52 protein-coding genes (1 of these 52 running past the window's edge) are annotated in these 57,671 nt (G+C 69.1%); 21 read left to right on the forward strand and 31 right to left on the reverse strand.

Annotated features, from left to right (window positions below; all coding sequences use genetic code 11):
• Window positions 1–240: 240 nt before the first annotated feature.
• The 6 genes from EV649_RS00005 (at window position 241) to EV649_RS00030 (ending at window position 10,070) form a co-directional block, all read left to right on the forward strand.
• Window positions 241–1,836 (forward strand): M4 family metallopeptidase, encoded by a 1,596-nt coding sequence (locus tag EV649_RS00005; RefSeq protein WP_130379249.1) that lies wholly within the window; start codon window positions 241–243, stop codon window positions 1,834–1,836.
• Window positions 1,837–1,939: 103 nt separating this feature from the next.
• Window positions 1,940–3,667: an FAD-dependent oxidoreductase gene (locus tag EV649_RS00010; RefSeq protein ID WP_130379250.1), complete on the forward strand. Its 1,728-nt coding sequence runs from the start codon at window positions 1,940–1,942 to the stop codon at window positions 3,665–3,667.
• Window positions 3,660–5,021, forward strand: coding sequence for an adenylate/guanylate cyclase domain-containing protein (locus tag EV649_RS00015; RefSeq protein ID WP_130379251.1), 1,362 nt, complete (start codon window positions 3,660–3,662; stop codon window positions 5,019–5,021). The genes EV649_RS00010 and EV649_RS00015 overlap by 8 nt, the downstream gene beginning before the upstream one ends.
• A 72-nt stretch (window positions 5,022–5,093) precedes the next feature.
• Window positions 5,094–7,481 (forward strand): lamin tail domain-containing protein, encoded by a 2,388-nt coding sequence (locus tag EV649_RS00020; protein ID WP_130379252.1) that lies wholly within the window; start codon window positions 5,094–5,096, stop codon window positions 7,479–7,481.
• A 75-nt stretch (window positions 7,482–7,556) separates the two neighbouring features.
• Entirely contained in the window at window positions 7,557–7,973 is a 417-nt protein-coding gene (gene msrB / locus EV649_RS00025) for a peptide-methionine (R)-S-oxide reductase MsrB (RefSeq protein WP_130379253.1), read from the forward strand.
• Between the two features lie 63 nt (window positions 7,974–8,036).
• Window positions 8,037–10,070 (forward strand): AAA family ATPase, encoded by a 2,034-nt coding sequence (locus EV649_RS00030; RefSeq protein WP_130379254.1) that lies wholly within the window; start codon window positions 8,037–8,039, stop codon window positions 10,068–10,070.
• On the opposite strand, the gene EV649_RS00035 is transcribed toward EV649_RS00030, so the two are convergent.
• From EV649_RS00035 to hemE, 5 genes are read right to left on the reverse strand one after another with little or no spacing between them, the layout of a single operon-like run.
• The gene (locus EV649_RS00035) at window positions 10,067–10,444 is read right to left on the reverse strand and encodes a VOC family protein (protein WP_130379255.1); all 378 of its coding nucleotides are present in this window, start codon (window positions 10,442–10,444) and stop codon (window positions 10,067–10,069) included. The genes EV649_RS00030 and EV649_RS00035 overlap by 4 nt on opposite strands.
• Entirely contained in the window at window positions 10,444–11,139 is a 696-nt protein-coding gene (gene hemQ / locus EV649_RS00040) for a hydrogen peroxide-dependent heme synthase (protein ID WP_241997613.1), read from the reverse strand. The genes EV649_RS00035 and hemQ overlap by 1 nt, the downstream gene beginning before the upstream one ends.
• Window positions 11,136–12,545 carry a protoporphyrinogen oxidase gene (gene hemG / locus EV649_RS00045; RefSeq protein ID WP_130379257.1) on the reverse strand — a complete coding sequence of 470 codons (1,410 nt, stop codon included), beginning with the start codon at window positions 12,543–12,545 and terminating at the stop codon, window positions 11,136–11,138. The genes hemQ and hemG overlap by 4 nt, the downstream gene beginning before the upstream one ends.
• Window positions 12,542–13,048 (reverse strand): GNAT family N-acetyltransferase, encoded by a 507-nt coding sequence (locus tag EV649_RS00050; RefSeq protein ID WP_130379258.1) that lies wholly within the window; start codon window positions 13,046–13,048, stop codon window positions 12,542–12,544. Before EV649_RS00050 ends, hemG begins: the two co-directional genes overlap by 4 nt.
• A complete protein-coding gene (gene hemE, locus EV649_RS00055) occupies window positions 13,035–14,105 on the reverse strand; it encodes a uroporphyrinogen decarboxylase (RefSeq protein WP_130379259.1) in 1,071 nt (356 codons plus the stop codon). The genes EV649_RS00050 and hemE overlap by 14 nt, the downstream gene beginning before the upstream one ends.
• Window positions 14,106–14,210: 105 nt before the next feature.
• Here hemE and EV649_RS00060 point away from each other — a divergent pair, with 105 nt between their 5' ends.
• Window positions 14,211–14,813, forward strand: a complete 603-nt coding sequence (locus EV649_RS00060) for a DUF3000 domain-containing protein (RefSeq protein ID WP_130379260.1) — start codon at window positions 14,211–14,213, stop codon at window positions 14,811–14,813.
• The gene (locus EV649_RS00065; protein WP_130379261.1) at window positions 14,810–16,066 is read left to right on the forward strand and encodes a ribonuclease D; all 1,257 of its coding nucleotides are present in this window, start codon (window positions 14,810–14,812) and stop codon (window positions 16,064–16,066) included. Before EV649_RS00060 ends, EV649_RS00065 begins: the two co-directional genes overlap by 4 nt.
• Here the strand turns inward: EV649_RS00065 and EV649_RS00070 are convergent.
• Genes EV649_RS00070 through EV649_RS00080 form a run of 3 tightly spaced genes read right to left on the reverse strand, consistent with a single transcriptional unit; the run spans window position 16,063 to window position 17,893 of the window.
• Window positions 16,063–16,554: a glutathione peroxidase gene (locus EV649_RS00070; RefSeq protein ID WP_130379262.1), complete on the reverse strand. Its 492-nt coding sequence runs from the start codon at window positions 16,552–16,554 to the stop codon at window positions 16,063–16,065. The two genes, EV649_RS00065 and EV649_RS00070, sit on opposite strands and share 4 nt — an antisense overlap.
• A complete protein-coding gene (locus EV649_RS00075; protein ID WP_130379263.1) occupies window positions 16,551–17,228 on the reverse strand; it encodes a dienelactone hydrolase family protein in 678 nt (225 codons plus the stop codon). The genes EV649_RS00070 and EV649_RS00075 overlap by 4 nt, the downstream gene beginning before the upstream one ends.
• A complete protein-coding gene (locus tag EV649_RS00080) occupies window positions 17,225–17,893 on the reverse strand; it encodes a hypothetical protein (protein ID WP_130379264.1) in 669 nt (222 codons plus the stop codon). The genes EV649_RS00075 and EV649_RS00080 overlap by 4 nt, the downstream gene beginning before the upstream one ends.
• 166 nt (window positions 17,894–18,059) lie before the next feature.
• Between EV649_RS00080 and EV649_RS00085 the strand changes: the two genes are divergently transcribed.
• Both EV649_RS00085 and EV649_RS00090 read left to right on the forward strand, forming a co-directional pair.
• Window positions 18,060–19,256 carry an acetyl-CoA C-acyltransferase gene (locus tag EV649_RS00085; RefSeq protein ID WP_130379265.1) on the forward strand — a complete coding sequence of 399 codons (1,197 nt, stop codon included), beginning with the start codon at window positions 18,060–18,062 and terminating at the stop codon, window positions 19,254–19,256.
• Window positions 19,253–21,364 (forward strand): 3-hydroxyacyl-CoA dehydrogenase NAD-binding domain-containing protein, encoded by a 2,112-nt coding sequence (locus EV649_RS00090; RefSeq protein WP_130379266.1) that lies wholly within the window; start codon window positions 19,253–19,255, stop codon window positions 21,362–21,364. The genes EV649_RS00085 and EV649_RS00090 overlap by 4 nt, the downstream gene beginning before the upstream one ends.
• Before the next feature lie 54 nt (window positions 21,365–21,418).
• On the opposite strand, the gene EV649_RS00095 is transcribed toward EV649_RS00090, so the two are convergent.
• The 5 genes from EV649_RS00095 to dxs all read right to left on the reverse strand — a co-directional run bounded on the left by EV649_RS00095 (window position 21,419) and on the right by dxs (window position 29,001).
• Entirely contained in the window at window positions 21,419–22,720 is a 1,302-nt protein-coding gene (locus tag EV649_RS00095; RefSeq protein WP_130379267.1) for a hypothetical protein, read from the reverse strand.
• A gap of 60 nt (window positions 22,721–22,780) precedes the next feature.
• Window positions 22,781–24,262 (reverse strand): amino acid permease, encoded by a 1,482-nt coding sequence (locus EV649_RS00100; RefSeq protein WP_130379268.1) that lies wholly within the window; start codon window positions 24,260–24,262, stop codon window positions 22,781–22,783.
• An 87-nt stretch (window positions 24,263–24,349) separates the two neighbouring features.
• On the reverse strand, window positions 24,350–25,705 hold the full coding sequence (locus EV649_RS00105; protein ID WP_241997614.1) for a hypothetical protein: 1,356 nt from the start codon (window positions 25,703–25,705) through the stop codon (window positions 24,350–24,352).
• A 65-nt stretch (window positions 25,706–25,770) separates the two neighbouring features.
• Window positions 25,771–27,105, reverse strand: a complete 1,335-nt coding sequence (locus EV649_RS00110; RefSeq protein WP_241997615.1) for a hypothetical protein — start codon at window positions 27,103–27,105, stop codon at window positions 25,771–25,773.
• 9 nt (window positions 27,106–27,114) lie between these two features.
• Window positions 27,115–29,001, reverse strand: coding sequence for a 1-deoxy-D-xylulose-5-phosphate synthase (dxs, locus tag EV649_RS00115; protein WP_130379269.1), 1,887 nt, complete (start codon window positions 28,999–29,001; stop codon window positions 27,115–27,117).
• A gap of 120 nt (window positions 29,002–29,121) precedes the next feature.
• Between dxs and EV649_RS00120 the strand changes: the two genes are divergently transcribed.
• From EV649_RS00120 to EV649_RS00135, 4 genes are all read left to right on the forward strand, one after another.
• Window positions 29,122–29,622 carry a DUF402 domain-containing protein gene (locus EV649_RS00120; RefSeq protein ID WP_130383437.1) on the forward strand — a complete coding sequence of 167 codons (501 nt, stop codon included), beginning with the start codon at window positions 29,122–29,124 and terminating at the stop codon, window positions 29,620–29,622.
• A gap of 184 nt (window positions 29,623–29,806) precedes the next feature.
• The gene (locus EV649_RS00125) at window positions 29,807–30,136 is read left to right on the forward strand and encodes a hypothetical protein (RefSeq protein WP_198682248.1); all 330 of its coding nucleotides are present in this window, start codon (window positions 29,807–29,809) and stop codon (window positions 30,134–30,136) included.
• A gap of 2 nt (window positions 30,137–30,138) precedes the next feature.
• A complete protein-coding gene (locus tag EV649_RS00130) occupies window positions 30,139–32,532 on the forward strand; it encodes a DUF4132 domain-containing protein (protein WP_130379270.1) in 2,394 nt (797 codons plus the stop codon).
• A gap of 25 nt (window positions 32,533–32,557) precedes the next feature.
• The gene (locus EV649_RS00135) at window positions 32,558–33,052 is read left to right on the forward strand and encodes a DUF402 domain-containing protein (protein WP_130379271.1); all 495 of its coding nucleotides are present in this window, start codon (window positions 32,558–32,560) and stop codon (window positions 33,050–33,052) included.
• Window positions 33,053–33,101: 49 nt separating this feature from the next.
• Here EV649_RS00135 and EV649_RS00140 read toward each other — a convergent pair whose 3' ends face one another.
• The 3 genes from EV649_RS00140 to EV649_RS00145 all read right to left on the reverse strand — a co-directional run bounded on the left by EV649_RS00140 (window position 33,102) and on the right by EV649_RS00145 (window position 35,105).
• The gene (locus tag EV649_RS00140; RefSeq protein WP_130379272.1) at window positions 33,102–33,341 is read right to left on the reverse strand and encodes a hypothetical protein; all 240 of its coding nucleotides are present in this window, start codon (window positions 33,339–33,341) and stop codon (window positions 33,102–33,104) included.
• A 29-nt stretch (window positions 33,342–33,370) separates the two neighbouring features.
• Complete coding sequence (locus EV649_RS40670; RefSeq protein WP_157996137.1) at window positions 33,371–33,526, reverse strand: hypothetical protein; 156 nt, start codon at window positions 33,524–33,526, stop codon at window positions 33,371–33,373.
• A 73-nt stretch (window positions 33,527–33,599) separates the two neighbouring features.
• Window positions 33,600–35,105, reverse strand: coding sequence for a CocE/NonD family hydrolase (locus EV649_RS00145; RefSeq protein WP_130379273.1), 1,506 nt, complete (start codon window positions 35,103–35,105; stop codon window positions 33,600–33,602).
• A 92-nt stretch (window positions 35,106–35,197) separates the two neighbouring features.
• On the opposite strand from EV649_RS00145, the gene EV649_RS00150 reads away from it, so the two are divergent.
• Window positions 35,198–37,108, forward strand: a complete 1,911-nt coding sequence (locus EV649_RS00150) for a Na+/H+ antiporter (protein WP_130379274.1) — start codon at window positions 35,198–35,200, stop codon at window positions 37,106–37,108.
• Window positions 37,109–37,112: 4 nt separating this feature from the next.
• Window positions 37,113–37,529: an HIT family protein gene (locus EV649_RS00155; protein WP_130379275.1), complete on the forward strand. Its 417-nt coding sequence runs from the start codon at window positions 37,113–37,115 to the stop codon at window positions 37,527–37,529.
• On the opposite strand, the gene EV649_RS00160 is transcribed toward EV649_RS00155, so the two are convergent.
• From EV649_RS00160 to EV649_RS00190, 7 genes are all read right to left on the reverse strand, one after another.
• Entirely contained in the window at window positions 37,526–38,038 is a 513-nt protein-coding gene (locus EV649_RS00160; protein WP_241997616.1) for a GNAT family N-acetyltransferase, read from the reverse strand. The two genes, EV649_RS00155 and EV649_RS00160, sit on opposite strands and share 4 nt — an antisense overlap.
• Window positions 38,019–38,576: a HEAT repeat domain-containing protein gene (locus tag EV649_RS00165; RefSeq protein WP_130379276.1), complete on the reverse strand. Its 558-nt coding sequence runs from the start codon at window positions 38,574–38,576 to the stop codon at window positions 38,019–38,021. The genes EV649_RS00160 and EV649_RS00165 overlap by 20 nt, the downstream gene beginning before the upstream one ends.
• Window positions 38,577–38,632: 56 nt before the next feature.
• The gene (gene acnA / locus EV649_RS00170) at window positions 38,633–41,410 is read right to left on the reverse strand and encodes an aconitate hydratase AcnA (RefSeq protein ID WP_130379277.1); all 2,778 of its coding nucleotides are present in this window, start codon (window positions 41,408–41,410) and stop codon (window positions 38,633–38,635) included.
• A 145-nt stretch (window positions 41,411–41,555) separates the two neighbouring features.
• On the reverse strand, window positions 41,556–42,488 hold the full coding sequence (locus EV649_RS00175) for an LLM class F420-dependent oxidoreductase (RefSeq protein ID WP_130379278.1): 933 nt from the start codon (window positions 42,486–42,488) through the stop codon (window positions 41,556–41,558).
• 10 nt (window positions 42,489–42,498) lie between these two features.
• Window positions 42,499–44,952: a hypothetical protein gene (locus tag EV649_RS40675; RefSeq protein ID WP_157996138.1), complete on the reverse strand. Its 2,454-nt coding sequence runs from the start codon at window positions 44,950–44,952 to the stop codon at window positions 42,499–42,501.
• Window positions 44,953–44,988: 36 nt separating this feature from the next.
• Entirely contained in the window at window positions 44,989–46,188 is a 1,200-nt protein-coding gene (locus EV649_RS00185; protein WP_130379279.1) for a class I SAM-dependent RNA methyltransferase, read from the reverse strand.
• Window positions 46,185–48,215, reverse strand: coding sequence for an APC family permease (locus EV649_RS00190; protein ID WP_130379280.1), 2,031 nt, complete (start codon window positions 48,213–48,215; stop codon window positions 46,185–46,187). The genes EV649_RS00185 and EV649_RS00190 overlap by 4 nt, the downstream gene beginning before the upstream one ends.
• A gap of 94 nt (window positions 48,216–48,309) precedes the next feature.
• Here EV649_RS00190 and EV649_RS00195 point away from each other — a divergent pair, with 94 nt between their 5' ends.
• Genes EV649_RS00195 through EV649_RS00205 form a run of 3 tightly spaced genes read left to right on the forward strand, consistent with a single transcriptional unit; the run spans window position 48,310 to window position 50,073 of the window.
• The gene (locus tag EV649_RS00195; RefSeq protein ID WP_130379281.1) at window positions 48,310–48,972 is read left to right on the forward strand and encodes a TrkA family potassium uptake protein; all 663 of its coding nucleotides are present in this window, start codon (window positions 48,310–48,312) and stop codon (window positions 48,970–48,972) included.
• Window positions 48,973–48,981: 9 nt separating this feature from the next.
• The gene (locus EV649_RS00200; RefSeq protein ID WP_130379282.1) at window positions 48,982–49,668 is read left to right on the forward strand and encodes a TrkA family potassium uptake protein; all 687 of its coding nucleotides are present in this window, start codon (window positions 48,982–48,984) and stop codon (window positions 49,666–49,668) included.
• 9 nt (window positions 49,669–49,677) lie between these two features.
• On the forward strand, window positions 49,678–50,073 hold the full coding sequence (locus tag EV649_RS00205; protein WP_130379283.1) for a VOC family protein: 396 nt from the start codon (window positions 49,678–49,680) through the stop codon (window positions 50,071–50,073).
• Between the two features lie 24 nt (window positions 50,074–50,097).
• On the opposite strand, the gene EV649_RS00210 is transcribed toward EV649_RS00205, so the two are convergent.
• From EV649_RS00210 to dut, 6 genes are all read right to left on the reverse strand, one after another.
• A complete protein-coding gene (locus EV649_RS00210; RefSeq protein WP_130379284.1) occupies window positions 50,098–50,850 on the reverse strand; it encodes a class I SAM-dependent methyltransferase in 753 nt (250 codons plus the stop codon).
• Window positions 50,851–51,071: 221 nt separating this feature from the next.
• Window positions 51,072–52,766 carry a DUF222 domain-containing protein gene (locus EV649_RS00215; protein ID WP_130379285.1) on the reverse strand — a complete coding sequence of 565 codons (1,695 nt, stop codon included), beginning with the start codon at window positions 52,764–52,766 and terminating at the stop codon, window positions 51,072–51,074.
• Between the two features lie 285 nt (window positions 52,767–53,051).
• Window positions 53,052–53,729: a DUF3159 domain-containing protein gene (locus EV649_RS00220; protein WP_157996139.1), complete on the reverse strand. Its 678-nt coding sequence runs from the start codon at window positions 53,727–53,729 to the stop codon at window positions 53,052–53,054.
• Between the two features lie 19 nt (window positions 53,730–53,748).
• Complete coding sequence (locus EV649_RS00225) at window positions 53,749–54,138, reverse strand: OB-fold nucleic acid binding domain-containing protein (RefSeq protein WP_130379287.1); 390 nt, start codon at window positions 54,136–54,138, stop codon at window positions 53,749–53,751.
• Between the two features lie 19 nt (window positions 54,139–54,157).
• Window positions 54,158–54,805 (reverse strand): DUF3710 domain-containing protein, encoded by a 648-nt coding sequence (locus EV649_RS00230; protein ID WP_130379288.1) that lies wholly within the window; start codon window positions 54,803–54,805, stop codon window positions 54,158–54,160.
• An 87-nt stretch (window positions 54,806–54,892) separates the two neighbouring features.
• Entirely contained in the window at window positions 54,893–55,345 is a 453-nt protein-coding gene (gene dut, locus EV649_RS00235) for a dUTP diphosphatase (RefSeq protein ID WP_130379289.1), read from the reverse strand.
• A gap of 52 nt (window positions 55,346–55,397) precedes the next feature.
• Here dut and EV649_RS00240 point away from each other — a divergent pair, with 52 nt between their 5' ends.
• Window positions 55,398–55,853, forward strand: a complete 456-nt coding sequence (locus EV649_RS00240) for a DUF3093 domain-containing protein (protein WP_241997617.1) — start codon at window positions 55,398–55,400, stop codon at window positions 55,851–55,853.
• 28 nt (window positions 55,854–55,881) lie between these two features.
• A complete protein-coding gene (locus tag EV649_RS00245; protein WP_130379291.1) occupies window positions 55,882–56,205 on the forward strand; it encodes a DUF4235 domain-containing protein in 324 nt (107 codons plus the stop codon).
• A 75-nt stretch (window positions 56,206–56,280) separates the two neighbouring features.
• Here EV649_RS00245 and EV649_RS00250 read toward each other — a convergent pair whose 3' ends face one another.
• Window positions 56,281–56,580 carry a DUF4193 domain-containing protein gene (locus tag EV649_RS00250; RefSeq protein WP_130379292.1) on the reverse strand — a complete coding sequence of 100 codons (300 nt, stop codon included), beginning with the start codon at window positions 56,578–56,580 and terminating at the stop codon, window positions 56,281–56,283.
• Window positions 56,581–56,874: 294 nt separating this feature from the next.
• On the reverse strand, window positions 56,875–57,671 hold the 3' portion of the coding sequence (locus tag EV649_RS00255; RefSeq protein WP_130379293.1) for an inositol monophosphatase family protein. It continues 7 nt past the right edge of the window; the window shows 797 of its 804 coding nt (coding positions 8–804); its start codon lies beyond the right edge, outside the window; it ends in the stop codon at window positions 56,875–56,877.

Raw genomic sequence — 57,671 nt, forward strand, 5'->3', positions numbered from 1 at the left:
CCCGTCAGCCCGAAGGCGACACCGAACGTAAGAGCCAGACAGCGGGTGCTCAGGATCCAACCACCGCGTGAGCGGCAGCATCACCCTGACACTGAGGCGACCGTATCGGAAATTCCGTGCGGCACACGGGAAAGACAACTTTTCTCGACCTCTGGCCACGGTAGGTGACCGAGCGGTAACGTTCCTGCACCTCGTTCCTGGGGCGTGAGGCCCCCGGGACACCTGAGAAGGAGCGCGAGGATGAACAGATCCGCCCTGATCGCCGCTGCCACCGCAGTGGTGACCACTACCGCCCTCGGACTGACCAGCGCCACCACAGCGACCGGTGCGCCAACGGCATCCCCTGTCCCCACCCCCGCCGCGGCCGTCGCCAAGGCCAAGGAGGCGATCAGCAGCAACCTGACCGCGCTACGGGCCACGACGGCCGACGCGTTCGTGGTCAAGGACGTGATCGTCGACGAGGACGGCTCCAGCCACGTCCGGATGGACCGCACGATCGGGGGCCTGCCGGTCCTCGGCGGCGACGTGGTCGTGCACCAGTCGAAGGACGGCGCCTTCAAGGGCGCCAGCCTGTCGCTGGGCAGGAGCGCGAACGTCGCCCGTACGCCGAAGGTCAGCAGCGCGACCGCTGTCACGAAGGCGCTCGCCAAGGGCCTGAAGGCCGACGGCAAGCCGAGTCTGGTGATCGAGGCCCGCAAGGGCGCGCCGCGGCTGGCCTATCTGGTCACGGCAGTCGGCACCCAGGCCGACGGTACGCCGAGCCGCATCACGACGACGGTGGACGCTCTGACCGGCGCGAAACTGGTCAGCGAGCAGCACATCGAGACCGCGACCGGTGACGGCAAGAGCCTGTACAGCGGGACCGTGCCGCTCGAGACCTCCACGGCGACCGGCGGCTTCACGCTGACCGACGCGACCCGTGGCGGGGGCTACACCGCCGACGCGAACAACAAGACCGATTCGCTCCTGTGCCAGCTCTTCGGCTTCGGCTGCACGGCCCCGACCCGGTTCACCGACGCGGACAACCACTGGGGCACGGGCGTCAACTCCGACCGCGCCACGGCCGCCGTCGACGCACACTACGGCGCTGCGACGACGTACGACTACTACAAGACCGTGCACGGCCGGAACGGGATCTTCGGCGACGGCAAGGGTGTCCCGAGCCGCGTGCACTACGGCTCCAACTACGTGAACGCGTTCTGGGACGGCAAGCAGATGACGTACGGCGACGGCGACAACGTCGTCGCGGGTCCGCTGGTCTCGATCGACGTGGCCGGCCACGAGATGTCCCACGGCGTCACCGAACACACCGCGAACCTCACCTACTCGGGTGAGTCCGGCGGCCTGAACGAGGCGACCAGCGACATCTTCGGCACGCTCGTCGAGTTCTACTCCAACAACGCCTCCGACCCCGGTGACTACTACATCGGCGAGGAGATCATGAAGGACCGCCCGGCGCTGCGGTTCATGGACAAGCCGAGCAAGGACGGCAACTCCGCCGACTGCTGGTCCTCCGGTGTCGGCAACCTCGACGTGCACTACTCCTCCGGCGTGGCGAACCACTTCGCCTACCTACTGGCCGAGGGCACCGGCGCGAAGACGATCGGCGGCCTGCCGCACAACGGGCCGACCTGCAACGGCTCGACGCTGGCCGGTATCGGGCACGACAAGGTCGGCAAGATCTGGTTCCGCGCGCTGACGACGTACATGACGAGCGGTACGACGTACGCGCAGGCCAGGACCGCGACGCTGAACGCGGCCACCGATCTGTACGGCGCCAGCAGCCCGGAGCGGGCCGCCGTCGCCGCAACCTGGTCCGCTGTCAGCGTGAACTGACAACCTGAGAGTTCACCGGTCCTGTCCCACTGGGGCGGACAGGACCGGTGAACAAACGTTTTGACCATTGCCACCGTGTTGGTGCGGACCTACCGTCACAGACATGGGTGGGGTGCCCGGGGGTGGGTCGCGGCTTCGTGCGGCGCGACCGGTACTTCTCGTCGTCGACGCTGACCCGGAGCGTCTGGAACGATGCGAGACCGAGTTGGATCGCGGCTTCGGCGCGGACTTCCGGGTCCGCGGCGAGGTGACGGCGGCGGCCGCGCTCGACTGTCTACAGCGCGCGCACGAGTGGGAGCAGCGAGTCGCCGTGGTGCTGGTCGACCATGCGCTCCCCGACGACGAGCGGGCCGAGATTCTCGCGGCGTCGCGAACGCTGCACCCGGACGCGCGGCGGGCCCTGCTGATCGAGTGGGGCGCCTGGGCGGAGCGTACGACGGCGTCCGCGATCCTGACCGCGATGTCGGTCGGCGACATCAACTACTACGTGCTGAAGCCGTGGATCGCGCACGACGAGCTGTTCCACCGCACGGTGGCGGAGTTCGTCCAGGAGTGGTCGCGCTTCGAGGTCGCCAACCTGCGTGAGGTGGTCGTGATCGCGGCCAGTACGTCGGTGCGCGGTCAGGCCGTGCGCAGTCTGCTGGCCCGCAACGGGATCCCGAGCGCGTTCCGGGAGAGTGGCTCGGCGCTCGCGAACGACGTACTCGAATTCATCAGGGAGCCGGATCCCGGCGACGGGGTGCTGGTGTGGATGCCGGCCGTCGGCGGTGCGGTTCTGCACGATCCGACCGACGCGGAGATCGCCGAGGCGTGGGGCGTTCCGACCACCCTGGCCCCCGACGCGGACCGGTCGTTCGACCTGCTGGTCGTCGGGGCCGGACCGGGTGGGTTGGCCGCGGCTGTGTACGGGTCGTCCGAGGGGTTACGGACGCTGGTCGTGGAGCGTGAGTCGATCGGTGGGCAGGCCGGGACGAGTTCGCTGATCCGCAACTATCTCGGGTTCTCGCGCGGCATTCGCGGGTCGGAGTTGGCGCAGCGCGGATACCAGCAGGCGTGGGTGTTCGGGGCGCATTTCGTGCTGATGCGGACGGTGGAGCGGCTGGAGAAACGGGGCGATCAGTTCGTCGCCGAGATCGGTGCGGTGGGCGAGGTGACAGCCCGGGCGGTCGTGCTGGCGAGCGGCGTGTCCTACCGGCGGCTCGACGTACCTTCGCTGGAGAAGCTTGTGGGTGCCGGAGTGTACTACGGCGCGAGCGTGTCCGAGGCGCACGGTCTGCAGGATCGGGATGCGTGCGTGGTCGGCGGCGGGAACTCGGCCGGGCAGGCGGTTCTGCACCTCGCGCGGTACTGCCGTCGGGTGTTGCTGGTGATCCGTGGTGAGGATCTGGCCGCGAGCATGTCGCAGTACCTCATCGACGCGATCGTTGCCGCCGACAACGTGATCGTGCGGGCGTCGAGCGAGGTGACCGGCGGCGGTGGCGACGGGCGGCTGGAGTACGTCGTACTGCGGGATCGGCGAACCGGTGACGAGGAGACGGTCCCGTCCGACGGACTCTTCGTGATGATCGGGGCGGTGCCTGGGACTGATTGGCTGCCGGCCGAGGTGGGGCGGGACGCGCACGGTTTCGTACTGACCGGGTCGGATGCCGCGGCGGATCCGCAGTGGCACGAGGATCGGCCTCCGCAGCCGTACGAGACGACAGTGCCGGGGCTGTTCGCGGTCGGCGACGTACGGTGCGCGTCAGTGAAGCGGGTGGCGTCGGCAGTCGGTGAGGGATCGGTGGTGGTCTCGCAGATCCACACGCACCTCAAGGTGCGGTCGGATGCCTGAGCGGAAGTTCGTCTACACGCCGGCCATGGCCGGACTGACTGCGCTGGTGCTGGTCCTGCCGCTCGTGGGCCTCGCGCTGGTGCTGCAGGAGCCACGGCTCGACGTGCATTGGGAGCATCATCCCGCGCACTTCTGGCTGGTGCTGTTGACTGCCACGCTCAGCGCCATACTCGCCTACACGACCGGCGCGGCGGCACTGCGGCGAGGTGACGCGCGCGTCCTGTTTGTGTCGTTGGCATTCCTGTCCGCGGCAGGCTTTCTCGGACTACACGCGTTGGCGACGCCGAAGGTGCTGCTGGACACGCCGAACGTCGGCTTCACGCTCGCGACTCCGGTTGGTGTCGCGCTGGCGTCGGTGTTCGCGTTCCTGTCCAGCCTGACCGTCTCCGGCATCGTGTGGGGGCGACGACTGCGGGTCGGTTTGCTCGTGCTGCTGGCCTTGTGGGCAGTGGCCTCCGTACTGCGGTTGTGGCCGCTGCACGCGACGTCCGTCCCGGAAGTTGCCGACGGCATCCTCACAACACTCGCCGTACCCACGGTTCTCTTGTACGGCGTTTCCGCCGCGAGGTACCTGCGCACGTGGTGGGCTCGGCCGTCGCTGATGCTGCTGTCGATGATCGCGGCGTTCGTGCTGCTCGGCGAGGCGATGGTCGCGCTGGTGTTCGCCCGGAACTGGGCGTTGTCGTGGTGGGAATGGCACGTGCTGATGCTCAGCGCGTTCGTGCTGGTCGTCGCCGGGGTCCGGATCCAGTGGTACGAGGAGCGGTTCGCGGACCTCTACCAGGAGGACACGGTGTCGGGACGGCGCGAGCTGAGCGTGCTGTTCGCGGACCTCCAGGGGTTCACGTCGTTCTCGGAGCAGCACGACCCGTCCGAGGTCACGGCGATGCTCAACACGTACTTCCAGGTCGTCGTGCCGCAGGTCGTCCAACGGCACGGCGGCGACGTGGACCGGATCATCGGCGACGCCTTGATGGTGACGTTCAACAAGCGTGGCGATCAGCCGGACCATGCGCAACGAGCGGCCGAGGCCGGCCTGGCACTGCAGGAGGCGGCGGCCGTCGTACAGGAAGCGCATTCGAACTGGCCGCGGTTCCGGGTCGGGATCAACAGCGGGATCGCGTCCGTGACGCTGCTCGGGACGGAAGGCGGGAGAACGCATACCGTCATCGGGGACACCGTGAACGTCGCGTCGCGGATCGAGGGGAAGGCCCCGGGTGGGGCGGTCGCGATCGGCCCGGGGACGAAGGCCCTGCTGCCGGAGGCCCGCACCGAGTCGCTCGGGTTGGTCAGTTTGAAGGGAAAGGCCGAGCCCGTCGAGGTCTACCGGCTGCTGGCGTTGCGCGGCGAATGATCACCCGTGCCTTCGGCACGTGTTCACGTGTTGGACCTTGGAACGACCGCATACCGGTGTGAGAATCCGGGAATGTCTGCCCTGTACCGATCACGGCGCCGCATCGGCGCTCTCGTGGTCACTTCGAGTCTCGTCTTAGCCGGCGCCGCCGTACTGATCGCTCGGCCCGCCGACGCCGCGTCCACCGATGTGGTCATCACCGAGGTGTACGGCGGTGGCGGCAACAGCGGCGCGCCGTACCAGAACGACTTCGTGGAGCTGACCAACAACAGCTCGGCCCCGGTCGACGTGAGCGGCTGGTCGATCCAGTACGCCTCGTCGACGGGCTCGTCGTGGCAGGTGACGAAGCTGACCGGCAGCATCGCGCCCGGAACCGCCTACCTCGTCCAGGAAGGTGGGGGCGCCGGGAACGGCCAGCCGCTGCCGACGGCGAACGCGACCGGGACCATCCCGATGTCCGCGTCCACCGGCAAGGTCGCGCTGGTCACGAACCAGACCGCGCTCGCCTGCGGCGCCACCTGCCACGCGGATGCGGGCGTCAAGGACTACGTCGGCTTCGGTACGGCGACCGACTCCGAGACCGCGCCCGCGCCGGGCCTGTCGAACACGACCTCGGCCGCGCGGATCGACCCGGCGAAGGACACCGACAACAACGGTGCCGACTTCGCCGCGGGCAACCCGTCGCCGGGCACGCTGACCGGCGGTCCGGCCGAGCCGCCGGTGGACGCGAAGATCCACGACATCCAGGGCGCCGGGCACCGGTCGCCGCTGGAGGGCAAGCAGGTCGCGAATGTCCCCGGTGTGGTGACGGTGAAGGGCAGCAACGGGTTCTGGTTCCAGGACCCGCAGCCGGACGCCGACCCGGCCACCAGCGAGGGCCTGTTCGTGTTCACCAGCTCGGCGCCAACGGTCTCGGTGGGCGACGCCGTGACAGTCGAGGGCTCGGTCGCCGAGTTCCGCCCGGGCGGCTCCGGCGGTACGACGAACCTCACGACCACCGAGCTGACCAATCCGAAGGTCACTGTCACGGGGACTGCCGCCGTACCGGCGCCGACGCTCGTCGGACCGGGCGGGCGGGTGCCGCCGTCGACAGTGATCGAGGACGACGCGTCCGGAGATGTGGAGACGACCAGCACCGCGTTCGACCCGGCCAGTGACGGTCTCGACTTCTGGGAGTCGCTGGAGGGCATGTGGCTGGGCATCAACCAGCCGGAGGTCACCGGCCCGACGAGTTCGTTCCGCGAGCTGTCCGTCGTACCGGCTGGTGCCGGCGTACGTACGGTGCGCGGCGGGATCCTGCTGCAGAAGACCGACAGCAACCCGGAGCGGGTGCTGCTGGACGACGTACTGACGACGATCCCGGACGCGAAGACCGGCGACAAGCTGGCCGGTGTGGTGACGGGTGTCCTCGACTACTCGTTCGGCAACTTCAAGCTGCTGCCGACCACGCCGCCGACCGTGGTCGACGGCGGGGTCAAGCGCGAGACGACCAAGGCCTCGTCGCCGGTGCAGCTGTCGGTGGCGACGTTCAACGTGGAGAACCTGGACCCGTCCGACGGCGACACCAAGTTCGACGGGCTGGCGGAGGCGGTCGTGCACAACCTCGCGTCGCCGGACATCCTCGGTCTCGAGGAGGTCCAGGACGACGACGGAGCGGTCAACTCCGGTGATACGTCCGCGGAGAAGACGCTCGGCATGCTGACCGCTGCGATCGTGAAGGCGGGCGGCCCGCAGTACACCTGGAAGCAGATCGACCCGGTGAACAACAAGGAGGGCGGTGAGCCGGGCGGCAACATCCGGGTCGCGTTCCTGTACCGGACGGACAAGGCGGTGAAGTTCGTCGACACGCCCGGCGGCGACTCGACGACGGCGACCACGATCGTCACCGACCCCGCCGGCCGGCCGCACCTGAGCGCGTCGCCGGGCCGGATCGACCCGGCGAACGACGCCTGGGCCGCGACCCGGGTGCCGCTCGCGGGCGAGTTCAAGTGGCACGGGCAGACCGTGTTCGTGGTCGTGAACCACTTCAGCTCGAAGGGCGGCGACAACCCGCTGTGGGGCCGCTTCCAGCCGCCGGTGCAGGTGACCGCGGCGAAGCGGCACCAGCAGGCCGGAGTGGTCCGCGGATTCGTGGACCAGATCCTGGCCAAGGACAAGGGCGCGAACGTGGTCGTCCTCGGTGACCTGAACGACTTCGACTGGTCGGAGACTGCGGACATCCTGGTCGGCTCGGGCAAGACCGCGCTGATCGACCTGCCGCGGACGCTGCCGCTGCCGGAGCGGTACAGCTACGTGTTCGAGGGCAACAGCCAGATCCTCGACCAGATCCTGATCTCGCAGAACCTGCGGCCGGCGTCGGCGTACGACGTCGTCCACATGAACGCGGAGTTCCCGGATCAGATCTCCGACCACGACCCGCAGGTGGTCAAGCTGATCCCGCTGCCGTCCTGGGTGCGGTAACCCGAGAGGATTGCGGCAGTCTTACGTGCGGCGCCCGGGCGGGGTTTTCCTTGCCCGGGCGTCGATACTGGACACGTGACAGATGAGACCAAGCAGTACGCCGTACAGAAGTCCGATGCGGAGTGGAAGGCCGAGCTCTCCCCCGCCGAGTTCCACGTGCTGCGCCAGGCCGGCACCGAGCGGCCGTTCGTCGGTGAGTACACCGACACCAAGACGGTCGGCGTGTACAAGTGCCGGGCCTGCGACACGGAGCTGTTCCGGAGCGAGACCAAGTTCGACTCGCACTGCGGCTGGCCGTCGTTCTTCGCGCCGCTCGCCGAGGACCGGGTCGAGTACATCGAGGACCACGACCTCGGCATGAAGCGCGTCGAGGTCCGCTGCGCCAACTGCGGCTCCCACCTCGGCCACGTCTTCGAGGGCGAGGGCTACGGCACCCCCACCGACCTCCGCTACTGCATCAACAGCATCAGCCTCACCCTCACCCCTGCCTGACCCACGGATCGCCCGGTGGGGTCCTAGACTGGGGCGGCTGGTGGATCCTGGGGAAGGAAATTGGTGGCTGACGACGTCCGTAGTCCGCGGGTTCTCGATGTGTTGGCGGCGGAGGAGCCGTGGGAGGTGCCGGGCGCGTGGCTGACCCGCGTCCGGGCGCAGCTCAAGGCCTGGGCCGACGATCCCGAGGCGTTGCGGCCGTTGCGCCCCGAGGCGTTCCCGGACTTCATCAAGGGCACCCCCGCCGCGGTCTGGTACACCCACCAGGTGGCTCCGCTGCTGACCGGCTGGATCCCGGTCCTGCACGGTGAGTACGCCGATCTGTCGACCGAGCTCACCCACGAGTTCTACCGGCCGTCCTCCCGCCTCGGCGGCAGCGGCCACGTGATCTACGCGGCGCAGACCGACTGGCACCTGCAGGCGATCGCCGGCGCCCGCGGCTTCCGCGAGAACGGGCGCAAGCACGCTCTGCAGCTGTCCCGCAACGTCGCCGCGCTGTTCGTCGACGCTCCCCCGATGGCAGCCCGCGCCACGGCCCTGACCGCCGCGTTCGACCGCGTGCTGGCCAACCGCGAAATCACCGAGCTGCACATCACCGGCGAGTACGACGACATCGCCAAGTACTGGCGTACCGAGGCGCTCAAGGACTCCGAGCGCGCCGTACTCCCCGAGCTCGCCGGCCCCACCGCCGCCCTGCGGTACTCGCTGAACGCGGTCCGGGACACGCACGCCCGGATGCTGATGGTGAGCCCGGACGAGTACGCCGGCGACTTCGCCCAGATACTGGCCGAGCTGATCCTGGCCACCGGCCTCCGGGGAATCCCGCAGTCCGTCGCGAGCGTCCTCGGCAACTCCGCGGTCGACGTGCACAAGGCACTCCAGGAGATCGACCCGAAGTTCACGCTGCAGAGCTGGCACGGCCACATCAACCAGTGGATGTCCCGCGCGATCCGCAACGGCCAGGCGCCGCTCGCCCGGTCCTGGGGCGCCGCCGCCGCGCGGGTCGGCGTACACCTGTCCGGTGTACTCAACCGGGCGCCGTGGCCGGAGCCAGAGGTCCCGGACCTGACCACGCTGTTCCGGATGCTCGACCGGGAACGCTGGAACGCCCTCGAGAACCAGGCCGCGGCAAACCAGGAGGCCTCGCTCTCGGCCGCCTGGAAGGACGTCAAGAAGGAAGAAGAGAGCGCGGGCGACGCAGAAGGCGGCACGCTCGACGAGCCGCTGCCGAAGCCGCTCGACTTCAGCGACAACCCGCTGGCCGAGCTCGACTCGCTGATCGGCCTGGAGTCGGTGAAGGACGCGGTCCGCCGGATGGTCGCCGAGGTGAAGACGAACCTGCGCCGCTCCGAGCTCGGGCTGCCGAGTCACGAGCGCGCACGGCACATGGTGTTCGTCGGGAAGCCCGGTACGGCGAAGACCACGATCGCCCGTCTGCTCAGCCGGATCTACCACCAGCTCGGTGTCCTCGAGAAGGGTCACGTGGTCGAGGTCGACCGCTCCGACCTGGTCGGCGCCGGCGTCGGTTCGACCGCGCCGATGACCGCGGCCAAGTTCCGCGAGGCGCTCGGCGGCGTGCTGTTCATCGACGAGGCGTACAGCCTGACGCCGGAGAACACTCCGGGCGACTACGGCCTGGAAGCGGTCGCAACGGTCCTGAAACTGATGGAGGACCACCGCAACGACTGCATCGTGATCGTCGCCGGGTACCACCGCGAGATGCAGCGGTTCATGGAGTCCAACACCGGTCTGCAGTCCCGGTTCCCGAAGCTGCTGTCGTTCAGCGAGTACGACACCGACCAACTGGTCGCGATCTTCGAGCTGCAGGCCCGGCAGAAGGGCATGATCTACGGCGAGGAAGTGCTGGACAAGGTCCGCGCCGTCATCCCGCCCGCGCCGCGTGGCCACAGCTTCGGTAACGGCCGTTTCATCCGGAACGTGCTCGAGGAGGCCGTCTCCAACCAGGCCACCCGGCTGTCGGCCAGCGACCCGGACAAGCTCACCGAGCGGGACCTGCGCGAGCTGATCCCATCGGACGTCCGGCCCCCGACCTCGATGCGCGCCGAGGACTACCTGCTGCAGAAGCCCGGCACCTAAACCGGCGTTGCGAGCGCCACGGGGTTGCCTTCGGGGTCGGCGAGGTACGCCTGGCGCTCGCCCCACGGCATCGTGGCCGGCTCCTGCAGGACCGGGTAGCCGGCCGCGCGGAAGCGTTCCACCTCCGCCTCGACGTCGTCGACGTACACGAACAGCTCGAAGCGTGGCGCCGCACCGACCGTGATGCCGAGCTGGGCCTCGGGCCAGTTGGCATCGGACAGGCCGAGGGACGAGTCGCCGCGCTCCAGGCCGACGTAGTGCGGCTCGCCCTCCAGCGGGAACTGGTACGTCGGTTCGTAGCCGAGAAGCGTGTAGAACTCGACGGACCGGCGTACGTCGGCGACGTAGAGCACCGGGAACGCCTTGCGGTGCATCAGGCCAGGTTCGCGATCAGGTCACCGATCGCGGTCCGCTTGCCGGTGTAGAACGGGACCTCTTCGCGGACGTGCCGGCGGGCGGTCGAGGCGCGCAGGTCGCGCATCAGGTCGACCATCCGGTGCAGCTCGTCGGCCTCGAACGCCAGGATCCACTCGTAGTCGCCGAGCGCGAACGACGCCACGGTGTTCGCCCGCACGTCCGGGTAGGTGCGCGCCATCTTGCCGTGCTCGGCGAGCATGAACCGGCGCTCCTCGTCCGGCAGCAGGTACCACTCGTAGGACCGGACGAACGGGTACACGCAGATGTACGGCCGCGGTTCCTCGTCGGCCAGGAACGCCGGGATGTGGCTCTTGTTGAACTCGGCCGGCCGGTGCAGCGCGAACTGCGACCAGACCGGGACCAGGTGCCGCCCGAGCCGCGAGCGGCGCAACTGGTGGTACGCCTGCTGCAGCGCGTCCGACGTCGGCGCGTGCCACCAGATCATGAAGTCGGCGTCGGCCCGGAAGGCTTCGACGTCGTAGAACCCGCGGATCACCACGTCGTCGGCGGCGAGCTTCCCGACCAGATCGTTGAGCTCGGCGGTCAGCTCGTCCCGGTCGACGTCACCGAGCGGCGTCTCGACCTTGAACACCGACCAGAGGGTGTAGCGGATCACGTCGTTGAGCTCACGGGCTTTCGGCTTACCAGTCACGACTTCATTGTCTCCAATGCATTCAGGTGCTCCCGCACCCGGGTGGCCGCCTTGGCACCCGAGGCCACACATGCGGCGATGCCGACACCCCGGTACGCCGCTCCGCAGACCGCCAGCCCGGGTACGCCGGCCACCGCGGCCTCGACCCGGTCGACGCGATCCAGGTGCCCGACGGCGTACTGCGGAAGACCACCGCCCCACCGCGTCACCAGCGACCCGACCACCTCGGCCTGCAGGCCGATCGCCGTACGCAGGTCGGCCGCCGCGAGCCGAACCAGCTCATCGTCGGACCGCTGCAGCACGTACTCCTCACCGAGACGCCCGACCGAGGCACGCAGTACCGCGAGCTCTCCCCCGGCCTCCGCGGACCACGCCCACTTGGCGTGCGAGTACGTCGAGGCCTTGATCGTCCGGCCCTCCACGGACGGCACCAGGAACCCGGACCCGGTGGCCTCCGACGGCCAGTCGCGCTTCCGGACCGCGAGCGTGACGATCGCCATGCTCGCGTACTCCACCGCCGCCAGCTCGGTCGATGCCGCGGGCACCAACTCCCCCAGCATCCGTCCGGCGGGAGCAGCCGGCACGGCGACCACGACCGCGTCCGCCGAGAGGTACGTCGGCGCGGGCACCGGTCCCGCCTCCAGCTCGAACCCGTCAGCGGTCCGCGAGATCCGGCGTACGGCGAGCTTGGTGCGGATCTCGACGCCGCGGGCGGTCAGGTCCCGCTCGAGCGCGCCGATCAGGCGGTTGATGCCGCCGACGATGCCGGCGAAGACCGGTTGGCCGGCGCGCTTCTGGCCCAGTTCGCGCAGCTCGGCCGTGGCGGCGAGCAGGCTCGGCGCGGTCCGCAGCTTCGCGTACAGGTCGGGTACGGCGGCTGCGAACGAGATCTCGTCGGCCTTCCCGGCGTACACGCCGCCGAGCAGCGGGTCGATCAGCTTGTCGGTCACCGCGGACCCCATGCGGTCGGCGACGAACCGCCCGATCGCCACGTCCTCCGTCAGCGCTGGCGCAGGCAGGTCGGTCTCATGCGCGACCTGCTCGGCCGCCGCGTCCCCGAGTACGTCGGCGGTCGCGGCCGGATCGACCGGGACGCCCATCACGGTCGGCGGGATCGCGCGGATCCGGTCGCCGACCCACAGCCCGGCCGAGGTCGTTGCCGGATGCACCAGGTCGGAGCCGAGCCCGACGGCGCGGATCAGGTCCACCGCCTCCGGCCGCCGCGCCAGCACCGACTCGGCGCCCAGGTCGACCGGCACGCCCTCGATCGCGTCGCCGGCCAGCTTCCCGCCGAGCCGCGGCGACCCTTCGAGGACCGTGATCCGCGGCGGGTTCAGCCCGGTCGCGAGCGCGTGCGCCGCCGCCAGCCCGCTGATCCCGCCACCGACCACGATCACCCGGTTCACGCGGTCTCCAAGCTCAACTCGTACTTCATGCCCGGCCCGAGGTCGGTGCTGGAGCTTCCGACCGCGCGGAACCCGGTGCGCGTCAGCACCGCCTGCGAGGCGCCGTTGTGGTTCGACGCCCCGGCCGTCAGCGCCGTCAGTCCGTACTCCGTCCGTGCGACCTCGATGACCGCCCGCACGGCCGCCGTCGCGAGGCCCTTCCCGGCCCACTTCTCGGCGATCCGGTAGCCCAGCTCGGCCGACCCGTTCTCGAGGTCCATCAAATTCACGCGGCCGACCACCGCCCCGGTGTTGTCGACCAGCACGTGGAAGCGGCAGACGCCGGCCTCCTGCTCGGCGAGCAGCGCGGCGTAGCGGGTCGCGTAGTCCGTGAAGAACTCGTCGCCGCGGTCCCAGATCCACGAGGCGAAGTACTGCCGGTTGTCCCGCTCGAAGGCGAGTACGGCGTCGGCGTGGTCCGGGCGCAGCGGCTCCAGTGTCACGTCGTGGTCAGGCAGGTACATGGGCCGACTTCGTCTGGACGTACTGCGCGATCCGGTGCAGCACCTCGGGATCGGCGTTCGGCGGGACGCCGTGGCCGAGGTTGAAGATGTGACCGGGGGCCGCCTTGCCCTCGGCGAGGATCCGGTCGATCTCGGGCTCGATCGTCTCCCACCCGGTGAACAGCAGGGCCGGGTCGAGGTTGCCCTGGACCGGCTTCGGGGCGCCCCCGGCGGAAGTAACCCGGCGTACCGCCTCGTCCAGCGGGACGCGCCAGTCGACGCCGACGACATCGGCCCCGGCCTCGCTCATCAGACCGAGCAGCTCGCCGGTGTTCACGCCGAAGTGCACCCGCGGTACGCCGTACTCCTTGAGCGCCTCGAAAACCTTCGCGGAGTGCGGCTGCACGAACCGCTCGTAGTCCCGCGGCGACAACCCACCGGCCCACGAGTCGAACAGCTGGATCGCCGACGCGCCGGCCTCGACCTGCACGGCCAGATACGCGATCGCGACGTCCGCGAGCCGGTCGGCCAGCGCGTGCCACAGGTCCGGGTCGCCGTGCATCATCGCCTTGGTCTTGGCGAAGTCCTTGCTGGGCCCGCCCTCGACCAGGTACGACGCGACCGTGAACGGGGCGCCGGCGAACCCGATCAACGGCGTACTGCCGAGCGCGGCGACCAACTGCTGCACCGCCTCAGTGGTGAACGCAACGTCGCTCGGAGTGACCGGGCGGACCGTGGCAACGCCCGCGGCGTCCCGGATCGGGTCCGCGACGACCGGGCCGACCCCCGGCTTGATCTCGACGTCGAACCCGGCGGCTTTCAGCGGGAGCACGATGTCGGAGTAGTAGATCGCCGCGTCGACGCCGTAACGGCGGACCGGCTGCAGCGTTATCTCGACGACGAGGTCGGGCCGCATACAGGACTCGAGCATCGTGATGCCCTCGCGCACGGCACGGTACTCGGGCAGCGCCCGCCCGGCCTGCCGCATGAACCACACCGGAGTGTGCGGCACCGGCTCACCCCGGGCGGCGAGCAGATAGGCGGAACGGTCCGGAGTGGAGAGTGGCGTCACTGGCACACAGCGATGATCCCACGCTGCGATCGGCGCCTGCTTACCTGGTCGCGTGCTGTTACCGGCGCGTCTTAGCAGGCGGCGGTGAGTAATCGGTCGTAGGCTGCCGATATGGGTGCCCGCAAGCAGGTCGACGCGCCACCCGCGGAGTTCGCCGAGGCAGTCTCGCAGTTACGAGGTGCCCGGTTCCGGCCCGAGGTTTTCGTCGAGGAGATGCCCGCACCGCAGCGGATCGCACCGCATGCGGCGGCGGTCAGCGCCGACGTGACGGTCGACGGTGACGATGTCGCCACCGGCCGTCTGGTCGTCCTCTACGACCCGGCCGGGAACGACGCCTGGCAGTCGACCTTCCGCTGTGTCGCATACGTGCGCGCCGCCGTCGAACCGGAGATGGTGACCGACGCGCTGCTCGGCGGCGTGGGCTGGACCTGGCTGATGGAGGCCCTGGCGGACCGGGGTGCCGACTTCCTGGCCCCGAGCGGTACCGTCACCAGGGTGGTATCCGAGAGCTTCGGCGGCATGGCCGACGACGACGCGACGGCGGAGATCGAGATCCGCGCGTCCTGGAGTCCTGTGCCCGGCCCCGGCGGACTGGTCGACGTGACCACGCACGCCGAGGCGTGGGGCGAAGTGCTGTGTACGGCGGCCGGACTGCCGCCGGTGCCGCCGGGGGTGGTCGCGATGCCGACCCGGCGTGGACAGCGGGGCCGATGAGCCCAGCTGACACCCAGCCCTCCGAATCGGCCGACCCGGCTGCCCAACTGCCCCTGCTCGAGCTCAGGGACGGGCTGTCCGAGGTGATCGACACCGACAGCGTGCTGACCGAGACGGTCGAGGCGTTCCGCTCCGGCACCGGTCCGGTGGCTGTCGACGCCGAGCGCGCCTCCGGCTACCGCTACTCGCACCGCGCGTACCTGGTCCAGCTGCGCCGCGAGGGCTCCGGCTCCGCGCTCGTCGACCCGATCCCGTTCGGCGACCTGTCCGCGCTCGGCGACGCGATCGTCGACGCCGAGTGGATCATCCACGCCGCGAACCAGGACCTGGCCTGCCTGGCCGAGGTCGGGATGGTGCCGCGGCAGGTGTTCGACACCGAACTCGCCGGCCGCCTGCTCGGGTACCCGAAAGTCGGGCTCGCCTCGCTCGTGAGCGAAGTACTCGGCTACCGGATGCGCAAGGAGCACTCCGCGGCCGACTGGTCGACCCGGCCGCTCCCGGCGCCCTGGCTGGTGTACGCCGCCCTGGACGTCGAGATGCTGATCGAGCTGCGGAACGCGATCGAGCAGGAGCTGCGCCGCGAAGGCAAGTGGGATTGGGCGGAGCAGGAGTTCGCCGCGATCCTCGACGCTCCCCCGCGGGAGCCGAAGCCGGACCCGTGGCGCCGTACTTCAGGTATGCACCGCGTCCGGAACCGCCGCAGCCTGGCGACCGTCCGGGCGCTGTGGGAGGCCCGCGACCAGATCGCCGAGTCCGCCGACATCTCCCCCGGCCGGGTGCTGCCGGACGCCGCGATCGTCGAGGCCGCGTCCGCGATGCCGACCGACCGCGACACGCTGCAGAAGCTCACCGCCTTCAAAGGCCGCGGCGCCCACCGCCACATGCGGACCTGGTGGGAGGCGATCGACCACGCCCGCAAGCTCCCCGACTCCGAACTCCCCAAGCAGGGCCCGAGGTACGACGGCCCGCCGCCGGCCCGCGCCTGGGCCGACCGCGACCCGGACGCCGCAGCCCGCCTGTCGGCCGCCCGCACCGCTGTCGCCGAGATCGCCGAGGCCCACCGCCTCCCCACCGAGAACCTGCTGGCCCCGGACACGATCCGCCGCCTCGCCTGGTCCCCACCACCGGACGTGAACCTCGAAGTGGTCGAGACCTTCCTCCGAGACCACCACGCCCGAGCCTGGCAAATAGCCCTCACCTCGGAAGTCCTCACCGCAGCAATGACCTCCGAGGCAAAGAAACCCCTCGACTAGTTTTTCGGGAGTTGCGCCTCGATGGCTGCGACTACCTCGGCGGACTCCGGTTCGGTGCGGGGGCGGAAGCGGGCGGCGACCGTGCCTTCGGGGGTGAGGAGGAACTTCTCGAAGTTCCACTGGATGTCGCCGGACTCGCCTTCGGCGTCGGGGGTTTGGGTCAGCTCGGCGTAGAGCGGGTGGCGGCCCTCGCCGTTGACCTCGAGCTTGTCGAGCATCGGGAACGTGACGCCGTACGTCGTGGAGCAGAACGTGTCGATCTCCTCGGCGGTGCCGGGCTCCTGGCCGCCGAACTGGTTGCAAGGGGCGCCGAGCACCGTGAAGCCGCGGGACGCGTACTGCTTCTGCAGGTTCTCCAGGCCCTCGTACTGCGGCGTCAGACCACACTTCGACGCCACGTTCACGACCAGGACGACCTTGCCCTTGTACTCGCCGAGCGAGGTCGCGGCGCCGGACAGGGTGGTCAACGGGATGTCGTACAGGCTCATGCTTGTCCTTGGGAGGTTGGGAGGTGTTGGGCGAGAAAGTCTTCGGTACGGCGCCACGCCAGCGCGGACGCCTCTTCGTGGTGGAACATCGGGAGCGGGTTGTCGAAGGCGTGGCCGGCCCCGTCGTACCTGTGGATCTCGACGTCGCCCAATGCGGGGACGATCGCGTCGACATCCAGGAACGCGTCGGTGTTGCCGAAGTGGTGCAGGCTGGTTGCGGTCACCTGCGGCGCGAGCTCGAGCAGACCGGGCAGCGCGGAGCCGTAGTAGCTCACGAGAACATCCGGCGACGACACAGCGGCCACGTTGTAGCCCAGGCCGCCTCCGAAGCAGAAGCCGACGACCCCGGTGCCCTTTCCCCGCGCCTTCAGGTACTCCAGCGCGGCAACAGCGTCCGTCACGGCCTGATCCCAGTCGAGGCGTCCGACGATGCCCATCGCGCGCGGCAGGAGCTCCGGCGAGGACTCGTCCAGCTCGGTGTCGTCCAGCCGCCAGTAGATCTCCGGCGCGACCACGTAGTACCCGAGGGCGTGCAGGTCCGCCGCGCGTTGCTTGATGTAGTCGGAGACCCCGAAGATCTCCTGCAGCAGCAGGACTCCCGGCGCCTCGGCGTCAGCAGATCCCCACTCGTGGACCGGCAGCAGACCTGATCCGGTATCGATCTCCGATGTCACACCGTGAAGCGTACGACCTCGCGCGTAACCGGTTCGGGTGCGGGTGCGGGCACCCACGCCTTGGTCTCGGCGATGGCGTCGAGGAGGAGCTGGTACAGCCGGTCGTCCGGATCCGGTACGCACGCCTGCGAGATCCCCTCGACCGCGCAGGAGACAGCACGGGGCGCCGTACGGCGGGCGAAGTCCGGGGTCGCGCGACGCGAGCGGGCGGTGAAGGACCGCGCCCACTTGGTCGCCGACGGGACCGCCTCCAGCACCGCGAGCGACTCCGGCTCGATGTCGTCGGGCGGCCGGCCGTCGATCAGGGCGAGCTGCTTCTCCCCCACCAGCAGGGCGACGGCCAGGATGTACTGGCGCTCCTGCGAGACGACGGGCAGCGCGTGCCGGATGCAGCGCGCGGTCACCCGCGGCACGACATGCGGGTCGTCCGGGGTCAGGCCGATGACCGACGGGATCAACGGAGCCAGCCGGGACCGGCCGGAGTCCGTCGTGCAGTCGTTCACGTCGCGCGCGACGCCGGCCAGCAGCGCATGCGTGCACGACGGGTGGTCCGACCACGGCTCACCGGCCAGGTAGGACGCGAACTCCATGAAGCAGGCGCCTTTGCGCGGACTGCGGTGTTTCCCCCGGCTCAGAACCGGTACGGCGAGATCAAGATTGTCCATCGAACAACTCCAATAACGCGGACCAGGAATCCAGCATGCGCTCATTCGCCCCGCATTGCCACGGGTAACAGGTTTGTGAGCCGACCCACAGGCGTGGGGACTTTGGCGGTTCTGTTACCGACGGGTAGCATCGGGGTAGCTTTCCCGACCCCAGAGGAGGGCCCTCGTGCCCCGTGAGATCCGCGATGTCGTGTACGTCGACGGCGTTCGCACCCCGTTCGGCAAGGCCAAGGGCCAGTACGCCGAGACCCGCGCCGACGACCTGGTGATCAAGTGCATCCGGGAGCTGCTGCGGCGCAACCCGGGTCTCCCCCCGGAGCGGGTGGACGAGGTCGCGATCGCGGCCACCACCCAGATCGGCGACCAGGGCCTGACCATCGGCCGGACCGCCGCGCTGCTGGCCGGTCTGCCGAACACCACGCCCGGCTACTCGATCGACCGGATGTGCGCCGGCGCGATGACCGCAGTGACCACCACCGCCGCCGGGATCGCGTTCGGCGCGTACGACGTGGTCGTGGCCGGCGGTGTCGAGCACATGGGCCGGCACCCGATGGGCGAGGGCGTGGACCCGAACCCGCGGATCATCTCCGAGAAGCTGGTCGACACCTCGGCCCTGGTGATGGGGTCGACCGCGGAGAACCTGCACGACCGGTTCCCCTCGATCACCAAGGAGCGCGCCGACGCGTTCGCGGTCGCCTCCCAGGAGCGTGCCGCCAAGGCCTACGCGAACGACCTGATCCAGCCTGACCTGGTGCCGATCGCCACGCGTTCGGCCGAGCTGGGCTGGGGCTACGCGACCACCGACGAGCCCATGCGCCCGGGCACCACGATGGAGGACCTGGCCAAGCTGAAGACCCCGTTCCGTCCGCACGGGCGGGTCACGGCAGGCAACTCCGCGGGCATCAACGACGGCGCGACCGCCGCGCTGATCACGTCGGCCGAAACCGCCGAGGAGCTCGGCCTGAAGCCGAAGATGAAGCTGGTCTCGTACGGCTTCGTCGGCGTCGAGCCCGAGGTGATGGGCTTCGGCCCGGTCCCCGCGACGGAGAAGGCGCTGAAGCTGGCCGGCCTGACCATCGACGACATCCAGGCCTTCGAGGTCAACGAGGCGTTCGCGGTCCAGGTGCTGGCGTTCCTGGAGCACTACGGCATCGCCGACGACGACCCGCGGGTCAACCCGTACGGCGGCGCGATCGCCTTCGGCCACCCGCTGGCGTCGTCCGGGGTCCGGCTGATGAACCAGCTGGCCAAGCAGTTCGAGCAGCGCCCCGAGGTCCGCTACGGCCTCACCACCATGTGCGTCGGCCTCGGCATGGGCGGGACCGTCATCTGGGAGAACCCCAACTGGGAGGGTCAGAAGTGAGCCTGCAGGAACTGATCGACAACGCTTCTGCGCTCTCGACCGACGAGGTCGTCACGCTCGCCCACTCACGGGACGTCGTACTGCCGAACAAGGCCGGCACGATGGCGCTCATCACGCTCGACAACGGGCACGACCACACCAAGCCGAACACGTTCGGGCCCAAGGGTCTCTGCTCGCTGAACGAAGCCATCGACGCGGCGCTCGCCCGCGACGAGATCGTCGCGATCGGTGTCACCGGCAAGCCGTTCATCCTGGCTGCCGGCGCCGACCTGACCGGCGTACCGAAGCTGACCGACCGGGACCAGGCGCTGGCGCTCGGCAAGATCGGGCACGGCGTGATGCGGAAGCTGGTCGACGGCGGCAAGCCGTCGTTCGCGTTCGTGAACGGCGTCGCGCTCGGCGGCGGGCTCGAGGTCGCGCTGCACGCCACCTACCGGACCGTGTCGGTGGCCGCGGGCATGCTGTCGACGCCGGAGGTCTTCCTCGGCCTGATCCCGGGCTGGGGCGGGAACTTCCTGCTGCCGAACCTGATCGGCGCGGACAACGCGGTGAAGGTCGTCGTCGAGAACGCCCTCAACCAGAACAAGATGCTCAGCGGGCCGGAGGCGGTGAAGCTCGGCATCGGCGACGTACTGCTGGAGTCGGCGGACTTCCTCGAGCAGTCGCTGATCTGGGCGTCGAAGGTCCTCACCGGTCAGGTCACGGTCGAGCGGGCGGAGATCGACCGCGGCGACGCGTGGGACGCGGCCGTTGCCCGGGGCAAGGGCTTCTCCGACGTCAAGGTGAGCGGCGCGGCGCCGGCGCCGTACCGGGCACTGGACCTGATCGCGGCCGCCAAGGACAACGACCGCGACCGTGGGTTCGCGGCCGAGGACGAGGCGCTCGCCGACCTGATCATGAGCGAGGAGCTGCGCAGCGGCCTCTACGCGTTCGACCTGGTGAACAAGCGGGCCAAGCGGCCGGCCGGAGCGCCGGACAAGTCGCTGGCGCGGCCGGTGTCGAAGGTCGGTGTCGTCGGTGCGGGTCTGATGGCGGGTCAGCTGGCGCTGCTGTTCGCGCGACGGCTCGAGGTTCCCGTCGTACTGACGGACCTCGACCAGGAACGCGTGGACCGCGGCGTCGGGTACGTGCACGGCGAGATCGACAAGTTGCTCGCGAAGGGCCGTCTGCGCCAGGACAAGGCAAACCAACTGAAGGCACTGGTCACCGGGTCGGTCGACCGCTCAGTGTTCGCGGACGCGGATTTCGTGATCGAGGCCGTGTTCGAGGAACTGCAGCTGAAGAAGACGATCTTCGCCGACCTGGAGAAGATCATCCGCCCGGACGCGATCCTGGCCACCAACACGTCGTCGTTGTCGGTGACCGAGATGGCGGCGGACCTGGAGCACCCGGAGCGGGTCGTCGGGTTCCACTTCTTCAACCCGGTCGCGGTGCTGCCGCTGCTGGAGATCATCCGCGCGGACCGGACCGACGACGCGTCGCTGGCGACGGCGTTCGCGGTCGGCAAGAAGCTGAAGAAGTCCTGCGTGCTCGTGAAGGACGCGCCGGCGTTCGTGGTCAACCGGCTGCTGACCCGCTTCCTCGGCGAGGTCAGCGCGGCGGTGGACGAAGGTACGCCGATCCTCGAGGCGGACAAGGCGCTGTCGGCGCTCGGGTTGCCGATGCCGCCGTTCGTGCTGCTGCAGCTGGTCGGACTGCCGGTCGCGCTGCACGTCGCGGAGACGATGAACCGGGCGTACCCGGAGCGGTTCGCCGTGTCGGAGAACCTGGCGAAGGTCGTCGCCGCGGGCAAGAGCTCGTTCTACATCTGGCCGGAGGGCAAGCCGGTCGTGGACCCGGAGGTGGAAGCGCTGGTGACGGTCGGCGACAAGCCGTCTACCGCCGACGAACTGCGCACCCGGGTGCTGACCGCGCTCGCCGAGGAGATCAAGATCATGCTCGACGAGGGCGTGGTCGCGGAGGCGCAGGACATCGACCTGTGCCTGCTCCTGGGCGCCGGCTGGCCGTTCCACCTCGGCGGCATCACGCCGTACCTGGACCGCTCCGGCATCTCGGAGAAGGTCAACGGGAGCCGCTTCGTGCCGAAGGGCGTAGCGAGCCTCGCCTGACAGACCGCTGGGGGGCGGTGCGGTGCCGGAAGCCCGCTCCGTCCCCCAGCACCTTCAGCCTTTGAACCTCTTGGCTGCGGCGACGAGCTGGGCGGCGGTCAGGCCGGTGTCCTTCTTCAGGACGGTTTCGCCGTGCAGGGAGAGGTCGACGTACAAGGTGGCGAGCTTCTTCTCGCCGAGTTTGTCGGCCAGGTACTCGACGATCCACCAACTGGTTCCGTAGGCCTTGTCGGCGTCGTCGGCGAAGACGGTCCCGTTGGGCAGCGCGGTCAGCTTCGAGAGGTACTTCGTTCGGACGCGCTTGCGGTACGGGTCGACGGACCAGTGCGGATCGTCCTCGATCGAGCGGCAGCGGACGTATTCGGCGAGGCCTTCGACGGCCCAGATCGGCGCGTTGAGGCCCAGGGTCGAGGTTGCCACGTGCGTCATCTCGTGCACGAGCAGGTCCTTCTCGAGCCGCTTGCGCAGTGCCGGGTTCACGACGATGCGACTGCCGATCGGACGCCCGATCGGCTTCCCCATCTGCTCCCCCTCGAACAGCGTCACGGCCTTCGCCGCGATCGTCCAGCCGTCGCCGCTGCCGGCCGTCCAGAGCGTCGACATCACCCGCTGCTGCGGCATCGCCACGACCAGCACGGCCCCGTTCCACGGGCGCTCCCAGTGCTTGCGGACCGACGCCACGGCCTTGTCCGCGACCTTCGCGACCTTCGTGCCGAGGCTCGCCTCGCGCTTGTCGACGACCACGACGACCTTGCCCCGCCGTACCAGCTGGACCTCGTCGAAGTCCCAGGGCTGGCGATGCCCTGCCTCGGTCAGCAACTCGTCGATCCCGGTGTCGTCGACGAGCACCCAGGCCCCGGCCCGCGGCGCGAAGGTGTACCCGAGATCGGTCTGCACGGGCCGTGGATCCAGCCCGGAGATCTGGTACCGCATCATCACCCGCGTCGAGAACGCCGCCGCCCCGAACTTCTCGACCAGGGCCGGCACCGCATCGAACCCGTCGGCGGTGAAGTACTGCAGCGTGCTGAACCCGAACTTCCGCAGGTTCGTGAACAGCATCCGCTGCCGCGCGACGAGCTGGGTCTGCTTCGGGTCGACCGAGGCCAGGAACCCCTTCAGATCGCCGTCGAGCACGGCAGCCGACCGTCGGGCCAGGATCACGTCCAGCGCCTTCTTGCGGGCTGTCTTCTGCGAAGCAGTGAGCTGTCCAGGCGTCGTACTGGGCGTCGCCCGCACGGCGAGCACGCTGGTGCCGGAGGCAGCGTCACCGTGCCAGGCCCGGACAGCGACAACCGCGCCGGACGCAGTGAGCGCCAGCGCGGCAACGCCTGCGAACAGGCGTTTCGGGTGATTCATTGGTGTCCCCCTCGGACGGTCGGCTGATCCTAACCGCAGCCGACCGTCCCGGGGACCGGATCAGGCCTTCTGGACCTCGCCCGTGCGCTCCTCCAGACCGACGCGGCTCCGCCGGTAGCCGTACACGGCGTAGATGACGAAGCCGAGCACCATCCAGATCGCGAACCGCAGCCAGGTCTCCAGCGACAGGTTCAGCATCAGGTACAGGCAGATCACCGCCGCCAGGATCGGGATCACCGGGCTGCCCGGCACCCGGAACGAGCGCTGGATGTCGGGGCGGCTCTTGCGCAGCAGCGGCACCGCGATCGACACCAGGGTGAACGCGGCCAGCGTGCCGATGTTCACCATCTCCTCGAGCTTGCCGATCGGGGTCACGCCGGCCACGATCGCGACGACCACGCCGATCGCGATCGTCAGGCGGTACGGCGTACCCCACTTCGGGTGCGTCTTGCCCAGCTGCCGGGGCATCAGGTGGTCGCGGCTCATCGCGAACACGACGCGCGCGGCGCCGATCATCAGCGTCAGTACGACGGTGGTCAGACCGGCGACCGCACCGGCCGAGATCAACGTTGCGAAGCCACCGCGGCCGACGGAGCGGAACGCCTCCGCGAGCGCGGCCTCACCGCTGATGTCGGTGTACTTCACCATGCCGGTGATGACGATGCAGACCAGCACGTAGAGGACCGTGCAGATCGCGAGCGAGCCGATGATGCCGCGCGGCAGGTCGCGCTGCGGGTTCTTCGCTTCCTCGGCCGTGGTCGCGACCACGTCGAACCCGATGAACGCGAAGAACACCAGCGACGCACCCGACACCAGGCCCATCACGCCGAACGTCGACGGCGTGAAGCCGAACAGCGCCTGGAACAACGGCGTCGTGATGGTGACGTGCGCGTCCGGGGTCTCGACACTCGGCGGGATGAACGGCGTCAGGTTCGAGCCCTTGATGTAGAACAGGCCGGCGACGATCACGAACAGCACCACGAACAGCTTGATCGCGACCAGTACCAGGTTGACCCGCAGCGACTCCTTGATGCCGATCGTCGCGAGGGTCGCCAGCACCAGGACGAGCAGCATCGCGAGCACGTTGACGTTGCTGTCCGGTCCGATCGACGACGGCCAGCCCAACCCGATCTGGTCGAGGAACAAGGCGGCGTACGTCGACCAGCCCTGCGCCACGACGCTTGCCCCGAGCATCAACTCGAGCAGCAGGTCCCAGCCGATGATCCAGGCGAAGATCTCACCGAGCGAGAAGTACGAGAAGGTGTACGCCGAACCCGACACCGGCACAGTGGACGAGAACTCGGCGTAGCACAGTGCGGCCAGCGCGCAGCAGACGGCGGCCAGCACGAAGGACAGTGCGATACCCGGTCCGGCGTACAGCTTGGCCGCACGGCCGGTGAGGGTGAAGATACCGGCACCGATGATGACGCCGATGCCGAAGACGGTCAGATCGACCGCGGTGAGGCGTTTCTTCAGCTGATACTCCGGCTCGTCGGTGTCGGCGATCGACTGCTCGATCGTCTTCTTCCGCACAAGACTCATCTGCGCCTCCTCGACTGTGTCTTATCAAAAGACAGGACGGAACCCATTCGAGATTGCTCCTCTGACAGCGCGAGGTCAAACCGCCACTCAGCGTTGTGGTCGGTATGTTGTCAGTGACGTCCAGAGGGTCGCTTCGGTGAGCCCGGTGCGACTCAGCAGGATGCGGTCGCGGGCCGCCTGATCGGTGCCGTTGCGGGCCATGTCCTCGTAGAGTTCCTCGACGTTGCCGAGTCCGATGCGCTGCGCGAGATAGCGGACCGCCAGCCAGCTGACGCCGTACACGTCGGCGGAGTTCTGGTAGAAGCCGGCGTCGCTGGGCAACGCGGTCAGCTGGGGTACGGCGTCGTCGATGACCTCCTGCTCCCACTTGCCGACCTCGCCCGGTCCGCTGACGGCCTCGATACCGCGCCAGGACACGTACTCCGCGGCGCCTTCGGCCAGCCACAGCGGCTCGTACCCGCCGAGGTCCGCGGTCGCGACGTGGGTGATCTCGTGCGACAGCAGGATCTCGTCGACGCGGTCGCGCTCGTTCGGGTTGATCACGACGTACCCGCCGGCCACCGTACCGTCGGCGGTGTCCTGACCGGGCAGCGAGGAGAACGTCGTACCGGTGCTCGCCGCGGACTCGATGTCCTCGTCGGCGAACTTGGCGTCGCGGACCTCGGTCTCGTCGAGCGCGATCACGAACACCGAGCCGGTCCACTTCAACGGCCAGTACGTCGCGACCTCGTGGAGCCCCTCGGCCGCTTCGGTGGCGATCGCCCGGCCGCGGGTCGTGTCGCCCTTCTCCACGACGACGAGGACGCGCGGGCGGCGCTGCACCTCGATCCGGCCGAGGTCCCAGGCCTCGCGATGCGCGCCCGGCCCGAGGTCGTCGTCCAGTTCGTCGTCGGCGGTGAGCAGCCAGTGGCCGCCGCGGGCGATGAACGTGTAGCCGAGCTCGGTCGTCACCGGCGTGAAGTCGACCTTGGGGATCTGGTACCGCATCAGGATCCGGACCAGGTACGTCGTACCGCCGTGGGCCTTGAGGATGGCCGGGTTGAAGCGCTCCTCGGCCTGGCTGTAGCCGAGTTCGGTGAAGCCGATCTCGACCAGGTTCGCGAACAGGATCTTCTGCGCGGCGCGGAGCTTCTTGTTCGCCGGGTCGACGTCGGCCAGGAACAGCGCCTCGTTGCCGGTCTGCACGGCCTGCGCGCGGCGGAGCAGGATGGTGTCGATCGCGACCCGCCGGGCGGCGACCGCGGCGGCGATCCGGGACGGCTTCGTGGCCTTCGGCGGGGCGGGCGACGCGGTCTGCGTGGCGGTTGCCCGCTCGTGGGCGTCCTGCTCGCGCTGTTCAACGGTGTAGACGACGCCGCCCGACACCAGGGCAACCGCCAGCACCAGGCCGAGCCAGCGGCGGGGCCCAGCAGGCAGCCCTCCATTGGGCGTCGTCGCACTCACTTCGGGTCGTTCCCTCCGAGTACCCGATCGTTGCAGCCGGGCTACCCTACTCGACGCTTGCCGCTTTACGCTGCGGCTGCGGCCTTGAGGGCGCGGAAAAGTCCCGCCTCGTTCATCCCGAGGTGCTCGAGCATGATCCGGTCGCGTTCCTTCTGGGTCGATCCGAGCGCGGCCAGCTCACGGTAGAGCGTGCCGACCTCGACCCCGCCGTACCGGGTGAACAGGTAGTCGAGCGCCAGCCAGGACAACGGGTACGAGCTGTCGGCCTGGTCGAAGAACGTGTCGTCGGCGGGTAGGCTCTTCGCCTTCGCGAGGTACTTCGTCCGCACGTCCAGCCGGTATTCCTTGATGGCCAGGTCCTTCTGCCCGTCCATCGGCAGGAACTCGACGTACGTCGCGGCGCCCTCGACCAGCCAGCGTGGAGCGTACGGGCCGTACGGCGCGGTGGCGACGTGGGTGAACTCGTGGGCCAGCGTGCGGGCGTCGACCTTGTTCCGGTTGTGCGGGTTCACGACGACGTACGAGTCGGCCCGCTGCCCCTCGCCGGTGACCTCGCCGGGCAGCGTGCGGTACACCCAGGTCGCCATCGCGAGTGCATCCTCGGCGTTCTTCGGCTGTGTGTAGTCGGCGCCGCGGACGATCTTGTCGTCGAGCGCGATCACCACGCCGGAGCCGTTCCAGCCGCCGGGCCAGGCCTTCGAGACCGCCTGCACCGCGCTGACGGACACCGTGACCAGCTTGTCCGCGAGTGCGTCCTGCCCCTTCCCGACGACCACGAGAACGCGTGCGGCCCGCTTCACGAGGACAAGGTCCATGTCCCACGCTTCCTGGTGCGAACCACGTGGCAGGCGCTTGTCCAGGTCGGAGTCGGAGACCAGCATCCAGGTGCCGTTGGGCCGCTGGGTGAAGGTGTACCCGAGCATCGCGCGGACCGGGACCAGGTCGATGCTGCGGATCTGGTACGTCATCGCGACGGCCACGAGGTACGTCGACGGGCCGTACTTCTGGGCGATCGTGTCGTCGTACTGCTGGGCCAGTTGCTGGTAGGTCAGCTTCGCGAATCCGAACTGGCGGAGGTTCGTGAACAGGGTGCGCTGGCTCGCGACGAGCCGCTTGTTGCCGGGGTCGACGTCGGCGAGGAACGCCTGCTCGTTGCCGGCGAGGACGGCCTGCGAGCGGCGTTGCAGCACCTGGTCGACGGCTGCCGATCGCGCGGCCTGGTCGACCGTCGGCGTGTTGGTGGTGGCGTCGGCAGCGCGACCGTCGGTCTGGCTCGAGCGATGCAGAGCGAGACCGCCGGCCACCGCGACCACCACCAGGACGAGTGACAGCAGGACCGGCCAGACGCGCGATCGCCGGCGCGTGGCCGCGTGCCGGCTGTGTCGCCCTGCCTCAGCCACGGTCCCCTGCTAGGTACCCGGGCGGTCGCCGGCGGTGTCCGGCTCGCTGAGAGCTTCTGCGTGTCGAGTGAGCTGCTCGGTGATCTCCCGCGCCACCTCTTGGCCGGTGAGCCCGATCGCCTGGAGTACGGCGGCGCGCTTGGCGTGCTCGAGGAACTCCTGCGGTACGCCGAAGTCGCGGAACGGCGTCTCGACTCCAGCATCACGGAGCGCCTGCGCGATCATCGTGCCGCAGCCGCCGGCGCGGCCGTTGTCCTCGATCGTGGCGACCAGCTCGAAGTCCTTGGCCAGCTCGACCAGCTGCGGGTTCACCGGCTTCACCCAGCGCGGGTCGACCACGGTGACGCCGAAACCGTGCGCCTCCAGACGCTGCGCGACCTCCATCGCGGTCGCCGCCATCGAGCCGATGCCGACCAGCAGCACGTCCTTGCCGGATCGGTGGAGTACGTCGATCTGCCCGACGCGGTCGATCGCCTCGATGTCCGGGAACACCTCGCCCTTCGCGAACCGCAGGACCGTCGGGGCGTCGTCGACCTCGATGGCCTCGTTCAGGAGCTCCTGGACCCGCTTGCCGTCCCGCGGAGCAGCGAGCCGCAGTCCGGGGACGAGGTTGGACAGCGACATGTCGTAGATGCCGTTGTGGGTCGGACCGTCATCACCAGTGACACCCGCGCGGTCGAGGACGAAGGTCACGCCGCACTCGTGCAGTGCGACGTCCAGCAGCAGCTGGTCGAAGGCACGGTTGAGAAACGTCGAGTAGAGCCCGACGACCGGGTGCAGGCCGCCCAGCGCGAGGCCGGCGGCGCTGGTCACCGCGTGCTGCTCGGCGATGCCGACGTCGAAGATCCGGTCCGGGAACTCCTCCGCGAACGGCGCGAGCCCGGTCGGGTGCAGCATGGCCGCGGTGATCGCGACCACGTCCTGCCGCCGGTGACCGATCTTGATCAGCTCGTCGGAGAACACGTCCGTCCAGCCGCGCGGCTTGTTGACCGGGCGGATCTGGTGGAGGTTGTCCTCCTCGTCCTGCTCGGCGGCGGCGTACCCGAAGCCCTTCTTGGTCACCGCGTGCACGATCACCGGGCCGCCGAACGCCTTCGCGTTGCGGAGCGCGTCCTCGAGCGCCTGCCGGTCGTGGCCGTCGACAGGGCCGACGTACTTGAGGCCGAGGTCCTCGAACATGCCCTGCGGGGCGAGCATGTCCTTCAGGCCCTTCTTGACGCCGTGCAGCACCTCGTACATCGGCGGGCCGACGTATGGCGTCCGGCCGAGGTTCTTCTTGATGAGGTCGAGAACCTTCTCGTACCGCGGGTTGGTCCGCAGGCTGGTGAGGTGGGTCGCGAGGCCGCCGACGGTCGGGCTGTACGACCGGCCGTTGTCGTTGACGATGATGACGAGGTTGAGGTCCTTGGCGGCGGCGATGTTGTTCAGCGCCTCCCAGGCCATACCGCCGGTCAGGGCGCCGTCGCCGATCACCGCGACCACGTGCCGGTCCTCGCCGCGCACCCGGTACGCCTTGGCCAGGCCGTCGGCGTACGACAAGGCGGTCGACGCGTGGCAGTTCTCGATCACGTCGTGCTCGGACTCGGCCTGGCTCGGGTATCCGGACAGGCCGCCTTGCTGACGAAGCGTGCCGAACTCCCCCGCCCGGCCGGTGACGAGTTTGTGCACGTACGCCTGGTGGCCGATGTCGAAGAGGAGCCGGTCCCGCGGGGAGTCGAACACCCGGTGCATCGCCAGGGTGATCTCGACCATGCCGAGGTTCGGGCCGAGGTGACCCCCGGTGCGGGTCACGGTCTCGACCAGCACGTCCCGGATCTCGGTCGCCAGATCGGTCAGCTGTTGATCGGTCAGCTTCTTGAGGTCCGCCGGACCCTCCACCGTCTCCAGCACGCGCATCGAGCTCCTCCCGCGGGTCGTCCTCGAATGCTTGAGTCTATATCTCGGACTTCAAGACGCCCGCCGGGTGTGCCTTGTTCGGAGGTGTGGTGGGTCTCACTTAGGGTGATCGATGTGGAGATGGTGAGGACCCTGTTCCGGAAGTACGACGGGCAGCCGCATCGCCTGGTCGAGGCGGTCCGGCTCGGCGAGGACGAGCACGGCCTCTGGGTCGGCTCCGTTCCCGGTACCCGCGGGCAGCGCGCCGACGGCAGCTGGACCACGATCGACCACCACCGGGTCCGCCTGTTCCCGCACGGCCAGTGGTGGAGTGCTCTGTTCAACGACGAGCCGCACCAGACCGCGATCTACTGCGACATCACGATGCCGGCCGAGTTCGGCGTCGACTCGGTCACCGCTGTCGACCTCGACCTCGACATCCGCCTGCTCCGCGACGGCACCGTGCGCGTGATGGACGAGGACGAGTTCCACGAGCACCAGATCCGCTACAACTACCCGCCCCAGGTGATCGCCACCGCTCGAGCGACCTGCGACCACCTCGCCACCACCATCACCACGGCAGAACCGTTCGTCACGGCGTACAAGCCGTATCTCGAGCAGATCCGCGCGCTCGGGCGGTAACCGGCTCCCGTCGGCTAGGAGCCCCCCTGAACCAACGAGAGCCGGTCACGATGACGACCTCTGGGCCGGCACCCCACCATGCTCCGTCGCATTCCGCGATCGGTCCACTCCTCACAGCAAAGTTGCATCAAGTTGCAGGAGCGCTGGGCCCACAAGTGGGCGCAGCGCTGACTATGCTGCGGCGGTGGGGATCACGGTGAAGATCGTCGATGTGTCGGGGGCAGGGCGGGTCGGTACGACGACGCTGCTGGAGGGGATTCCGAGCAGGATCACGCTGCGCGACCTCGTCCTGACGCGTGTCCGGGACGAAGTGGCGCGCTTGAACGCCGACCCACAGAAGCAGCGGCAGCTCGACTGGGAGCAGCAGGCCGAGCGGGCGATCGAGGCGTTCGGGCGCAACGGGTTCTTCGTGCTGGTCGACGACCGGCAGGTGACCGAGCTCGACGAAGAACTCGAGTTGACCGCGGACTCCGACATCCGCTTCGTCCGCCTGGTCCAGCTGGTCGGTGGCTGAGCATGGCAGGCGATGCCGCCGCGCTGGTAGCCGCGGCGCTGCAGGCCCTGCGTGGCCGGTCGTGGACAGCTGACGCAGATGCTCGGGCAATGCCCGAGATTCAGGTGATACTGCAGGCCACGGAAGCGCTGCGGCTCGAGTGCATCCTGACCGTCTCGGAGCGAGTCGACAGCTATCACTGCGCCCAACTGTTGTCGGTGATCGCGCGGAAGCGCGTCCAACTGTCGGCAGAGCACATCGAGCGGTTGCTGACGCTGCGCCTCGGGCAGTTCGAGCAGGCCGAGGCATGGCGGAGCAGCCAGGCTCTCCGCGCGGTGAGCCGCCAGATCGAATACGCTTACGCCGGGCTGCCCGGCGCAGCGCAGGAACGTCTGAAACCGCTGCTCGGGCGTGCGGCCGAGCAGGTTCAGGATGCCGCGACGGCGACCAGGCTGCGGAAGCTCGTCGGCCCGGAGGAAGGGCTGCGCGTCGACCTGATCGACGAGAACGACGACATCGGCCCTCGCCTTCGCAGCGCGTTCGAGGCAGCCGACGAACCGGCCGAGGCGCTTGCGGCGGCACTCGATCTCCTCGCGGCGTTTCCCGCCCAGGGCAAGGCCGCGAAGAAATGGCTCACCGAGGCCGAGCGCGTCACCGGCCTGTTGTCCGAGCCCGCAGCTCTGGTCGGCGCCCTCCTCGACGCAGCTCTCGACGCCGCCGACATCGAGTCGAAGTACCCGCGCTACGTCACCCCGGCCAACGAGGCCTTCCTGTGTGGCGTTGTCGCGATCGCCGGCGTACTGCGGGACTCGACGCTCTTGCAGCAGCTTCGGCGGCTCGCGGTCAAGACGGTGACCGTGATCGGAGGTCAGTTCGGCAATCCCCGAAGCCTCCGGCTCGCCAACTCCTCGGCGCAGGCCATGGCCGATATCGGCGGGCCATCGTCGATCACCGAACTGCTCGCGCTCGAGCGTTCCGTGCGGCACGGCACCCTCCTGAGGCAGATCCGCAAGGCCATCGACGCGCTGGCGTCCGCGCAGGGACTGACCCGCGACCAGCTGCTGGAACGCGCCGTCGAAACCCACGACCTCGACGCCGACGGCAAGCGCCGGACACCGCTGTCGCGGGGATCGGCCGAGGTCGTGGTCGACGGGAGGACAGCAACACTCCTGTACGTCGACGAGAAGCAGACGTCCCGGAAGTCGGTGCCGCCGGACGTGAAGCAGGCCGATGCCGAAGCGCTCGCCGCAATCCGCAACGACCTCAAGGCCATCCGGAAAACCATCGCCGGCGAGCGGGTGCGCCTGGACGGCCTGATGGCCGCGGACCGCCGCTGGCGGCTCGACAACTGGCGCGCCTGGTACCTGGACCACCCGATCACCGGCCGGATGGCCCGCACGCTGGTCTGGGTCTTCAGCACCCCGCAGGGACCGGACGTCGTCGGGATTCCGCTCGACGCCGCGAAGGTCGTCACGAGTTCAGGTCAGCAGGCCGAGATCCCGGCGGACGCCGAGGTACGGCTCTGGCACCCGATCCACTCAACCGCAGACGACGTACGCGACTGGCGGCGGTACTTGCTCGAGCAGCAGGTCGTTCAGCCGTTCAAGCAGGCGTTCCGCGAGCTCTACGTGCTCACGCCCGCCGAGGAACAGACCCGCGTGTACTCGAACCGCTTCGCCGGTCACGTCTTCGGGCAGGTCCAGGCCCGCGCGTTGATGAAAGGGCGTGGCTGGGCGCCGGTCGCGGTCGCGTGGTGGGACGACGGCATCGACAACGGCGTTGCCCGGCGTACGTTCGAAGCGGCCGGGATCCGCGCCGAGTTCTACTTCGACCCGATCCACGACCACGAGCCCGCGGCGACCGACCTCTACCCGTACTGCACCAGTGATCAGGTGCGGTTCGTCGACGTACGGACCGATGACTCGATCGAGCTCGCCGAGGTGCCTCCACTCGTCCTGACCGAGGCGCTGCGAGACGTCGACCTGTTCGTCGGGGTCACCTCGATCGGCGCGGATCCGGAATGGCTCGACCGCGGGACCGAGCGCCGCTTCGAGACGTACTGGCACACGTTCGGCTTCGGCGAACTGTCCGCGGCCGGCGAGATCCGCCGCGAGGTGCTCGAGCAACTCGTTCCGCGGCTGGCCATCGCCGACCGGTGCGAGTTCGAGGACCGCTACCTCGCGGTGCGCGGCGACCTCCGGACGTACCGGATCCACCTGGGCAGCGGCAACATCCTGATGTCACCGAACGACCAGTACCTCTGCATCGTCGCCGCTCGCGACGGCCAGGCGCAGAAGCTGTTCCTCCCCTTCGACGACGACCCCGTCCTCAGCCTGGTGCTCAGCAAGGCGTTCCTGCTCGCGAACGACACGGCGATCAAGGACCCCACGATCGTCGCCCAGATCAACGGCCGCTGACCCGACGGCCGATAGGTTGGGGGTCATGCGTGATGTCCGGGTGGTGTACCGAAAGTTCGACGAGAAGCTGCACTGGCATCAGTGGATGCGGTATCTGGGCGAGGACGAGTACGGCCTCTGGCTGGGCGCCCCGGCAGGATCCGTGTCGCAGCGGGGCGACGAGCCCGCGGTGACCCAGGAGCAGGCACATGTGCAGCTGTTCCCGCGGGACAAGTGGTTCACCGCGATCTTCAACGACGAGCCGCGGTACACCGAGATCTACGCGGACATCACCACGCCGGTCGAGTTCTCCGAGGACGTGGTGACGATGATCGACCTCGACCTGGACGTGATCAAGCGCCGCGACGGGACCGTGTTCATCGACGACGAGGACGAGTTCGCCGAGCACCAGGTGAAGTACAGCTACCCGCCCGACGTGATCGCCACAGCGCGCCAGACGTGCGACTGGCTCGTCGGCGCGGTGTCCACCGACGAGCCCTTCCTCACGGTCTACAAGACCCACCTGGACAAGATCCGCTAGGACTACAGCGACGTCCGGCCCATCGCCACGGCGATGACGCCGACGACCGTCAGCAGCAGTGCCGAGCCGGGGTGCATGCCGACCCCCGGAAGTAGTACTCCTCGATGAGCGGCAGGAACCATCCGGTGAACGGGCCGCAGATGAGCAGCGTGGTCAGGAGCGTCTGCTGCGAATAGCCGTTCAGGTACGTCGTGGCGCTGGCGCCGGTCCCCTCGTACTTGATCCACGAGAAGACGGTGTCGTAGAGGAAGTTGTCGAGCGGCGTCAGCGAGAGGGACACGACGGTCATCCACACGAGGCAGAAGCTGATCAGCGCGATCAGCTTGCCGCGCGGGACCGGGCGGTCCAGGTACTGCAGGGCACCGCCGCGCAGACAGTAGCGGCCGGTGACCTGCTTGCCGGGATCGAGTGCTTGTCGGCGAGGAGGACCTCGACGAACTTCGGACGGGGCTTGGTGTGCGTGATTTGGTTCATGCCGAGAAGGTTCGCCGCCCGGCCTGACACGGACCCGCCACGACTCTGACGCGGTGCCGCCACCGCGTCAGAGCTACCTACTTACATGAACGCTGAGCGTGCCGTTCTTGAGCATCATGACGCCCGGGAGCGGGCCACGTTGGCCGGCGTACATGTCGGCGATGGGGGCGACCGTGAGGTAGAGGTTCTGGCCGGCCGGGACGTCGACGGCGATGGCAGGGAGCTCGATCGTGCGCCGTACGCCGCGGGCCGTGTACTTCTCGCGCAGCGGCATCGTGTTGTTCTGCACAACTCTCGCGGTGAGCGGGTTCTTGCCGACGCTCAGTGCGAAGTACGCCGCCGACCGCGGGATGACCGTGTAGACGTCGGCGGTCAGGGTGGGCGTGCCGGCGATCGTGATCGGGCCCTTTGCGATCGGCAGGTTCACAGGCAGTCCGACACCGGTCGGCGCGACGATCTTCCCGAGCGGGAACCGCTTGTTCGGCGTCAGGTTCCGTTGTGTGAGGCAACGGCCGTCGGCGGTCGACAGGTGGTACGTGCCGAAGCCGATCAGGTTGGTCGACTTATGCAGGAGTTGCAGCTGCATGAAGCGGATCGACAGGTTCGAGAAGTTCGGTGATCCGAGCGCGATCGAGCACGGGTCGCCCGCGGTCGCGTAGCCGGGCGGTACGACGCTGGGCAGCGTGTGACCGCCGTTGTACCCGACGAAGATCGACTTGGCCCGGGCCCGCGCAGTGAGCGCCCGGTCGAAGTTCGTGAGCCCCTGGTTGAGGTTGAACAGGTTGTCGGAGATGCCCTGCCCGAACAGCACGGGGAGGTCGAGCTTGCGGCCCTGCTGCACGTGCCAGGCCGGCCCGTTGTGCGCGAAGAACGCGTCGAGATCGCGCCCGGCCTTCCCGACCGGCCAGGTACCGGTCGTGATCAACGCTACGAAGGCGGCCGACACCGCCGGCGGCAGGTGCGTGCCGCCGCCCGCGAACAGGATCGACAGCCACATCGTCCGGGCGGCCTCCTGCGGCGCGAGGCTCTGCTTGAGGTCCCACCAGGTGATCTCCGGAGCGAGCGCGTCGAAGCGGGTCCGCCCGCTGTCGCGAAGCTCGGTGAAGGCGCCGGCGAACTGGTACCCACCGCCGTACGACCCGCCGATGGCGCCGATCAGCGGATCGCCGGGGCGTTGCTTCGTCACCCAGTCCAGGCCCGCGACCAGGTCGACGAGCTTCACCACGTCGCGGCCCTCGTAGTCCGGGTTCATCACGTGCGCGACGCCGGTGCTCTGGCCGAAGCTGCGCTGGTCGAAGCTGAGTACGCCGAAGCCCGCGTCGAGCCAGGCCTTGAACGCGGCCGGGTCCGTGGTCCGGCTGCCGCCCCACCCGTGACTGTGGAAGATCAGCGGCACGGTGTCCTGGGCCGAGGCGGTCGCCGGTTTGAACAGCGAGTAGCAGATCCGTACGGGCGTCGTCGTACCAGGCTCCGGGACCGAGGCGACACAGCCGTTCGTCACCGTGCTGGAGGCTTCGGCCGGAATCACCGGCGAGAGCAGTAGAGCGACCACACCGACCAGCGAAAGCACACGACGCATCAGTCACCCCAAGTGATCGACGGATCTCGCTTCGCACACGGTAGAGGACAGGTCGGACGCTGACCAGAGCCGAGGCCAAGAACTGCGACACTATGCGCGTGCATATCGCGATCGAGGTCGTGGCCCTCGTCGCCGTCGTCGCGGCGGTCGCCGCGCTGGCGCGGCGGATAGGGATCTCGGCTCCTCTGCTGCTGGTCGTCGTCGGGATCGCCGCGTCGTACCTGCCGTTCATCCCGCGGGTCGAACTCGAGCCCGAGGTCGTGCTGGTCGGGTTCCTGCCACCGTTGCTCTACTCGGCCGCGATCAAGACCAGCCTGGTCGACTTCACCAAGCACCGGCGGTCCATCGGGCAGCTGTCCGTCGGCCTGGTCGCGTTCACCGCGCTCGGCGTCGGCGTCGTCGCGTGGTGGCTGCTCGGCCGGGTGGCGGAGTCGATCGGCCAGGAACCGCTGCCGTTCTGGGCCGCGTTCGCGATCGGCGCCGTCGTCGCGCCGCCGGACGCGGTCGCCGCGACCGCGATCGCCAAACGGGTCGGCCTGCCCCGCCGCGTGGTCACGATCCTCGAGGGCGAGAGCCTGCTGAACGACGCGACGGCCCTGGTGTGCCTGCGTACGGCGATTGCTGCCGCCGTGGTGGCGCCGACCGTGTGGCACGTCGGCCTGGACTTCCTGCGGGCGGCCGGCGGCGGGGTGCTGGTCGGCATCGTCGTGACCTTCGTGCTGGCCAAGATCCGCCGCCGGTTCACCGATCCGGTGCTCGACACTACGCTCAGCCTGACCGCGCCGTTCATCGCGTATATCGCGGCCGAGAACCACTACATCCACGCGTCCGGCGTACTCGCGGTCGTCGTCACCGGCCTGTTCCTCGGCCACAAGGCCCCGATCATCCAGTCGGCGAAGTCGCGGATGTCGGAGCGGACCAACTGGCGGACGTTTCAGTTCCTGCTGGAGAACACGGTCTTCCTGCTGATCGGGTTGCAGACCCGGTGGATCCTCGACGACCTCACCGAGAGCCCGCTGCCGACGTGGCTGATCGCGACCACGACGGTCGCGGTGTTCCTCGCGGTGGTGCTGCTGCGGCCGATCTGGATCATCCCGACCACGATGCTGTCCCGACGCGTCCTCGGCCCCTCGCGTCCCGGACCCGTTTCGCGGAGTGCGCTCATCGTGGTGTCGTGGGCAGGGATGCGCGGCGTGGTCACGCTGGCCGCGGTCTTCACGCTGCCCGAAGACACGCCGCATCGCGAGGTCCTCGTGTTCATCGCCCTGGCCGTCACCGCGGGCACGCTGCTCGTCCAGGGCTCGACGCTGCCCTGGCTGGTACGTCGCCTGCGCCTGCCGGGGCCGGATCCCGCGGAGGACGCGTTGCAGGAGGCCGCCGTACTGCAGGGAGCTCATCGGGCCGGAATCGCGAAGCTCGACGAGCTCTCGGCGCCGACGGACCCGCCCGCGATTCTCGACGTACTGCGGCAGCGGGGTGAAGCGCGGGCGCAGGCTGCGTGGGAGCGGCTGGGGCGGCCGGAGACCGAGTACGAGACGCCGAGCGAGGCGTACCGGCGGCTGCGGATCGCGATGCTGGAGGCCGAACGCGCGCACATCCTGAAGGTCCGCGACGCCGGCCTGGTCGCCGACGAGGTGCTGCAGCGGGCGCAGAACGCGCTCGACATCGAGGAGTCGATCCTGGACCGCGACGAGGACGACGACGTCGGCGGGCGCTCCGAGGACCTGCGGCCGAAGACCACGAGTGCTGCCTGTGAGCACCTGGAGCAGGCGCCGGTGGTGGTCACGCCGAACACTCCGGACGGCTGCGAGGAGTGCCTGGCCGAAGGAGGTTCGTGGGTCCACCTGCGGCTGTGCCTGGGGTGTGGTCACGTCGGGTGCTGCGACTCGTCGGTGATGAAGCATGCGAGCAAGCACAACGACCAGACCAAGCACCCGGTGATGCGCAGCTTCGAGCCGGGCGAGACGTGGCGCTGGTGCTTCGTCGACGAGAAGCTAGGTTGACGGTATGGCGGACTGTCTCTTCTGCTCCATCATCGCCGGTACGACGCCGGCGCAGATCGTCCTGGACACGCCGGACGTCGTCGGCTTCCTGGACGTCCGGCCGGTGTTCAAAGGGCACACGTTGATCGTTCCGCGGACGCATGTTCCGACGATGGTCGAGATGTCCGACGAGGTGATGGTCCCGCTGTTCGGAGCGGCCCGCTCGGTCGCGAGCGCCGTACGGACCGCGTTCGACGCGCAGGGGTCGTTCGTTGCCGTGAACAACGTCGTGTCCCAGTCCGTGCCGCACCTGCACGTCCACGTCGTACCGCGCACGAAGGGCGACGGCCTTCGCGGCTTCTTCTGGCCGCGGACCAAGTACGCCGACACTGCCGAGGCCGAGGAGTACGCCGGCAAACTTCGCGCCGCCCTCGACGACTAGCTGGTGGCGCGCTCGTACTCGACCTGTGCGAGCGGGTTGCCGTCGCCGAAGTCGCGGGTCTGGGTGGCGCCGGTTTCGGTGAAGCCGCACTTGCTGTAGAAGCGGCGGGACTGTGGGGTGTCGCGGAGGGTCCAGAGGTGAACGCGGTCGTGGCCATCGGCTTCGAGGTGTTGCAGGGCGGCCGTCATGAGCGCCGCGGAGACTCCGCTCCCCCAGCCGTCGGGGTGGGTGTAGAAGCTGTGGATCTCGGCGAGCCCGGGCCGGGCGTCCGACGGCTCCGACCACGAGATCGCGAGCGGCCGCTCGTCACGGAGCGCGAGCATGATCAGGCCCTGGCCGGCGGCGATCCGCGAGTGCCAGCGGGTCAGTCGGCTCGCGATTCCCGCGTCAGCGACCTCGACCGGGAACAGCGGCGCATACGCAGCCGCCCAGGAGGCAGCATGCACCTGCCCGACCGCATCCCCGTCGGCAACGGTGGCCCGCCGTACATCAATCGAGGGGTCGGTCAAGGCGGTCCTCCAGGGTCGTGAGTGCGCGATCGACGGCGGCGCGGACGGTGTGATCGGGATCGTCGGCGAGAGCGCGGATCGCGTCGGCGTGCTCGTACTCCCCCGCGGCGCCGATCGCGCGAACAGCCGCCGTACGAACCCTCGGCAGCTCGTGATCGAGCATCGGGAGCAGAGCGTCGACGAGCTGGCCGAGCTCGCGCTGCGCGGTGATCCGCGCGACATGCTCCCGGACCCGCCAGGCAGGATCGCGCGCCGCGACCAGCAACGCATCGACCACGTCGTCGCGCCACACGTACAGGAACACCCGGGCGGCCCACACCCGGATCCAGTAGTAGTTGCCCGGATCAACAGGAGCCTTCCAGCCACCGGGATTCTCCGACCCGGTGATCGCCACCAGTTTCGGCAGCTCGGCGCCGTACGCCGCCTCGCCCGGGATCTCGCCGGTCAGAAAGGCGACGCACCAGTCGACCACGACGTCCTCGCCGTACGTCGCGCAGGCGGCCCGCACGACGTCGCGCGGTGACTCCCGGTCGGCCATGACAGCAGTAAACCGCGGGCCACCGACAATTCCGGTGACCCGCGGCTACTGGACCGTCAGCTGGCGATCAGGGACCGGAGGACGTACTGCAGGATGCCGCCGTTGCGGTAGTAGTCGGCCTCACCCGGGGTGTCGATGCGGACGACCGCGTCGAACTCCTTCACGCCACCGTCGGCCGCCGTGACCTTCACGTGCACCGTGCGCGGGATCTCGCCGTCGTTCAGCGCGGTCACGCCGGTGATGTCGAAGGTCTCCTCGCCGGTCAGGCCGAGGGACTCCGCGTTCTCACCCTCCGGGTACTGCAGCGGCAGCACGCCCATGCCGATCAGGTTCGACCGGTGGATCCGCTCGAAGGACTCGGTGATGACGGCCTTGGCGCCGAGCAGCGCCGTACCCTTCGCGGCCCAGTCCCGCGACGAGCCCGAGCCGTACTCCTTGCCGGCCAGGATCACCAGCGGCGTCCCGGCTTCGGCGTACGCCTCGGCCGCCTCGTAGATGCTCGTGACGGGCGCGTCGTCCTTGGTGAAGTCGCGGGTGAAGCCGCCCTCGGTGCCCGGCGCGATCTGGTTGCGCAGCCGGATGTTCGCGAACGTTCCGCGGATCATGACCTCGTGGTTGCCGCGGCGGGAACCGTACGAGTTGAAGTCCTTGCGGTCCACACCGTGCTCCGCCAGGTACGTGCCCGCGGGGCTGTCCGCCTTGATCGAACCGGCCGGGGAGATGTGGTCGGTGGTGACCGAGTCGCCCAGCTTGGCCAGCACGCGCGCGCCGGCGATGTCGGTGACCGGCGACGGGTCCTTCGCCATACCGTCGAAGTACGGAGGCTTCCGGACGTACGTCGACTCGCTGTCCCACGCGAACGTCTTGCCCTCCGGCGTCGGCAGCGACTGCCAGCGCTCGTCACCTGCGAACACGTCGGCGTAGTCCTTGGTGAACATCTCCTTGTTGATCGAGCTCGCGATGGTCCGCTCGACCTCGTCGGCGCTCGGCCAGATGTCCTTCAGGAACACGTCGTTGCCGTCGGTGTCCTTGCCCAGGGCCTCGGTCTCGAAGTCGAAGTCCATGGTGCCGGCCAGCGCGTACGCGATCACCAGCGGCGGCGACGCGAGGTAGTTCATCTTCACGTCCGGGTTGATCCGGCCCTCGAAGTTCCGGTTGCCGGACAGCACACTCACCACGGCGAGGTCGGCTTCCTGCACCCCGGCCGAGACGGCCTCCGGCAGCGGGCCGGAGTTGCCGATGCAGGTGGTGCAGCCATACCCGACGAGGTGGAAGCCGAGCTTCTCCAGGTACGGCGTGACGCCGGCCTTCTCGTAGTAGTCGGTGACGACCTTCGACCCGGGCGCGAGCGACGTCTTCACCCACGGCTTCGACGCCAGGCCCTTGTCGACCGCGTTCTTCGCCAGCAGCGCCGCGGCGAGCATGACGGACGGGTTCGAGGTGTTGGTGCAGGAGGTGATCGAGGCGATCACGACGTGGCCGTGGTCGAGCTCGACCTCCTGGCCGTCCAAGGAGATCTTGGTCTTCTTCGACGGGCGGCCGTTGCCGCTGCCGTGCGGCACGTGCGGCTCGTCGTTCACGTTGCCGTGGCCGTTCGGGGCGTCGCTGGCCGGGAAGCTACCGGTCTCCGACGGGTCGACGTCCAGCTCTTCGGTGGCGTAGTCGGTCAGCGCACCGCGGAAGCCTTCCTTGGCCTCGCTCAGCGCGACCCGGTCCTGCGGCCGCTTCGGGCCGGCGATCGACGGTACGACGGTCGACAGGTCGAGCTCGAGGTACTCCGAGAAGCGCGGCTCGACGTCCGGGTTGTGCCACAGGCCCTGCTCCTTGGCGTACGCCTCGACGAGCGCGACCTCGTCGTCGCCGCGGCCGGTCAGGCGCAGGTACTCCAGGGTGACGTCGTCGATCGGGAAGATCGCGCAGGTGGAGCCGAACTCCGGGCTCATGTTGCCGATCGTGGCGCGGTTCGCCAGCGGGACCGCCGCGACGCCGTCGCCGTAGAACTCGACGAACTTGCCGACCACACCGTGCTTGCGCAGCATCTGGGTGATCGTCAGCACGACGTCGGTCGCGGTCGCGCCGGCCGGGACGGACCCGGTCAGCTTGAAGCCGACGACCTTCGGGATCAGCATCGACACCGGCTGGCCGAGCATCGCGGCCTCGGCCTCGATACCGCCGACGCCCCAGCCGAGCACGCCGAGGCCGTTCACCATCGTGGTGTGGCTGTCGGTGCCGACGCAGGTGTCCGGGTACGCCTGGCCGTTGCGGACCATCACGGTGCGGGCCAGGTGCTCGATGTTCACCTGGTGCACGATGCCGGTGCCCGGCGGGACGACCTTGAACTCGTCGAACGCGGTCTGGCCCCAGCGGAGGAACTGGTACCGCTCGCGGTTCCGCCCGTACTCGAACTCGACGTTGCGCTCGAACGCGTCCGGCGTACCGAACACGTCGATGATGACCGAGTGGTCGATGACCAGCTCGGCCGGCGCCAGCGGGTTGATCTTGGTCGGGTCGCCGCCGAGCTCGCCGACCGCCTCGCGCATCGTGGCCAGGTCGACCACGCACGGGACGCCGGTGAAGTCCTGCATGATCACCCGGGCCGGGGTGAACTGGATCTCGGTGTCCGGGGCGGCGTTCTGGTCCCAGTTGCCGAGCTTGGTGATGTGCTCGGCGGTGATGTTCGCGCCGTCCTCGGTGCGCAGCAGGTTCTCCAGCAGGACCTTCAGCGAGTACGGCAGCGTGTCCGCACCCTCGATGCCCGCCAACCTGAAGATCTCGTACGACTGTCCGTTGACCTCGAGTGCCCCCTTGGCACCGAAGCTGTCGACGCTCGCCATCAACCTGCTCCTCTGTCCAGTCCGTATTCGCCTACGCCCATCCTGCCGAGCGTGGTAGCCGGCGGCGAGGTCAGGTTCCCCTAACCTCGCGCCGCAAACTCTCTCGACATCAAGATACACGACATCGAGCCAACTTTCCCGTCGATCAGGAGACCTGTGGAAGAACTTCCGCCGCGATCAGGTCGAGGTGGTCGAGGTCCTGCAGATCCATGATCTGGACGTACTGACGCTGCGATCCCACCGCGGCGAACTGCCCCAGCCGGTCCACGACCTCGGCCGGCGTCCCCGCGATGGCGTTCGCCTTCAGGTCCTCGACATCGCGGCCGATCGCCTCGGCCCGCTGCTTCACCTCGGCGTCGTCCTTCCCGACCACCACGGTGTGCGCGGTGGACAGCGCGAGCGTCTTCGGGTCGCGACCCTCGGCTTCGCAGGCTGCCTGGACGCGCTTGAAGAGTGTCTCGGTGAGCTCGACGCCACGGAAGCCGGCGTTGAACTCGGCGGCGTACTTCGCGGCGAGCTCCGGCGTACGCTTCTTGCCCGCGCCGCCGACGATGATCGGCGGGTGCGGCTGCTGGACCGGCTTCGGCAGCGCCGGGGAGTCGCTGATCTGGTAGTGCTCGCCCTGGAAGTCGTACTTCTCCCCCACCGGGGTGTCCCAGAGCCCGGTGATCAGTTCGAGCTGTTCGGTGAGGAGGTCGAAGCGGCCCGGGGTGTCGGGGAAGTCGAGGGCGTACGCCTTGTGCTCGGCTTCGTACCAGCCGGCGCCGAGTCCGAGTTCGGCGCGGCCGCCGCTCATCTGGTCGACCTGCGCGACCGAGATCGCGAGTACGCCGGGGTTGCGGAACGTCGCGGAGCTGACCAGCGTGCCGAGCTTGATCCGCTTCGTCTCACGCGCCAGACCGGCCAGCGTGATCCACGAGTCGGTCGGGCCCGGGAGGCCGTCGTTGTCGCCCATGACGAGGTAGTGGTCGGAGCGGAAGAACGCGTCGAACCCGTTCTCCTCCGTCTTGCGGGCGACCGCGAGAAGGTCGTCGTACGACGCGCCCTGCTGAGGTTCGGTGAAGATCCTGAGAAGCATGGCGCCAACGCTATCTCGCGCTGGTGTACAGCTTCTCCAGGTACGACGGCTGCCACTCGGAACCGCGGTTGTACAGCCTGCGGACCAGCTCGTTCGCGTCGAAGCGCTCCTCGACCGGGTTGTCCCACCAGTCGGGCACCTGGTCGTACCAGCGGTCGATCCGCAGCGTTCGCCCGGCCGCGTCGATGCGCGCGAACAGCCAGCCGCCCTGCTCGCCTTGTGCTTCGGTCAGCCAGAGATCACCGAGCAGGCCGCTGAGCTTGTCGGCGGCGAACTCGGGGTCGTCCACGTCCGGCGGCTCCAGGTCGAACCGGTACGACGGCGCACCCGGGTCGAGCACCTGCACCTGGATCGTGAACCCCGACGGAACGATCGCCGTCCGCGCGCGGCACCAGTCGTGCAACGCCCGCACCGCCTCCGACTCCTCCGGCTTCGGTCGAGGCCGCTCCACCTCGGCCCGCATGGCCTCCTCGAGAGAGCCGGACTCAGGGACGATCCGGGGCCCGCCGCCACCAACCAGCCCCAAGCCGGCCACCAACATCCCACCGACAGCACCCCCGGCCGCCACGTCCAGCGCGCCGGCTGATGGGGCCGCGCCGTTCGGCTGGTCCGACTCGTCGACAGATCCGACCGGCTTCTTCAGCCACACCGGCTCGTCATCGTCCACCACGGGCACGAACCCGGTCGGCATGTCGTCGTCCGGGTCACCCCCGAGCGCGGGAGCCTGCTGGGGCTCGGGCTCGGGCATGGGTTCCGGCTCGGGCTCCGGGAAGGGCTGCGGCTCGGGCTCAGGCATCGGTTCCGGCTCAGGCTGCGGGAACGGCTCGGGCTCGGGCTGTGGGAACGGCTGCGGGTCAGGGTTAGGCAGCGGCTCTGGAGCGGGCTCGGGGTCCGGAACAGGCCCCGGGATCGGCTCGGGCTCCGGGAAGGGCGCCGGGTGTGGGGTCGGCTCGGGGTCGGGTGGGATGGGCTCAGGCCACGGTTCCGGGTGAGGCTCTGGCTGCGGCCACGGTTCTGGCTGGGGTTGGGGTTGCGGCCAGGGCTGAGGTTGAGGGTGAGGCTCTACCTGAGCTTGAACCTCGGCTACCGCGGGGATTTCGGCGGTTTGGTCGTCGTCTGCATCCGCGAACTCGGCGACCTGGGGCGCCGGCTCTTGAGCGGGGGCGAACGGGGACGGGCCGGTGAAGGACGACGGTTCGTCCTCCTCGGTGGCCGGGGCCGGGTCCAGTACTGCCTCGATCTCGGCAGTGGGTGCGTCGTCGTCCTCGAAGTCCGCGACCGGCGCGAACGGCGAATCCACCGGTGCCGGGTCCGCCGATGCCGAGCTCGGGTCTTCCACCCATTCGCCGTTGATCCAGGCGGGCCCGGTCCAGGCCGGGTCCGGTGTGGGCTCGGGGAAGGGGTTGTACGCGCTGGTGGCTTCCTGGTCGGACCAGGACGACTGTTCCGCCGTTTCCCAGTCCTGGTCAGCCGCGGGCGCGGCGCTGGCGGGAGCGTCCGCGAAGAGACTGTTGTAAAAGTCGTCGCCTTCGTAAACCCCGCCGCCAACCCGCGGCGGTTCGGACGACGGGAGCGTCGGATCGTACGCATGAGACGTCGGCAGCCCGGGACTCGAGACGTTCTCCGGGATGTAGGTTCCGGGCGCAGGCCCTGCCTGCGCAGGCGGTGGGTCGGCGATCGGCTGGCCGGTGAAGGGGCTGATGCCGGGTGGGACGACGTACGACTCCTCGTCGTCGCCTGGCGGGTTGTCTCCGATCACGGGATCTTCAACGACCGAGACCTCGGCCGTGTCAGGCTCTGCGGCGAAACTTGCCGATTCTGCAACGTTTCGGGTGAAGTCCTCCCCCGCGGCGACGCCGGCCGGCAGGTCCGGTTGCACCGGCGAGCGCGGGTCGATCCCGAAGGGCCCGAAGAACGCCCCGAGCGCCGCCGCCGAGATCCCGGGTCCGGCCGCGGCCCGGATCAGCTCCACGCCGTACGGGCGGAGCTCGTCGAGGCCGCCGAGGTAGTCGGACCATTCCGCGACCCACGCGACCATCTCGTCGGCGGCCGCCTCGTCCGAGGTGATCCACTCCCCGATCGGCGTGAACCCGTCGTCGACCGGCTGCCAGGGGTCGCCCGGGTACGACGCGCGCGCCCAACTCCCGTTGAACGCGCCGTACACGAACCCGAGCTCGCCCGCCGTCTGGCGCTGCCGCACCTCCGGCTGCCCGATCCACTCCGGTGACCCGGCCAGGAGGTCCTCGCCGGCGGTCTGACTGTGCTGCGTGTGGAATCCCCACAGCACCGCCCGCCCGTCCTCCAGGCGCGCCATCCGCAGCACGGACGCGGTCTCGTCCTGGTGGTGATACCCGTCCGCGTCGGCGTACCAGCGCCGGTCGAAGCCCGTGGCATGCGCGACCGCGGCGAGTGCGCTCCAGCGGGCGCGCAACTCCTCCGGGTCGTCCAGGTCAACGAGCGGCATCAGGTCTCCAAGCGCATTTGGATCCAGGCCCAGACGCTACCCGAGCCCTCCCCCACTGGCCACTTCACTGTCCACAGGCTCGAGGATGGCGACGCATTCGATGTGGTGGGTCATTCCGAACAGGTCGAAGGCGCGCAAGGACGCGATTCCGTACCCGAGGCGTCCGAACGTCTTCAGGTCCCGGGCCAGTGCCGCCGGGTCGCACGCGACGTACGCCACGCGCCGCGGTCCGAGTGCCGCGATCCGCCGTACGACGTCCTTCCCGGCGCCGGTCCGTGGCGGGTCCAGGACGACAAGGTCCACGTGCTCCAGGCCCTGACCGGCGGCCACGTTCAGGACCCGGTCGACGTCGCCGTTCTCCAGCGTCACGCCGTCCAGGTCGTGCAGGTTCCGCCGGGCGTTCCGGACCGCGTCCTTGTCGCCCTCGATCGCCAGCACGGGGCAACCGGCCTCGGCCAGGAACGCCGCGAACAGCCCGACACCCGAGTACAGGTCGAGCGCGGTCTCACCGGCAGCAGGCTCCAGCCCGCTCAGTACGGCGTCCACCAGCGTCTCCGGCGCCGCCGGGTGGACCTGCCAGAACCCACCGGCGTCCACCAGGAACCGCCGGTCGCGCACCACCTCGACCAGCCGCTCCCCTGCGTCCTTGTCGGTCAGTACGACGGTCTTCCCCTCTGAGGACACCACGGCCTGCACCGACGACACGCCCGGCCACCGTGAGCTCAGCACATCCGGCGTCCCCGGGTGCGCGAGCAGGCACCGGTCGATCGGGATCAGGTCGTGGGAGCGGTGTGCGTACATACCGGGCCGCTCGTCCACGACGGCGTACCGCATCCGCGTCCGCCATCCCAACCCGTCGTCACCGGGCGACTCCATCACGATGGTCCGTTCGATCCCACCGATCCGCCGGAGCGTGTCCGACACGACGGTCGCCTTCAGCCGCCGCTGCTCGACGATGTTGGCGTGCTGGAAGTCACACCCACCGCACTGCCCCGGTCCGGCGTACGGGCACGGCGGCTCGATCCGTTGCGGGGACGGCGTGAGCACCTGGACCGCGTCGGCCCGCAGGTACTTCGCCGTCTGTTCCGTGATCCGGGCGTGCACCAGCTCCCCCGGCAGCGCGTGCCGGACGAAGACCACCTGCCCCTCGTGCCGGGCGACGCAGTGTCCCCCGTGCGCGACTGGCCCTACCTCCAGCTCGACTACCGCCCCAACCAGACTGTTCTCGTCTGTCACCGATCTCCTGACGCCTTGCGGGCACCACGCCGTACCTGGCCGGCCACCCGCTCCACCCGGTCCTGCCGTTCCTCGGCCCCCTGCGACGAAAGCAGCTGGTAAGGAACGGACGTAACCATCACACCAGGTGTAAACAAGAGGCGCCCCTTGAGCCGCAGCGCACTCTGGTTGTGCAGGATGTGCTCCCACCAGTGGCCGACGACGTACTCCGGGATATAGACCATCACCACATCCCGCGGCGACTGCCTCCGGATGTCGCGCACGTACTGCAGGATCGGCCGGGTGATTTCCCGGTACGGCGAGGCGAGCCGCTTCAGCGGGATCGGGATACCACGAGTGTCCCACTCGGCCTGCAGCTGGTCCGACTCGTCCCGGTCGACGTCGACGGTGACGGCCTCGAGCTGGTACGGGCGGGCCGCCTTGGCGAAGGCCAGCGCCCGCAGCGTCGGCTTGTGCAGCTTCGACACCAGCACGATCGCGTGCACCCGGGACGGCAGCATCAGCGGCTCGTCGCCCTCGGCCGCCATCTGCCGGCGGACCGTCTCGTAGTGCCGGTGGATGCCCTTCATCAGCAGGAACAGGCAGGCCATCGCGATGATCGCGATGTACGCGCCGAGCAGGAACTTGGTGATCAGCACGATCACCAGCACGACGCCGGTCAGCGTCAGGCCGATCGCGTTGATCACCCGGGACCGGATCATCCGGGCCCGTTTGCCCGGGTCCTGCTCGTCGCGCAGCAGCCGGGTCCAGTGCCGGACCATGCCGATCTGGCTGATCGTGAACGAGACGAACACGCCGACGATGTAGAGCTGGATCAGCCGGGTCACCTCGGCGTTGAACGACACGATCAGCACGATCGCGAAGCCCGCCAGGATGACGATGCCGTTGCTGAACGCCAGCCGGTCGCCGCGGGTGTGCAGCTGCCGCGGCAGGTACCCGTCGCGGGCCAGGATCGAGCCGAGCACCGGGAACCCGTTGAACGCGGTGTTCGCGGCCAGCACCAGGATCACGCCGGTCGCGGCGGCGACCAGGTAGAAGCCCGGCGAGAAGTGGTCGAAGATGCCCTTGGCGAGCTGGCCGATCACCGGGTCCTGGTGGTACCCCTCGCCGACCGGTACGCCGTCGCGGAGCAGCTGGGTCCCGGGGTCCTCGGCGAACCGGACCTTCATCACGTTCGCCAGCGTCACGACGCTGACCACCATCGCGATCGAGATGGTGCCGAGCAGCGCCAGCGTGGTCGCCGCGTTCCGGCTCTTCGGCTTCTTGAACGCCGGTACGCCGTTACTGATCGCCTCCACCCCGGTCAGCGCGGCACATCCGGACGAGAACGCCCGCAGGATCAGGAACGCCATCGCGATCCCACTCGCGCCGTGCGCGAACTGGTCCTCGGCCGCGATGTCGAGACCGGAGCTCGACGCGTCCGGCAGGTGCCCGAACAGCAACCGGCCGAAGCCCCAGGCCGCCATCCCGAGGATGGTGAACATGAAGATGTACGTCGGGATCGCGAACGCGGCCCCCGACTCGCGCACGCCCCGCAGGTTCATGGTGCTCAGGAACAGCACCGCGATCACGGCCGCGGTCACCTGGTGCCCCTCCAGCGCCGGGATCGCCGAGGCGGCGTACTGCGCGGCCGAGGAGATCGACACCGCGACCGTGAGGACGTAGTCGACCATCAGAGCGCTGGCGACCGTCAGACCGGCGGTCGGGCCGAGGTTCACGTTGGCGACTTCGTAGTCGCCGCCGCCGGACGGGTAGGCGTGGACGTTCTGCCGGTACGACAGCACGACGACGACCAGAACCACCGCGACCGCGAGCGAGATCTTCCAGGAGATCGTCAGCGCCGCGAGTCCGGCGATCGACAGGGTCAGGAAGATCTCGTCGGGGGCGTAAGCGACCGACGACAATGCGTCGCTCGCGAACACCGGAAGGGCGATGCGCTTGGGCAGCAGGGTCTCACCCAGCTGAGTGCTGCGCAGTTTGCGTCCGAGCAGCAGCCGTTTGCCGATATCGCCTAGAGCGGGAGTCACACCGGTGATGTTAGAGGCACCCTCAGGTCGGTGTAGCGTCTATCCCTGCCGAACCGAGCCAGCCGCCCGCCACGGGGCAGGGAGTGATCAGCGAGTGCACGTCGTCATCATGGGCTGCGGCCGCGTCGGGTCGATGCTCGCCCGCGGTCTGGAGAAACGCGGCCACACGGTCGCGATCATCGACCAGTCGGCCGACGCGTTCCGCCGGTTGAGCCCCGCGTACACCGGGCGGACGATCGTCGGGATGGGCTTCGACCGTGAGGTGCTGACCGAGGCCGGGATCGAGGATGCCGAGGCGTTCGCCGCGGTGTCGAACGGCGACAACTCGAACATCCTGGCCGCCCGGGTGGCCCGCGAGACGTTCGGGATCAACAACGTGGTGGCCCGGATCTACGACCCGGGACGCGCCGAGGTGTACCAGCGGCTCGGTATCCCCACGGTCGGCACGGTCCGCTGGACCGTCGACCAGATGATGCGCCGGCTGCTGCCCGAGGGCTCCGAGCCGGAGTGGCGCGACCCGTCCGCCACCGTCCGGCTGGCCGAGGTCCATGTGCACGCGGACTGGATCGGCCGGCCCGCGTTCGACATCGAGAAGGCGACCGGCGCCCGGGTCGCGTTCCTGACCCGGCTCGGCGAGGGCGTGCTGCCCCGGGCCGACACAGTCGTCCAAGAGGGCGACCTGGTCCATGTCATCATGCTGGAGCGGGACGCCGCCGCGATCGAGGCCCAGCTCGGCACCAAACCTGAAGAGGCCTGAGGAGCTGTGATGCGGGTAGCCATCGCGGGAGCCGGCAACGTGGGTCGTTCGATCGCCGGCGAACTGCTGGAGAACGGTCACGAGGTCCTGCTGATCGACAAGGACCCCCGGGCGATCAAGGCCGAGTCGGTGCCGCGCGCCGAGTGGCTGCTGGCCGACGCCTGCGAGCTGTCCTCGCTCGAGGAGGCCGCGCTGCAGCGTTGCCAGGTGGCGATCGCCAGCACCGGCGACGACAAGGTCAACCTGGTCGTCTCACTGCTCGCCAAGACCGAGTTCGGCGTACCCCGGACCGTTGCCCGGGTCAACCACCCGCGTAACGAGTGGATGTTCAACGAGGCCTGGGGTGTGGACGTGTCGGTGTCCACGCCGCGGATCATGTCCGCGCTGGTCGAGGAGGCGGTGTCGGTCGGCGACCTGGTCCGGCTGTTCACCTTCCGCCAGGGCGACGCGAACCTGGTCGAGCTGACGCTGCCCGAGGACTCCCCGATGATCGGTCTGCGCGTCGGCGACGTCGACTGGCCGCTGGACACCGCCCTCGTCGTCATCCTCCGCGAGGGCCGCGTCCTGCGACCGGACCCGGAAGGCACGCTCGAACTCAACGACGAGCTCCTCTTCGTAGCCGCCGACGAAACCGAAGAACAACTCGAGGACATGCTGTCGCCCCACCACCGCAAGTCGGAAGGGACCACCTCCTAGGGTTGCTGGATGCCGCAGATCCAGCAGTTCCAGGTCAACCTGTTCTGCGACGACGTGGACGGGTGCCTCGCGTTCTACAGCGGCCTCGGGCTGACGGAGGCGTTTCGAGCGCCCGCCTCTGGCCCCGTCGCGCATGTGGAGGTCGAGGCGGCCGGCATTCGCATCGGGTTGACCTCGGCGCGCGTCGCCAACGAACTCGTCGACCTCGGCGTCGAGCCGGCCGATCGTCCCGCAACGGAGATCGTGTTCTGGTGTGACGACGTGGACGCCATGTACACCCTCGCCCTGGCCGCCGGCGCCACCGCCGTCGTCGCACCGACCGATTCCCCGGACGGCCGCCTGCACTACGCCTGGGTACGCGACCCCGACGCCCACCAACTCAAGTTCGTCCAGAACCGCGCCTGATCTCGCCATCCGCGGTCCTTTCAATCACGCGGACTCGCAGATGCAGAGTTGAAGCGGGGCATCCACGGCAAACGGTCGACCGGACCAGTCGCCGAAGCGCTCGACGAGCCGAAGGCCGCCCAGGGAGACGAGCAGCGGCAGCTCCTGCGGGAAGATGCTCCTGATTTCGAGCGGTGCGACGACGAAGTCGGGCTCGGAGTCGGTCGAGAAGTACCACGTCCCGCGGGTAACTTGCGCAGGCGCATCGTAGATCTCAGCGACATCGACGCTGACGTCGCCGCGGTCAGGATCCAGGAACGACAACGACTCCCGGGTACGCCGTACGCCATCGGCTTCGGCAAGTACGCGCACGCTCGGGTTGAACACATCGAAGACGAACCGTGCTCCAGGTGCCAGGTGTCTTCGAACCGACCGGAAGCAGCTCACCAGATCCTCGGCCTCGTGCAGATGCAGCAGGGAATTGGCTGTGATGAACACGAAGTCGAATGTGCGGCCCAGATCGAAGGCCCGCATGTCGCCCTGCATCCATTCCACCGCTACACCGCGCTCGTCCGCCTTACGCTGAGCCTCCGCCAGCATGTCCTCCGAGAAGTCCATGCCGACACACGGATGCCCGTCGGACGCGATGGGGATCAACTTGTGGCCGGTGCCGCACCCGAGCTCCAATACACGCCCGCCTTGCCGATTGGCCTCGGCCCGGTAGAAGTCGACCGCGGGCCCGCCGCCCGGAAACATCAGGTCGTACAGCCGCGCGTGCGAGTAGAACCCTTCACTCATCAAGCACCTCCTTTTCCGACGCATCCGCGTGGCCGTGGCCGCCTGCTGATTCAAACGTGCGCGCCGCCGCCATGTCAGCGGTGGCTGCGTAGCAGGATACGGACCGGGCAATGCCGATGGTTGCGAGCACCCCGCAGTCCGGGCACGCCTCGTCACGATCGACGACCACGCGACATCGGCGAGCTTCACGGCCTGGCCAGTTTCGGCACGATCGTCGGCTACTACGCGACTGCCTCGCCCGCGTCGGGCACCGGATGAGTACCGGTGTGGTCGACAACGAACCGGAACCCATGAGGGCTGATCCAGTCGACTGCTCCGGTGGGCAGACGTCTGCTACGCCAGCCGCCGAAGGTCTTCGCGCGGTGGTGGAGTCGGCCCAGCGGTATGAGGTTATCGGGGCCGGTCTGTCCCGGTGGACCAGCGCGATCGTACGGCGAGATGTGGTCCTGATCCATCCGGGTGGTGGCCTCTGCGCCGCTGTACGGGAACATGTCCACCGGGTGTCGCAGCCGAACCTGTTCGCGGATCCGGTCCGGGATCTCGTAGGCGTGCACACTGACCTCGTCCTGCAGATCGATCACAGGCTTCACAACCACCTGGTCATGACCAAGCAACTCGCTCAACTGCCTGGCCAGCAGCGGCCCGAGCTCCTCGACCCGCAGCACACCGTCGCCGGTAGCAAGCGTCCGATCGGTCAGATGCACGTACAGGGTGTGCCGATTCCGCCGCCCACTCCCGGCGCCGAGGCCGTTGCTGTGGGCCTCCTGCTTGATCGCGGCCAGCCGTGCAGGTAGTTCACCCGCCAACATCCGCCGCGTGAACGCATCCCCACCATCCCCGTCATCCCCACAGTCACGGGCAACGTCGTCCCCACGGTCATCTGCAGCGTCATACGCGCCGTCGTGCGCACCGTTCTCCCCGCCGTGTGCCCGGCCCGCTGCCTCGTCGTCGGCCGTGAACGGCGCGGTGTGGTCGGCTGCCGGCGCGTCCTGCTCGGCCTGGACGGCCTCGTCCTCGGGGTCGGCCCACTGCGGTGCTGGGGCAGCATCCTCTGGGGTGACGTGCGTCCGCCGGGTGTGGGGCGGCTGGGCGTCTTCTGGCGCGGGGTCTTCTGGCGCGGGGTCTGCCGGCTGGGGGTGGGCCGGTTGGGTGCGGGCGAGGTAGCGGGCGACCTCCAAGAGTTGGTGGGCCGCTGCGGGGTCGGAGATCCAGCCGATCGCCTTCGCGCGCCGCTGGTCCAGGTCGTCGGTGTCACCCAGGATCTTCAACGCGCGGGCCAGGTCGTCGATCGTGGCATCGAACCGGATCACATCACCGGCCGCGGCCCGGACCCAGATCCGTTTCGTGCCCTGGTCATCCGACGGAGCCACGAACACACCCCGGACCCGGGCGGCCGCCTCTGCCTGGGCTTTGGCTGCCTCGGGGTCGGCCTCCCGCAGGGCCGCGGTGACGATCTTCTTCAACGCACCGGGCGTGACGGTGTCGACGATCCCGACCACGCGCCGGTCCACGAGCGCGGCTGCCTCCTGCGACAGCGACAGGCAGGCGTGGGCGATCTTGCGGGCCCGCCACGCGACGGCGTTTCCGGCCAGTACGGCGGCCCAGATTCTGGGCAGTCGGTGCCGCAGCGCGAGCGCTTCGCCGATGAGCGCCGCGGCCGCGCCCGAGGACATCCGCATGACCGCGCCGAACTCGATCGGTGCGAACTCCGCGACGCCGGGGCAGCCGTCGCCGCCGTACACATGGATCTGTTCGTAGCCCGGACGTGGCTCGCGGTACACCTCCCCGTTGCGATCCGCGAAGACCAGCGCCGCCTCCAGCACCCGTACGGCGGCCCGGTCCTGGATCCGGCCGAACTGCGACGCCGCGGCCAACAGGTCCGCGGTCTCGAGCTCCTCCAGATCTTCATCGAACATGTGTTCTATTCTAGGTCACGATTGCGTCTCGCTCAAATCGAGATGAGCCCAGAAGCCTTATCCACAAGGGGAAATCGCACAGCTACACGACGATTGTCTGCGCGATAGGCGGAGGCAACTGGGGTCCAGCGGGCGATCCGGGTGATGCGCCAGATCGATCCGAAGGCGGCTGACAAGACAGCCGCCGCGAAGCGGCGTCCTTCCCCGGTGCGGGCAGTTGCTTGCCCTGCGGCGCTGCCGGAGGCGACTGGGAGACGGCCACCGCGGAGAAGGCCCGTGGGCTGGTTACTTTTTGTTGCCGCGGAGGAGGTGGGTGATGCTGTCTCGGGCCTCGTCCCATTTCTCGGGGGGCATCGAGCCGCGGAGTACGGCGTACGCGAGCCAGATCGCCAGTGCGTAGAACGGCAGGCCGAGGCCGATCTTGGCGATGCCGAGGGCGTTCAGGCTGCCGGTGAAGTACAGCGGGACCTGGACGATCAGGCGGATCGCGAACAATCCCACGAACACCAGCGTCGCGCGGGAGAAGCCCCTCAGCAGCACGGGATCGCGGCGCCAGGCGGTGCCGGTCTGCGTGATCACGCCGTACAGGAAGCCGAACAGGGGCCAGCGGATCAGGACTGTGATCAGGTACAGCAGGCCGTAGCCGAGGTTGGTGAGCAGGCCGGGGACGTAGAAGTCCTTGGCGTTGCCGGTGCGGTTCGCGACCCAGGCAGAGATCAGTACGCCGATGAAGCCGCCGAACACGTTGCGCAGCGGCTGCCGGCGGACGAGACGCACCACGGCGAGCACCGCGGCGATACCGACCGCGATGATCAGCGACAGCTGCAGCTTGTGGTCGGTGACGGCGTACGCCACCAGGAACGCGATCCAGGGCAGCCCGATGTCGAGCAGCGCACCCCACCCGCCGAGCGCGTGGAAGAAGTCCCTGTCGGTCGACTTCGGAGCCTTCTGCGGCTCCTCCACCGTCGGCTCCGTGTGCGGGTCAGCCATGGGCTGCCTGGGGGCGCAGCTCGTAGCGCGGGTTGAACATCACGCGGTCGCCGTCGACGACGCCGATCCGCCCGGAGGCGATCATTTCCGACCCGGCGTGGATGCCGCCGATCTTGCGGCGGCCGAGCCAGATCAGCTTGACCGTGCCGGTGCCGTCGTACAACTCACCCTCCAGTGCCGGTACGCCGCCTCGCGGGCTGAACGTGATGGTGCGCAACGTGCCGTACAACGTGACGAGCTCCCGGTCGTGGCAGCCGGTGATGGACCGCGCGCCACAGTCCTGCGCGAAGTCCTTGAGGACCTCCGCGTCTTCCTCGTCACGGTCCCCGGCCAGACCGCGGAAGGCACGCTTCCACAGCCCTGCGGGTTTGTTGCTGCCCATGGCGTCGAGTGTAGTCCGCTCAGGCCTCTTCGGGCTCATTCGGCTGAGCGCCCGGCGGCATCTGCAGCGGCAGCGACTCACGGACCGCCATCGGCTCGTTACCGCGGACCACGACGGTGTTGCGCAGAGTCGCTTCCATCGGCTCGGCGGCGTCCGGCTCGACGGCGGCGCGGCCGAGGACCGTACCGCGGAGCAGCCAACGCGGGCCGTCCACACCGATGACGCGGGAGGTCTGGCTGAAGACCTGTCCCTCCGGGTCCTCGACCGGGACGACCAGCACCAGTTCGGTGCCGAACGGGCCCTCGGACTCGGTCGCCGTACCACCCATCCGGGCGGCCTCGCCCGCGATCTCCTGGCGGACCTCGTCCCAGATGCCGCTGGTCTTCGGGGCCGCGAACGCACGCAGCTCCAGCGCGGAGTCGTCGAGCATCAGCAGCACTGCCTGCACCACGCCGCTCTGCTCGTCGACCTGCAGGCCCAGCTCCATGCCGGGCATGCCGGTGACCACCAGCGCACCCAGGTCGATGCGGTCCTCCGCCTCCAGGTCGGCGGCGTCGACCTCGGTCGAGTCGAACGGGCCCTCGGCGCGGACGTCCGCCGTACCGGTCTCGTCGAGGTTCTCGCCTGTCTCGGGCTCGTCGTTCTTGCCCTTACGGCGGAAGATCACAGCTGTTGCCTACTTCCTTGGTCTTGGTGCCGGCGCTGATACAGCGCCGTAGTCTCGCGCATCCGGCAGGTCAACGGGTGCACCTGGTCAGCGTGTCACATGGCCGAAGCCGCCGGTCGACCCGTGTCCCTGGTCACCGCGTGCGGAACCGGGCAGCGAGGTTACTTCGACGAACCGGGCCTTCTCGACCTGCTGGATGACCAGCTGCGCGATCCGGTCGCCGCGCCGTACGGTCACCTCGGCGTGCGGGTCGAGGTTGATCAGGCAGACCTTGATCTCGCCGCGGTACCCGGCGTCGACGGTTCCGGGGGCGTTCACGATCGAGACGCCGTGCTTCGCGGCCAGTCCGGAGCGCGGGTGCACGAACGCGGCGTACCCGTTCTGCAGGGCGATCGCGATCCCGGTCCCGACCAGGCCGCGCTCGCCCGGTTTCAGAGTCAGGTCGGCGGCCGCCACGAGGTCCGCGCCGGCATCGCCGGGGTGTGCGTACGACGGGAGCGGGAGGTCGGGGTCGAGTCGCTGGATGAGTACCTCGGTCACGAGTAGCGACCCTATCGAGCGCCTCGGACGCACCACATGCCAGGCTGGTCCCGTGGGAACCTATCGCGAGAGTCTGCGGGTGCCGGTGTCGTGGTGGATCATCGCCGCCGCCGCTGTGGTCACCCTGTTCGGCATCGTCGCCGTACCGGTCGGGACGATGGCCGGCGCCGTGGTCGGCGGGCTCGCCGCGGTCCTGCTCCTGGCGCTGTTCCTCCGGTACGGCGGCGCTCGCGTGGAGGTCGACGACACGCGGCTGCACGCCGGGCGGGCGGAGATCGACCGGACGTATCTGGGCACGGTCGAGGCGCTGACCGGCGACGAGGCGCGACGCGCGTTCGGACGCGACTGCGACCCGAAAGCATTCCTGGTACTGCGGAGCTACATCAGCGGGGCCGTGCGGGTGCAGATCACGGATCCGGCCGACCCCGCGCCGTACTGGGTGATCGCCACGCGCCACCCGGACCGGTTGGCTGCCGCCCTGAGCGGGCACAGCGTGGGAAGATCCTGACTGTCGGCAGTCGTACTAGGAGGGTGTTGTGGTCGGAGCGAAGATCGGCTGGAAGCTGGTACAGGCAGCCTTCACGATCGTGGTGGGCCTGGCCGCGAGCAAGGCGGTCAGCACGGCCTGGAAGCTGGGATCGGGCGGGAAGCCGCCGAAGAACGGCCAGGGCGGGTATGCCGAGGTTGCCGTGTGGGCGGCTGTCAGCGCCGGCGCCGCAGCCGCCGCGAGGCTCTTCGCGGAGCGTCGTGCGGCCGCGTACTGGCTCAAGTCCACCGGCTATGCGCCGCCCGGTTACGAGGAGGACGCCACCGCGCGAGTGGTGAAGGGCACCGACACCGGGCTGGTCAAGAAAGACTGAGCAGGCACGACAGCGGGACCGTTCCACCGGAGTGGGACGGTCCCGCTGTGCATTACTACGAAGTAGGGCGGCAGGTCAGGCTGCGCAGTCGCGGCAGATCAGCTGCCCGTTCTTCGTCTCGGCGAGCTGGCTGCGGTGGTGAACCAGGAAGCAGCTCGAACAGGTGAACTCGTCGGCCTGACGCGGAAGGACCCGGACCGCCAGCTCTTCGTGGCTCAGGTCGGCGCCGGGCAGCTCGAAGCTCTCCGCGGCCTCGGCCTCGTCCTCGTCGACCTTGCCGGAGTTCTTGTCGTGACGGCGAGTCTTCAGTTCCTCGATCGACTCTTCGGAAGCGTCTTCGTCCGTCTTGCGCGGGGCGTCGTAATCAGTCGCCATGGTGTTCCCTGCCCTCTTCGTACCCGTGGTGTTGCCTGCTGAGCCCTTGAACGGGTGGAGCGGCCGAGAAATTCCGCGCCGGAGCACCGCGCTGAACTTTCGTCCCCCGAAACCCTTGACAGCCAGGCCGGGATCGGCAAACACCGTTCCCGAGGACGGGATTGTGCCCTATAAAGGCCCGCAATGCACGACTGGGTCCATGCTGTGACCCGCGTGTCGCCACAAATGTCAGGACCGAACAGCAGAATGCTCGTTAGTGCGCAGTACTGCGCAGAAACGAGCACTCACCGGCAGCTACACGCGCAACGGGTTCGCGGCGGCCAGCAACGCGTGGAACGGCTCGAACAGCGCCGGAGTGGCCGCGATCGACATCTCCGGCGACACCGGAGCTCCGTTGAGCCCGCCGACCCGGGCTCCGGCCTCGGCCGCGATCAGGGCGCCCGCACCGTAGTCCCACGGGTTCAATCCGCGTTCGTACACCGCGTCCAGCCGGCCGCAGGCCACGTAGCACAGGTCGATCGCGCCGACGCCGATCCGGCGGATGTCGCGGACCTTGGTGATCAGGTGCTGGATCACCTCGGCCTGCACCTGTCGGCGCGCCGGGTCGTACCCGAACCCGGTCCCGACCAGTGCCTGATTCAGCTCGGTCGCGCCCGAGACCTGGATCGGCTTGCCGTCCGCGAACGCCCCGCCGCCCAGGGTCGCGGTGAACACCTCGCCCTTGGGCGCGTCCACCACCACACCGGCGACCGTCTCCCCGCCGTACTCGACCGCGATCGAGACGGCGTACGTCGGGATGTCGTAGAGGTAGTTGACCGTGCCGTCGATCGGGTCCACGACCCAGCGCACGCCGCTGGTGCCGACCACGTCGTCGCCCTCCTCGCCGAGGAACGAGTCGTCCGGCCGGGCGCGCAGGACCCGGGCCCGGATCAGCTCCTCGGACTCACGGTCGACGGCCGTGACCACGTCGGTGACGGTGCTCTTGGTGTCGGCGACGGTGATCGTGCCGCGGCGGCGTTCGACGATCAGCTGCGCTGCCTCCTCCGCCACCTCCACGGCCAGCTTGAGGAGGTCCTGCGGGCTCTCAGAGG

This window comes from Kribbella sp. VKM Ac-2569 (assembly GCF_004216905.1).
Classification (GTDB): Bacteria; Actinomycetota; Actinomycetes; order Propionibacteriales; family Kribbellaceae; genus Kribbella.

Bases quoted from the DNA above. Each gene is read 5' to 3' on its own strand.
- acnA (WP_130379277.1), bottom strand. From the start codon at position 41,410: ATGGCGAGCGTCGACAGCTTCGGTGCCAAGGGGGCACTCGAGGTCAAC.
- EV649_RS00130 (WP_130379270.1), top strand. From the start codon at position 30,139: ATGGCAGGCGATGCCGCCGCGCTGGTAGCCGCGGCGCTGCAGGCCCTG.
- EV649_RS00175 (WP_130379278.1), bottom strand. From the start codon at position 42,488: ATGCTTCTCAGGATCTTCACCGAACCTCAGCAGGGCGCGTCGTACGAC.
- EV649_RS00145 (WP_130379273.1), bottom strand. From the start codon at position 35,105: ATGCGTCGTGTGCTTTCGCTGGTCGGTGTGGTCGCTCTACTGCTCTCG.
- EV649_RS00210 (WP_130379284.1), bottom strand. From the start codon at position 50,850: ATGAGTGAAGGGTTCTACTCGCACGCGCGGCTGTACGACCTGATGTTT.
- EV649_RS00035 (WP_130379255.1), bottom strand. From the start codon at position 10,444: ATGCACCGCAAGGCGTTCCCGGTGCTCTACGTCGCCGACGTACGCCGG.
- EV649_RS00005 (WP_130379249.1), top strand. From the start codon at position 241: ATGAACAGATCCGCCCTGATCGCCGCTGCCACCGCAGTGGTGACCACT.
- EV649_RS00010 (WP_130379250.1), top strand. From the start codon at position 1,940: ATGGGTGGGGTGCCCGGGGGTGGGTCGCGGCTTCGTGCGGCGCGACCG.
- EV649_RS00150 (WP_130379274.1), top strand. From the start codon at position 35,198: ATGCGCGTGCATATCGCGATCGAGGTCGTGGCCCTCGTCGCCGTCGTC.
- EV649_RS00155 (WP_130379275.1), top strand. From the start codon at position 37,113: ATGGCGGACTGTCTCTTCTGCTCCATCATCGCCGGTACGACGCCGGCG.
- EV649_RS00050 (WP_130379258.1), bottom strand. From the start codon at position 13,048: ATGTACCTGCCTGACCACGACGTGACACTGGAGCCGCTGCGCCCGGAC.
- EV649_RS00020 (WP_130379252.1), top strand. From the start codon at position 5,094: ATGTCTGCCCTGTACCGATCACGGCGCCGCATCGGCGCTCTCGTGGTC.
- EV649_RS00140 (WP_130379272.1), bottom strand. From the start codon at position 33,341: ATGACCGTCGTGTCCCTCTCGCTGACGCCGCTCGACAACTTCCTCTAC.
- EV649_RS00165 (WP_130379276.1), bottom strand. From the start codon at position 38,576: ATGGCCGACCGGGAGTCACCGCGCGACGTCGTGCGGGCCGCCTGCGCG.
- EV649_RS00250 (WP_130379292.1), bottom strand. From the start codon at position 56,580: ATGGCGACTGATTACGACGCCCCGCGCAAGACGGACGAAGACGCTTCC.
- EV649_RS00060 (WP_130379260.1), top strand. From the start codon at position 14,211: ATGGGTGCCCGCAAGCAGGTCGACGCGCCACCCGCGGAGTTCGCCGAG.
- EV649_RS00120 (WP_130383437.1), top strand. From the start codon at position 29,122: ATGGTGAGGACCCTGTTCCGGAAGTACGACGGGCAGCCGCATCGCCTG.
- EV649_RS00095 (WP_130379267.1), bottom strand. From the start codon at position 22,720: ATGAATCACCCGAAACGCCTGTTCGCAGGCGTTGCCGCGCTGGCGCTC.
- EV649_RS40670 (WP_157996137.1), bottom strand. From the start codon at position 33,526: ATGAACCAAATCACGCACACCAAGCCCCGTCCGAAGTTCGTCGAGGTC.
- EV649_RS00205 (WP_130379283.1), top strand. From the start codon at position 49,678: ATGCCGCAGATCCAGCAGTTCCAGGTCAACCTGTTCTGCGACGACGTG.
- dxs (WP_130379269.1), bottom strand. From the start codon at position 29,001: ATGCGCGTGCTGGAGACGGTGGAGGGTCCGGCGGACCTCAAGAAGCTG.
- EV649_RS00065 (WP_130379261.1), top strand. From the start codon at position 14,810: ATGAGCCCAGCTGACACCCAGCCCTCCGAATCGGCCGACCCGGCTGCC.
- EV649_RS00215 (WP_130379285.1), bottom strand. From the start codon at position 52,766: ATGTTCGATGAAGATCTGGAGGAGCTCGAGACCGCGGACCTGTTGGCC.
- EV649_RS00015 (WP_130379251.1), top strand. From the start codon at position 3,660: ATGCCTGAGCGGAAGTTCGTCTACACGCCGGCCATGGCCGGACTGACT.
- EV649_RS00200 (WP_130379282.1), top strand. From the start codon at position 48,982: ATGCGGGTAGCCATCGCGGGAGCCGGCAACGTGGGTCGTTCGATCGCC.
- EV649_RS00070 (WP_130379262.1), bottom strand. From the start codon at position 16,554: ATGAGCCTGTACGACATCCCGTTGACCACCCTGTCCGGCGCCGCGACC.
- EV649_RS40675 (WP_157996138.1), bottom strand. From the start codon at position 44,952: ATGCCGCTCGTTGACCTGGACGACCCGGAGGAGTTGCGCGCCCGCTGG.
- EV649_RS00135 (WP_130379271.1), top strand. From the start codon at position 32,558: ATGCGTGATGTCCGGGTGGTGTACCGAAAGTTCGACGAGAAGCTGCAC.
- EV649_RS00080 (WP_130379264.1), bottom strand. From the start codon at position 17,893: ATGGACAATCTTGATCTCGCCGTACCGGTTCTGAGCCGGGGGAAACAC.
- EV649_RS00100 (WP_130379268.1), bottom strand. From the start codon at position 24,262: ATGAGTCTTGTGCGGAAGAAGACGATCGAGCAGTCGATCGCCGACACC.
- EV649_RS00225 (WP_130379287.1), bottom strand. From the start codon at position 54,138: ATGGGCAGCAACAAACCCGCAGGGCTGTGGAAGCGTGCCTTCCGCGGT.